Raw genomic sequence first — 57,671 nt, forward strand, 5'->3', positions numbered from 1 at the left:
AGAGCGAGTATGCCCATCGTCACAAACGCATAGGCCATGAACGCAAGCCGTGCATTACTGTACCGACGGCCTTCCTGAAACAAGATGAAGGCAACGACCAGTGACAAGAACCCGTAGAAGAGTTCAAGCACGAAGTGTGCCCCGGCGTTGTGGTGCAGGTCCGCTGAAACGGGCGCCACCAGATGCTGCATAATCATGGCGAGCGGAGGCACAAGCACGACCAGCGAAGCAATGCCAAGCTGACCCGCCGGCATACCGCGTTCTGGACCGCCCAAGGGCGTACGTGCCTTGTCAATCAGTCCGTTCCCGGACTTGAATGTCGTTTGGCCCTGATTCAACCGACCCTCCTGCTAACCACCCGCTCACCGCGCCTATCCCAGGCGAAGCGAATACCGGTTAGCACTGGCAACGGCTTTGGCGCGGACGGTACTCAGCTTGTGCCCTCGGCAGACACACGCACGGGCCGCCGTATCCGCTGAAATTGATCCGTGGCGTCGTCGTGATAGCGTAGTTCCAGTGTACCCCACCCCGTGGGACCGTCGACTCTAAAGCCGAACCGTTCCCGAACCGACTCTCCTGGCTCGATCGCGAGCTCATTCCGCGATACTGCACGCAGCCATGCACGGTCGAACCCCAACTCCTCAAGTGTAGCCCGCAAGTTCGTGTGCTCCGGTGAGGCTCCTGAATCCTCCACGACCGGGCTGACGTGGCGGATAAACGAACCATACCCGCTTGGGTCTCGTCCCTCTGGGATGAGCCGGACGCCATTAAGAAGGACATGCACCGCCCGAGTACCGTGGTTTTCTAAAGTCACAGTGACGAAGAGCAAGCCATCGCCTTCGCCCTCCCCTTCGCCTAGAAATACTTCCCGGGCCGTCTCCACCTGCACGTCAAGCGGGTCGCCACCCTGCCCGCAGCCGGCCAGACTAGCCCCGGCCATCACCATCACCGTCGCCGCGAACCTCCGAATCACGTCCGACACCGTTAGTGAGGGGGCATCGAGATAAACAATGGCGCACCGCTGCCACCGAAACGGTGCTTGCGCGCCAGCGCTTCAACATCCGCATCCCTCGGACGCAGATGGACGTAGTACCAGTCGGTGCGTTCCACGATATCGTCTTCGGGCTCAGCCTCGGGGCTCAGGTACATCGTGTTGTCAAAGCGGATGTGCATATAGCCCTCAAGCATCTCGTAGTATTCGTCATAGTCATCCGCCTCCAGCAACACATCCAGGTGGATACGGTCGGACAGATTCACGACCGAGCCAGGCACGCGAGAATTGCCATCCTCGGCTGCCTCAACTGGCACTTCCACCCAGCGCGGACCCACCTGCAGATACCCTCGGACCGACGGCACCATGAAATACATGTCGTTCTCTGGGTAGAGGTTCTCCATCCAGATCGTTACGCGGTAGCGCCCGTCAGGCTCCAACGTGATCTCGTCCAGGTCGGCACGCAGATGGCGCCAGGCCATGCGCTGAAGCTCCTCCATGCGCTGCTCGCGGGCCTCAATCAGGCTACTTTGGTAAGCGCCGAGCCCCCAGTCCAGCATGGTGAAAGAACCGGCAACGATCGCAAACCAGAACAGCACCTTGCCCAGAACGCGTTTCCAGCCATATCGGCGTTTGCCCACCCGGTTACGTGGCTGGCCCTTCCTCTCGATTGGGGACTCGGACGCAGCGTTCATCACGCAGCCTCCTGGAGTGGACGCCCATCGTCGATGCGGATGCATCGCCGGGTGCGCTCACCAATCTCTTGGTCGTGCGTGACAAGTACGATGGTATTCCCCATCGTGTTCAGCTCCTCGAATAGGTACACGATCTCCATTCTCGATTTTCGGTCCAGGTTGCCAGTAGGCTCGTCCGCCAGGATCAGGTCGGGCTCTTTCATCAGCGTCCGCGCGATGCTGACCCTTTGCGCTTCGCCGCCACTCAGTTCGTGCACCATGTGCTTCGCCCGTTTCTCCAACCCCACTCGTTCGAGACATTGGAGTGCGGCCGTACGAGCATCCGCTCTGCCCGCACTAAACGCTCGCGGCAACATCACGTTCTCGATCGCGTTGAGTGATGGCATAAGTCGAGCATCCTGAAACACGTATGAAACGCGCCGTCGACGAACCTCCAGCAGCTGGCGCTCGGACAATTGGTCAATGCGCTGATCAGCGAGCCAAACTTCACCGCTGGTTGGGCGGTCGATGCCACCCATCAGGTTCAGCAACGTCGACTTGCCTGAGCCGCTCGGCCCCATGATGGCGACATACTCGTTCCGACCAATATCAAGATCGACGTCATCGAGCGCGGCAACCTGCTCTTCGCCCGCTTTGTAGACCTTGGAGACACCTTTCAATTGCACGATAGGATCCACATCGACCTCCTTGGTTGGGCTGGCATCAGAGGGCCCGGAAAGCCTCGACAGGGCGTGCGTTGCAGGCACGAAATGCCGGATAGAGCGTCGCCAACAAGCTGGCCCCAAGGGCCGCCCCAACGGCTAGCGCCACGTGTTCCCACTCCCACCGGATCACAACATCGGGCATGACAATCGGCCCGAGCAGGTAGGCGATGCCCACTCCGATCAGATACCCGAGGAGTCCCCCGACAAGACCAATCAATGCAGCCTCGTACATGAATAAACGGGCCAGTTGCGCATGTGAGGCCCCAAGCACCTTCAGCAATCCGACTTCGCGGATACGAGCATGCAGCGATCCCATGATCATGTTGAAAACCGCCATGCAAGCGATCACGAATGCCATAATCACGAACCCCACAACGGTCGTGAAAACATTACTGAATATCGCTGCTTGGGCCGCTGCGATGTCTCGCTGCGAGGTAGCCCTCACGCCAACCACGCCCTGATTGATCGCAAGTTCCGCTTCACCGACGGGACAGTAGGCGCACATCGCGCGGACGCTAATCAGCGATACCTGCCCTTCCCGATTGAAGGCTCGCTGCACCGTCGGCAGCGTGGCGAAGGCCATGTAGTCATCTGGCGAGTTGGTCTCCTGCAAGATTCCAGCGACCCGATACGTCTCGCCGGCAATATCGACCTCGTCACCGACCTGAGTACGCGTCGCCGACGCAAGGATCTTGCCCAACATGATCTCGTCGTCCCTGCGAACAAGGTTCCCCGCATCGACTTCCCACCAGAATTTAGCGATATACTCTTTCCGGGGCTCGATCCCGGCGAACACGATGTCACGCCCTTTCAGCTCCGTCTCGGCATAGACACGAGGCGCGAAGGTCGCCGGATCCACCTGTTCTTGGTCGCCGATAAAGCCTTCGATCAAGATCAGGGCGTCGCGCGCACGCCATCCTTCGACAATGGCCTGCTCATAGACTTCCTGGAGATGCGGAATGGCGTCCTCCGGAATGTAATGCTCTCCGCCGATTCCAAAGCCCTGCAGGCTGGTCTCGTTCGTGGTCGCCGGAAGAATCGTGAGCTGATGCCCGTAGCGGTTGATGGTCTGGGTGAGATCCTGGTATCCACCACCGCCAACGGTGATGGTCGAGATCAGCAAAGCCACGGCAAGCGCAATACCGGAAGCGGTGTAGAGCGTCCGCATTTTTCGCCGGCCAACTTCCCGCAGTGCAATCTGGATAATGTTCATAGCAGCCTCCCATCTTTCATCTGCAGGACACGATCGGCACGGTCGGCAAGAGCGTTGTTGTGTGTCACCATCAACAATGCGGTGTTGTCCTCGTTTAGCGTCCGCAGCAACAGGTCCATCACTTCGGCCTCCGTCTGTTCGTCGAGATCGCCGGTCGGCTCGTCTGCGAACAGCAAGCTCGGCCGATTGATAAGCGAACGGGCGATCGCCACGCGGCGCTGCTGCCCACCCGACAGCTCGCTGGGGAAGCAATGGATCTTCTCCCCCAGCCCTACGGTTTCGAGTAGTCCCTCGGCCTGGGCATAGACGTCCTTGCTGACCCGTTCTCGCCCGAACATGCGAGGCAAGACCACGTTGTCGATAGCGGTCAGGGTTGGAATCAGGCTCGAGAACTGGAACACAAACCCAATCCGCTCGTTTCGTAGTAACGACCTAGGGACATCCCGTTGACTCCACACCGATTCATCCTCGAAGTACACAGCTCCAGACGTGGGCCGGGTAAGGCCGCCCAACATGCTCAGCAAGGTGGATTTCCCACTCCCCGAATGCCCAATGACCGCAACGAATTCACCCGGTGACAGATCGATCGAGACAGCATTTACCGCCTGGATACGCTGGTCTCCGATCACATAGGACTTCGACAGTTCTTCGCCACGTAACAGCATCATTCACCTGCCCGAATCGCGTCGTAAGGTTCAAGTCGTGCGCCCGATACCGCTGGATAGCTCGCACCTAGCGTTGCCACCAGCAGCGCCATGAGGATCGCCGCCATTCCCATCAAGGCAATGTTCTCAACCGGCGGCCAGAGAAACGGGATATTCAGCAGGTCGAGGTGGAAGCCGATCGTGCGGTTGAAGATGCGTAGCAGGATCAACCCCAGTGCGACCCCAGCCACTCCACCAGCAGCCCCGAGCATGGCCGATTCGGTGAGCACTAGATTGAAGACTCGGCTCTTACGTGCCCCAATTGCGCGAAGGAGGCCGAGCTCGCGCCGGCGTTCATTGATGATGGTGGAGAAGATCGCACTGATCATCAGAATGTTGCCCACGATCAGTACGCCCGTGAGCAACGCCGTGCCGGCAAACAGCGCGACCACGTTCTGACGCACGCCGGTCACCACGTTGCCAGCTGCAACAACCGAGATGCCCGAGTTCTGGGCTAGGGCAAAACGCACTCGCTCCGGGTCCGCTCCACTCTCGAGCCGGACCAACACCGCCGAGATGTCCCCTGGTCCGAAACCAAGCTCCACGTCGTCGTAGTCGCGCGATGCCTCCGCCAGTGCGTAGGCTTCGTCAAGGTCCAGGAAAATCGCGTTGTCGGACAGGCCAATGCCCGTGCGATCGAGTTTCCCGTACACAGTGAAGTATTGCCCGTAGTAGTAGACACTCTCGCCCAACTCGAAATCACTGCCGCCGCCGACGACCACGTCTCCGGGCTGCATCTCTCGATCTAGGCGATCACTCACCCACGGCATCACGGTGAAGTCGTTCTCGCGGTCGAAACCGACCAGGAACGCATCACCGACAATGCAGTGCTCCGCATCGGCCGTGGTCAGAAAAAGCTGCGATGCTACGGTGCTAACGCCCTGCAGTGCATTGACCTCGTCTGCGAGGTCGGCCTCCATATAGAAAGTCGACGGTTCACCGGTGAGCAAGGCCCGTTCCATACTGACCATAGTTCCCCTCGGTACCACCATCAGGTCGGCACCGAGCTTCGAAAACCCATGGTCCACACTGCGCTCAATGCCATGCATCAGAGTGGCGGTCGCAAACACCGCCGCCGTCGCGATTCCCACAGCAAGTACTAGCGCGGCCGTACGGAATGGCTTACGAAAGAGATTGTGTGCTGCCAGCGTAAAAAGGTTCATGCCGCCTCCCGAGCATCAATAGAGGGCCGCCGCCTGGCGGCCCTCGTGATACGACGATGTCAGGTCGTGGTGGAACGGCTGATGCGCAGGTCTTCTAGCGTGCGCGGCACAATCACGTTGTCATGGTGGCCCATCGGACTGGGCAGGAAGCCAAGCACCTCATCGGTCTCAGTTTCCATAACCACAATCGCAGACGCCGTGTTCTGGTAGCCGGAGAGCGTACCGATCACGAACTTGCCGTCGTACGTCATCGCCAACGTATGCATGTCGGGGCCGAGGTCGACTTCCTTCAGCAATTCCCAGTTGACCGCGTCGATAACCGCGATACCGTTCGGGGTCGGGGACGGCCACCACATCGTGACGTACAGCTTCTTGGCATCCGGCGTGAACACCATGTGGAACGTGTTCGGGTAAGCGCCACGCCAGTCCGGGCTCTCGACAACGGCTTTCTTGTCCCACTGGCTAGGATCGGAATGATCCGAACTGTCCCACACCATGATGTTGTTCTGGCGCAGGCTGTTCATAAACAGGAAGCTCTTTCCGTCGGGCGAGAAGCCCGCCTGGTGACCGGCGCTGACAACCTCCGGTATTTCCACCGTCCAGGTGTCGTCGTCGACTTTGACCAGCTCCAGCTGAGAAGGCGTGCCCTTCGGTCCGGAAAGAACCGCCACCGGCACCTCCTTCTCGCGGTCAAACACGACACAGACACCCGTCAGCCGCAGGGAGGCGACAGCCCACTTGCCCCGAGGGTCGAATACCAGGGCATCGTTCGCGCAGGCATTGAGCGGGCGATCACCAGAGACCTTGCCCTCTTCGATCTGGAGCTCGCCGCCAGGCACCAATTCCCAGTCAATCTTGTTGCCCTTTGATCCCTGCAGGTCATAGCGGCCGTCAGCCAAAGTCGGCTTCAGGCGCTTGATCGTCATTACGCCACCATCGAGCCAAGCGCGTTCCAGTTCCTTGACGTTGGGATCCCAGTCGAAGTACCAGGCATACCGCACCTTGTCGGTTTCACGGTCGAATTCGGCACAGATGTCCTTCTGGCCGTCGCCCACCGCATAACCATCCGCCTCGGGGTTAACGGTCACGTGTACACCCAACCCCAGACCACTGACCTCAGCGGCATCCCGCTGGAGGTTGATGCGCGTACCGTCGTACTGCATCCGGTAGATCTTCATGCCCTCGCCCGGCTCTTCCACTGTCGCGGGCACACCATAGATGAACAGGTTCTTCCCGCCCTGTGTGTTCACAACGAACTCGAACTCCTTGTAGGGGTCCGGGGACGGGAAGGCGGCCATGTGGTGCATGATTGGGCAGGTGTCGCCGTAGTTCCATCCAGCCAACCACGCCATCGTCCACCCGGTGCTGAGGTCGGTCGCAGCGACGGTGCCGGAGAACTTGCCCGGTGCCAGCAGTACGTATTCGCCGAGCTGGTCGTAGAAGTCCTGAAGCTTGATGTACTTGCTCCCGCTACGACCGAACATTTGAGCCTGAGCGTCCTGCGTGACCATTCCGCGGACACTTTCGGGCAGGAACGGGGCGGCAGCCGTGGCCGCGAACGCGGCACCGGTCCCGATCCCGACAGACTTCAGGAACTTGCGGCGGGACTCGGATGGGCCGGTTGCTTCGACGTGACCTTCAGTGGTCTTCGAGGCGATATTCGGATCAGACGGACCCTTGCCGTCAGTATGGTCGGAATTGCTCATGATGACTCCTCCAAATGAGTGATGTACTACCGATTAGCACTGGTGGCCGTTTCTAATGCCGTTCAACCGGCGACCAACAGACCGCGTTCGTTGCGGTGCCCTAGGCCCAGCGAAATTCATGCCAATCGGTCTACATCGCGTCGTTCGGTGGTTTCCTTCCGAGCACATCTCTATCGCCACGTTCCGGCCTGAAACAGCTTGTTCCATTTCGGGCCAGCGGTCCGCCTGCCGGAACGAAATCGGAACAAATGCGAGCGCCGGTCTCCTGCAACAAGCCGGTACGTCCGTTAGGCACGCTTTTCGCATGCATACCACCTACCCGCGGCGTCGGGGCTCGGCACCCTGATATCGGCAGCCGCAGCCCAGCACGCCAATTCGATCTACAGCCAGTGGAGGTGAGAGATGTACGCAGTGAGACTAAAGTTGTCGCGTCTGGCAGTGGTGATGCTCGCCACCGTTGGATTACTAGGCGCTCCTGGGGCGGCCGACGCACATGCCAACCTGCGTGCGGCTATCCCCCCCGAAGCCATCGTCGGCAACGGTGCGATCCAGGAGGTGCGCCTCGTCTTTAGCGAGCCAGTCGTGAGCCGCTTCAGCACATTCCGGTTATTTAGGCTGAACCTACCCGAGGAGGGCCTGCGGAACTTGGCCCAACTCAACACCCTGGCTTCGGAGCTGAACGCGAACCCCGACGATACGGTTCACGACGAGGTATCAGTTGAGAGCGATCTATCGTCGCAGGCCGCGGAAGTTAGCCTGAGTACCCGCGCACCGCTGCCCGCCGGGGCCTATGCTGTCATTTGGAAAGTACTTTCCTCGGACGGACACACGACCACTGGATTTCACACCTTCGTGAATGTAGGTGATGCGAAGGCGAGCAAGTAACCCGTGGAATTCACCTGGACAACGCTGGTGCTGGTGGGGCTTGTATTCCTGCTATCGCCGGGGTTCTTACGCCACGGAATTCTTCCTGCTTCGGCGCCAGACCACGTAGTCAACGGCCGCCGGCTCCTTCCATGGGCGGGCGCTGCGATGCTCGCAGCAGGCACCGTGGGCGAGGTAGCACAGGTCGTGTGGACTGCTCTCGGGACCATCGACCTGACGATGACCCTGGCGTACGTCACCGAGACGCGCCATGGGAGAGTGAGCCTGGCCCGACTAGGGCTCCTCGCCACATTCCTCGCTGCATGGCTTCTTCTACCACCGCTATGGCGCCGGATCGGTTACACAGTCGTGGGCTTGGCGCTCGTACTAAGCGTGAGTCTCACCAGCCATGCGGCTGGGGAAGGACGGTATTTCCTGGTGGCGGCCGACGCTGTCCATCTCGCGGCGGTCGCGGTATGGGTGGGCACGGTGGTATCTCTGGCCCTGATGCCTGTATGGGAGTTGCAGACACCACCACCATGGCTAGAGGCAGCCATTCACCGTACATCAGCCGTAGGGCTGGTCGCCGTGGCCGCAATCGTACTCACGGGGGCCTATGGCGTCTGGACCCATTTCTGGAACCCAATGCAATTGTTCGGAACACCGTATGGGCAAGCATTAGTGATCAAACTGATAGTAATAGCGCCCATCCTGGGACTGGCTGCACTTAATCGATGGATACTGGCGCCAAAGGCCACCGATCATGGCCAGATCAGGCAACTCGGATGGTCCATCCGTATCGAAGCGGCTCTCCTCATACTGGCGCTAATCGCTGCCGCCCATTACGTCACTCGATCGCCACCCGGGGAACCTTCGACTCTCCTCGAACCTGTTGAGGTCGAAGAGGCTCTCGGACCCTACTACATCCATGCCGTCTTTCTTCCCTCGACACCGGGGTTCCGGCTGCAACTCGAAATCACTGACGACACGGCATTACCAGTGGCGGCCGAGCCCGAACCGCGACTGGTGCTCGATATGATCGACCATCGCATGGTGCCGTTGCAGCCTGCCGTCGAGCCTATCGGGATCGGCGAGTATCAGGCCCATGATGTTTTCACGATGCCGGGCCGCTGGCAGGCCCGCCTGGAGATAGGCGACGATGCCCTGACTATTTTCCTCGACGCGAGGCCGTAAATAACTATCCCAAGATGGGCCAAACCGACGGCCCCTGCATCGTCTGGCTCCTCTTGCGCGAAATCCTCTTGCTTCGTCCGCCACGGCCACTTATGCACCCGCTGTTCCAACCGACAGACGGGTCCGAGACACGACGGCCGTGGACCTGCTCACCCCTCGGGGGAACCCAATGAAGGGCATTCCCCAATCTCTCAAGCCAACATTCTGACTGACTGGAGAAAGAACTATGGGAATCGGCGGTATTAGTGTCTGGCAGCTGGTGATCATTCTCGTGATCGTGCTCCTCCTTTTCGGTACCAAGAAACTTCGCAACGCAGGAGGTGACCTCGGCAGTGCCGTGCACAATTTCCGCAAAGCGGTGAAGCACGAGGATGGCGGAACAGCCCCGGATACCACCAGCAACGCCTTGCAACATGAGGAGCAGCCCCAAACGCGAGAGGGCGAGGACAGCGCCGAACCACTGAACCAACCCCGCGAACGGGACTGAGCGCCGACCCTTCATCACACCGACCACGTGCGTTCAAAACGTGCTTATGAGGGGGAATACCAAAAGTGGCCAGCGGGCGCTGTGACGACGATAACCGCCATTGTAACCTGGCCTTCACAATGCATTGCGTTGTCACAGCCTCCACAGTGCCAGTGCTGACTGGCTGGAGGTTCGCATACGAGTTCTCAGTAGCCCCAGCCGTAGCCGGCACCCGTTGAGGGTTGACGCAGCCGAATCATCCTCTCGCGCCACGGGCAACAGTATGCCTCGCCCGGGCCTCTGCCCCTCTTGCCCAGCCATACTCTCCCAATCCCGCGCTCTCGCATTCCACAGATGGGCCGGCTGGATCCTGGCATGGTCGCCACCATTGCGCCCCCATTCTGATCGTTCCATATGTTTCACCCTGGAACACTCAGTACCAACGATGGAACGCGTATGCCGCGTTTGCCCCCCAAACCCACATACAAAATTCGGCGCACCTTCTACCTTCGAGATCGTCCGCGTACCGACACGTCATAAGTACTGATCGCATCGTGATGGGCGCGCCATTCGATGGAATAGTAGGCACAGAATCGAGCACCCTACATGGGGCGCTACGCAATGAGCCAAAACGCGATTCTCGAAATGTCCGCCCGAGGGGGCTGCGTCTCAAGTCGCGGACTAGCTTCGAGGACGCTCGACACCCCCGAAAGCTGTGTTCCGGGTAGGTCTATGAGGCACTGCCTCCAGCACCCACAGTCACGCACCCCCGACGTACCACGTCTACACCTCCACCGTTCACGACGCCTCCCTAACCTCATCAAGCAGGTGACCAACAAAGGGCGGAGGCTGGCACGCTCATTGCATCTACCTCCTGTAGGGCGGCTCGCTTAGACGTCGGGAAACCCCCTTCTCCACGCACGGGCTCTTGGCGGGTCACCCTACAACACCAAGGAAAACCTATGCGGATAGTTCTAACGTCTTGTCACCTTAAGGGTGCGCCGGTAACGCAACCTGCTTAACTAGAACCCCACGGCAGACCCGAATCCGCCCAGCACCGAAGGTGTTGTTGACATTGTAGTTCTCCTCTTTGCTTGCCCTGAGCCCCAGGGCAAGCTCTTTTTAAGGAGAAACTAATGTGGATTTTTTGTTCAGATCGTCCATCGATCTCTATAGACCACGAAATCTATTTATCAACAAGAGAATGAACTATTAAACAATGAAAAAACACAGCCAATAAACCCGGATTCTTTGGATTGGCGACTCCGTCATCCAGCGCCGACACATGAACCGGATTTACAATCCGAAGGAGGCTAGTAATGAAGATACGTACGCAGGTCATGGGGCTAGTTGCCTCGCTTGTCGCGCTCAGCGCGGCACCCACAGTGTCCGCCGACCTCAATGACGAAATTACGCGCGGTCAACTCATGGCTGCCTCATGCCAGGCATGCCACAACGCGGCCGGAGCTAACAAAGGCATACCCAATCTGGCCATGTTAGGGGAAGACATCATTGCAAGTCAGATGCGCGCGTTCCGTGACGGGCAACGTGAGGCGACAGTCATGAACCGTCACGCAGAGGGCTACAGCGACGAAGAAATTGACGCTATGGCGGCGTACTTCGGAAACCAGTAAAAGGAGAACACCATGAATCATTTGACTCGACGTCGTTTCCTCAAAGCCGCCGGAGCTACGGGGGCTGCGACCTTCGCAGGCACAAGTTTTGCCGCTGACAACTCGCACGGCAGCAACGGGGCACACATCGTGGTCGTTGGCGGCGGTTCCGGTGGTGCCACAGCGGCCAAGTACATGAAGCAGTTTTTACCTCAACTCCGCGTTACGCTAATCGAACCCAACGCGACGTACTACACCTGCTACGGCAGCAACTGGGTTCTCAGCGGCCTGGCGTCCATGGACGACATCGCCCACACGTATGACAGCCTGCGCGACAATCATGACATCAACATAGTCGCCGACCGCGTCACCACGGTCGATCCCGATAGGCGGCGTGTCCACCTGCAAGGAGGCGACTCCATCAGCTATGACAAACTCGTCATGTCCCCAGGGATCGACTTCCGCTATGACGCTGTCGACGGCATCAGCGAATCCGACGCCAGCGAAATCCCTCATGCTTGGAAAGCGGGCGACCAGACTCGTCTTCTGCGAGATCAGCTGGAAGCCATGCCGAACGGTGGCGTCTTTGTGATGGTCGCCCCACCGAATCCGTTCCGCTGTCCGCCGGGACCGTATGAGCGTGTCTCGCTCATCGCGCACTATTTCAAGGAGCAAAAGCCACGCTCCAAGATCATCGTGCTTGATGCCAAGGACAACTTCTCCAAGCAGGGTCTTTTCGAGGAAGGCTGGGCACAGCACTACGGCGACATGATCGAGTGGCGAGCTGCTTCGGACGGTGGCCATGTCGAAGCGGTAGACGTAGCCGAGAAAACTGCACGGGCTGACAGTGGCTTCGAACGCGTCAAGGCCGATGTGATGAACTTCATTCCTCGCCAACAGGCCGCCCAGATCGCCCACGATGTCGGCCTCACCAACGACCAAGGCTGGGTCCCGGTCAACCAGCAGACCTTCAAGTCGGAGATGGACGACAACATTTATGTGCTGGGGGATGCCAGCGTGGCGGGCGCGATGCCGAAGTCCGGCCACTCGGCCAACAACCAAGGCAAGATCGTCGCCGCGGCGATTGTGCGCGAATTGATGGACCAGGAGCCGCTCAATCCTTCCTCGGCCAACACTTGCTACAGCCTGGTCACCCCAGAACACGGTATCAGCGTAGCAAACGTCTATCGATTCATTGACGGGACTCAAACGGCTGAGGGTGGGGGTGTTAGTCCCTCCGGAGCCAGCCCCGAATTCCGCGCCAGCGAGGCCGACTACACCCGGGCTTGGTACCAAGGCATCACTCAGGACATCTGGGGCTAGCTGCTGGTAATGCCTGACTCTATGGGCCTCGAGAAGGCATTCCTGCCCCATAACGATAAACCAAGCCCGGCCGCGTCGTTCGAGTGCACATTGCTTCGATGTGCTGCAGCGACCTCTCAACACAGGGAGACAAACGTGATTGCAGAACAATGGCGTCGCTTCGCGGCCGTGGGTGCTCTCACCGTGATGCTGTCAGGTGCAGCGCACGGTGAGAACGCCGTTCGTCTCGACCCGGTGACGGTGACCGTCACCGGGCAATTGTTTACGTCGACACTCCCAACCACCGATGACACGGCAGCCGAATTGGAGCGCGTCCCGGGCGGCACCTCCCTAGTAGACCTTGGCACAGTGCGCGAGGGACGCACCGCCAACTTGGAGGACGCCTTGGCTACCACACCCGGCGTCTACGCCCGCAGCCGCTTCGGCCAGGACGAAACGCGACTTTCCATCCGAGGCTCGGGGCTCACTCAGACCTTCAACAACCGCGGCATCCGGCTCCTGCGCGATGGTCTTCCGGTAACCGAGGCTGACGGCAACACTCGCAACCAGCTCATGGACCCGCTGACCTACGACCACATGGCCGTCTACCGGGGTGCCAACGCCATTGGATATGGGGCGGCCACCCTCGGTGGTGCCATCAACATGATCTCTCCCACAGGCTACGACAGCCACCCGTTCAGCTTGCGCGCGGAATCGGGTAGCTTCGGCTACCGCCGCCTCCAGGCCAAGGGCTCCACAGCGAACGAGCACACCGATGCAGTAGGTACGGTCACCGGTTCGTGGCAAGATGGCTTTCGCGACAACAGTCGCCAGGAGGCGGTGCGCGCCTACGGCAATGTGGGGTTTCAGCACAACAACCGCAGCCAGACCCGCCTGCATTTGGAGGCTCAGGAACACCAACTGGAGCTACCAGGCTCTCTAACGCGGAACCAGCTCCGCGCCAATCGGCTCCAGGCAAACCCGGATTTCGAGAATGCTAATGCCGCCCGAGATTTGCGGTTGTGGCGCGTCACCGCCCACCATAAGCACCAGTTGCGGGAGGCCGACCATCTCGACCTGGGTGTCTTCATGCAGGACCTCCGTATGGAACACCCCATGCCATTCTTCGACTTGGACACGTCCCGCCAAGACATAGGCGCGAGCGCTCGACACACAATTGAGTCCGGCGCCAACCGATTCACTTGGGGCACCCTCGCCGTCACCGGGCGCGAACGGGCGGATGACCACAGTGACGGCAGCCGCGAGCGCTCAACGGCTAGGACCGTGGAACTCTTCGCCGACAACCACTACGCGGTCACTGACGCCACCACCCTCATGGGCAGCGTACAGCTCGCCTGGGCCCGGCGCGAAGTGAACGTGACCCGCGGTGATGGCGATGGCGGGTCCCGCCATTACCACTCCGTGAATCCACGTATCGGCGCGCTTCATGACCTGCCCGGCGGCATGCAGTTGTTCGGGAATCTCAGCCGCAGCACCGAGGCGCCGGTCATTGGCGAACTGGTTGGTCATGGCGGCGACTTGCTTGACCAGCAGACTGCCGACACCGTGGAATTAGGTGTACGCCGCAGTGGGAACCGGTGGTCCGGCGAACTGGCCGTCTACCACGCCCGTATTCGCGACGAGATCTTGCTGTTCGAAGACCCGGACAACCCGTTCCAGCCTGCCACCCGCAACGCCAAGCGCACCGTCCACCAAGGCGTGGAACTGGGTCTTGGCCACCAACAGGGTGTTACAGACACACTCACTCTTGAAAAGAAACTCACCTACACTTACAACGACTTCCGATTTGACGGAGACCCCGACTGGGGAAACAACCGCCTGCCCGGTGTCCCTCGCCACATGGCACGGCTGGATCTACGCGCGCGGCACGCGAGCGGCGCATACGCCGGCCCGGTGATCGAGGCCGCCAGCGGCTACCCGGTGGACTTCGCCAACAGCGAGGATGCAGACAGTTTTGTTATCTGGGGTATTCGCGCCGGCTACCGTAGCCCCAATGGCTGGCGGGTGTTCGTGGAAGGCCGGAACCTTGGCAACCGAATCTACGCGGCCAATACCAACATCGTGGACTCCGCTGAGCCGAATAGCGCCGTCTACAATCCCGGCGCTCCGCGCTCGATCTACGGAGGTGTGGAATGGACATGGTGATTCGCTGCCTGACCGGCGTGAGTGCGGCCATAGTGCTGGCGGCATGCGGGAACGCAGAACCGGAATTCCAGAATGTGCTGTTCGATGCCGGCGGCGACGTCGTGAGCCTGGGCGTCACTTCTGACAACGACCGACTCCACGCCACCTGGGTAGAGCTGAAAGACGACACCGCCATTGCCTACCACGCGACCAGTGACAATGGTGGACTAGACTGGTCGGACCCCGTGGCCATCGAAACCGGCCACCCCCCCCCGGATCGTGTCCACCGCAGCAACGACCTGCGGATCGCCGCCGCAGGCAACCGTCTGCTAGTGGTCTGGCAGACCTCAGGCGACGGCTTCGCCGGCAGCGGCCCAATGGTGATGGCCCGGTCCAACGATGGCGGCAAACAGTGGGAACCGACCACCACCCCGGTCAAGGGGGACGGCACCGGGAGCCACGGCTTTTTCGCGCTATCCCGGGCCCCCAACAATGTGTTCCACATTGCCTGGTTGGACAGCCGAGACGGACAACAGGGGGTGCACCATGCGACCAGTATCGACGGCGGCCAATCCTGGTCCGACGTAACCACCCCGCGGGATACGACGTGTCAATGCTGCTGGAACAGCCTGGCACACGCCGGTGACGAGACGATGGTGCTGTATCGTGGCATCGAACCCCGAGACATGGCTGTAGCGGTGACCGGCGCCGGCGACGCCGGCTGGCGTGGGCACTCCCGTGTCGGCCAATTCGACTGGTACGTAGACGGCTGTCCCCATGTGGGCGGAGGACTCGCCACAGATAACGACGGCCTGTTGCATGCCCTTGTATGGACCGGTGACGATAACCATACGGGTCTTTACCACCTGCATCGCAACCATCGCGGCGAGTGGTCGACTCCTGAGCGACTGGGACGCCCCTCGGCTCGCGCCGCCGATCTCACTGCCACCCCCAACAGCGGACTGCTCGCCGCGTGGGACCACGGTACCGCGGATCACAGCATCGGCGTGGCCCGATACCACAACGGTACCTGGTCCACCACTTTTACCCTCGGCAGGAATGCCCATCGCCCGAGGTTTCCTTTGGTGACAGCCGCTGGCGACGCCATCCAGGTCTTCTGGACCGAGGACCGGGAGGATGGTACACGGACCTGGCGGATCACCCGGCTACCACCCCCATAGTCTGCAATTTCGCTCCCCAGAGCACCGTAGGCGTCCGAATGGGGTTTATGCGTGACCACTTTTGTGCGGGTCGCCTTAGTAGCGATCCATAGGCCCGCGCCCCATCGCCCAGCAGCCAACTAGGGAGCGGCTCTGCTCATAGAACGGCATGGGGATGTGGAAGCCGGGACGAAGGCCTTTCAGCGATCTCACCTTCCCGGCACAATGAGTTCCTTGGGGTGATCGGGGCCCCACCGGCCGCAGATGAGCAACGGGCGCGATTCCCGAACAGCTGCTACGCGACGGCCCGATCCAGATAACCCCTGACGCGCAACAGTCCCTGCAATCCCTCACGGCTGACGACTTCGACCGGGGGGCAGCCACCGAACGCACGGTTGTGCGTCTTCATCCAGCGATAGGCCTTATCCCGCTCATGCGGAAACAACAGGCGCAGGTTCTTGTGGATCCTCAGGATGTGGCCCGCACGATCCAAAGCATCGCGCTCATCCGGCAGTGGCTCCCCTCCGCGATAGCGCGAATGCGCGTCCACATCGCCCGGCGCATGGCCCAGCATCGCGAGGGCTTCGTCCGTTTCGAGACCCCAGTGATCAAACGCCTGCATCACCATTTTCGCCAAGGCGCTTCGGTCATGAGCCGATACCTCTGAGTGCGCTGAATCCGTCATACAGCCTCCGACTCCTTCTGCAGCCCTTTTCGCCTGTTACGAGAACACTCCGTGCTCGATCCGGTGCAGAACCGTTTCGACCATCTCCACACCCTCATCCGAGTCCAGCAAATCGATCGGCGCCGCCTCAAGAACCCGGTTCCTCGCCCGCATCCAGTGTTCTGCTTTTTCCGGATCCTCAAAGATCACTGCCGCCTTCTCGCGAATACGGGCTACGCGTGCCTCAATTTCGTCTTGCTCTGCCACGGATCCCTTCCCTAGTGCATCTCGACGAGGGTTCCCTCAAAGGTATCACTACCCGGTGTACATGCGCTCACAACGGCAGCCTACCTTAGACACCTTGCCCCAGCGCCACAGCCGAGTCGTTAGCCGGAACTTGTCGACGCGCCGCGCTCGCCATTACCGCGCCAGCCCGTCCCCAGTTCACCCGCTCCCTTCACGAATACACGCCATGCTCGATCCGGCCCAGGATGACCTCCACCCTGTCGGCGCCCTCCTCCGTGTCCAGCAGATTGATCGGGGCATCGCCGAGCACGAGATTCTCTGTGCACATCCAGTCATCGACGATTTCCTGGGTGTCGAAAACCGATGCGGCTTTCTCGCGGATCCGGGTGATGCGCACTTCGACTTCGCACTTATTGGCCATCGCTGCCATCCTGCCTGAGTGCCCGTTCCGGGCTTATTCACCAAGGTAGCACTACCCCACGGCCTGAAGCCCCTTCAGGCAATCGCTTCGATCAATCCGGGGTCGCCTTCGGCTGGGCGGTTCACGCGAGTCGAAACGGGGTGATAGACCAAGGCATCCGGGTTCAGACGGACGGTCCCGTCTCGGATCGCCTCACGTTCCGTCCGATCAGAGTCGAGCCAGTCCCAGCGACACGCGGCATCTAGTACCAGCGGCTTGCGGTCATGAATGTGCGACAGTCGCTCTGACGCGGGTTCGGTGATGATCGCGCAGCAGGCGCCGCCATCTGCCATGGGTTCCCAGATGCCCGCCATCATCAGGATGTCCTGCGGTGCGTCCTCGGCCAGGGCGATGTAGTACGGCTGCTTGCCGTCATCGGTCTTGCGCCACTCGTACCAGCCATCGGCCAGCACGATGCATCGCCGATGGGCGAATGCGGACCGAAAATACGGGCTGGTGGCGACCTTTTCGGCCCGGGCATTGATCGTGCGAGGGCCGTCCCCTACCCGTTTCGGCCGAAAGCCCCAGAACATCGGCTGGAAGGCGGCCCGCTCCTCCTCGCCGGCGCGGAACGTTTCCAGGTCAGTGCCGGGCGCGACGTTGTACCGAGGCGCATCGAAACCCTCGTCGACCGGCGCCTGGAAGTACCGCATGCCGAGTTCACTCGTCGCGCTGTAGCGCGTCATACGTCCGCACATCACGTTGCTTCCTATCGAAAGGGCATGCCCTTTGGCAGCGCCACTATGCACCCGATCGTGTTCCTTAATGCCGCCACTCGTTCAAATTGACCGGCATTAGGAACAATTTGCCGTGAAGCGGAGATCATTCACTAAGGGCCTTTGATCTCGTACGCAAGCGCAACCCTTGCCGGCCGAGGGACTTCGCGGCTTTGGACATCCCGAGCGTTTCCTTGACCAAACTCGTCCTTGACGGCGAGCCGTGTCCTCACCTCGTTCGCCTCACACATGACCGCGTGGAGGCAGCCCCATGGTCACTACTACATCAGGATGTTTGATGGCCCCCCTCAACTGAGAGTGCGGCTAACGCTGCGCGAGGAAGACTGACCGATGTCATCGCTTGGGGGGCACTACGGTATAACGGCAGGACAGCACTGGTGTCCGCGACGAACGTCAGTAGCGTTCGGAATCCCGCGCTGTACGAACCGTAACAACGGCGGTTTCCCGCATGGCCGGCAAGCCCTGTCGCAGGTCGGCACGGGAACGAAATCTCGGGGGATCCCCGGCAGGTTGAACCACGCGAGCGACGGGCCGACCTCGACGCAGAATGCATACCTCCCCACCCCGTTCCACTTCTTTCAGGATGCTGGAAAGCTGTTCTCGCGCGTCGCGGACGTCAATCTCTTTCATGTTGCCCCGGACCCTATGTGTACTTCGTGTACACATGAGCCTACTTCAGACCAAGCTACGGCGGCAGGTGCTGGATCCAAAGATTAGATGCCTACGACTGAAATTGGACAGCCGAGGCACGCACAGAGCTGCCTGAAATCACTTGACCACTACAATTACACGAGAAGCTCTTCCCTCGAGATCGGTATCGAGGGCGCCGCTTCAATACCGAGGCGGACACGATCCAATCGCGTTTCAAGGAGTCGAACGACCGTCGAATCACCGATACGCACTGTCTGGTCGGCATCCTGTTGCACCGTATGCCCAGGTGCGCTCACTGCGAGACGTACCTGCTGCTCGCCGATCAAAGCAAAGACATAGATGTCTTCACCGATTCGGATTCCTTCCCCATCGGAACGAGTAATTACCAGCACCATTCCCTCCTTGGCCGCTGTAAGGCTCCAAATCCATAGAACCCATTGTCTGGTCACCCGAGCACCGCTCAAATCCAACGGCCGCCCCAAGCGACTGCCATGCCAGTCGCCCGCCGAGTATGTCACCCTCCATTCTGGAAAAACCACCCCACTCGAGATCGACGCAGAACGCATCCAAGCCAGCTTAGATTTGCGAACCCCGACCGACTCTGATCGGAAAGATGACAGATCCGATTTCACGCGTTATGGTCGGAATCGAGATTAGATGGTGCGCTCTCAAGGGCTAGGAAGGCCCGGCCACCGTCTGGAATGAAAGGAAGACGCATGGACGCGCACACTCTCCGCAGCCGCCTTGGCTGCGGCACATCGTATAGCAACCACGCCTTGCACAACGCTCCCCACGGTGGGCGTTTCCCTGCGCGAATCATCGGAGCGTTCCGATGACCGCGGGGCCGCGTCATTGGGCGTCCGCGAGCTCGATGGAAGCTCGCTCCGAAGGCCTCGCGGGACTCGCGCAACTCGCGGGATACCCGCTGTTCCCAGTCCCGATCACTAGCATCGATGGCGTTGCCTATGGCGCGAACATCGCTCGGGTCATGCGGCGTACGCTGGATACATACGGCCCACGACTCCCCAAGCACTACGCCCACTTGCTACGCAGCTTTTCGGACGAGATCGAAGCCCTCAACTCCCCCTACGAGTCACACGACCGCGACCGTCCATTCCAGGGCCTGAGTCATAGCGCGACGATCGTCGCGCCCTTCCTCATCGAAAACCACGGCGCCGATACTCTCGTCGACGCCCTTCGCCTATGGCTCTTGTCCGCGGTATACCGGCTCACCGCCAATGAGACCCGGCGTGGAACCGGGCCTTTTCTGAAAAGTCTGAGCCAGCAAATCATTCTCTTGGACCGCTCCGGGGAGCCACACCGGAACGTGACCACCTACATCCACGAACTCCACTCAGGCCGCAAAATCCGGAAGGCAACAGCCGAGCTATTGGCAACCCATTTCGGATTTACGCGGGCACCATCGCGAGCGCTCGCGATCGACACCCTGACATCCATACGCCCCTCACGGCCCATCGACCTGGTTCATGGGGAGGTGGCGACAGCAGCGCCGGACACATCACGACCCCTGAGTCCCGATACCTCGGACACCTGCAGCGCCGAGGCGCCCGAACCTGAGGGCAAACCCGACCAGGAAGAATCCACCCCGAAGCATCTGACCAGTTACCTCCAGCGGTACTTCACCTCTCTCGTCCCCGACACCGAGGGGTGCCTCTCGACAGACGAAGCACGCGCTCTTTTCGATGTCCTGACCCGCAACGTGATCTGGGGCATCCGCGATCAAGACGACCTGTGTGACCTCGTGCTCGCGCTCATGCTCACTACCTCACGCGACGCTTGTAACATCATCCATGCGTTAGCGGGCCTGCAGGCGGATTCCGGGCTACCCCGCGACCATGCCCTGGAAACGCCATGCGGGGCAGCGAATCCCATATGGATGACCATGCATGGATGGTGGTCGACGCCGGGCCGCGGCCTTGAGTACTCCACAGCGGAAACCGATGGCCCCTATCAGGTTGATCATTCGAACGACCTGTATCTGCCTCACGCGGACACCATACGTCAGGCCCTTTCGGTGGCATCTCGCACCCGCATCGCTGCCCAGAGCATCACGCGGCAGGCGCTCGAGCAGCGTGTTCGCGAGCACAAGGCGACCGTCCCATCGGTGTCCCAGGAACGCATACGCCGGACGCTTCCTGTCCTCTTGATCATGGTCACCGGGCATCCGCGGACCTCGCAGATTATCGAGGGTACCGATGGTTTCGGGTCGGCGGCAGCGACTGCGTATTACGCGCCCCTACAGTCGAATTTGGCAAAGACCTATGCCGATGCGCTGCGCCTAGCCGATATCGTCATCCATACACCCGACCCTCTTCCCGGTGAGGACGACCCCAGAGTGGGCGCCCCTCGTGCGGCACTCGATGGAGAGGGCATTCGAACGTCCTTCGCTGGAGCCAGGGAAAGCGTACTGAGCGCTCGACGCGCAAACCAGAGTCTTGGAAACCTAATCGCGTGGCACCACCAATTGGTGCTCCACACTTCCCTGATGTATGCAGCAGCAACGGCCCACCGTGCGTCTTACTCGCTGTCCAAGGCCCGTATCACCGACATCATTCGGTTTCCCGATAGCCAGTTCGGAATTGCCTACATTGCCGATAAGCGACGAAAAGGCTTCGACCGTATAGCCGCATTGCCGGCCACCGTACTCGACCAGATCGACCAACTCGTGGCCACTGCAGACGAGTTGCGCTCCCAGCTGCTGACCCAACTCACACCGGCCGCAAGACACGCCGCGAAACAGCTTGAACAAGCCGTAGTGGGCGATGGGCCATTATTCATCAGATTGGATCCCGACAAATGGACGCCGCGCGCGACAAATGCAGCCGCTCTCGAGACGTTCACCCAACTACCGTTTCGGCTGAGGCGCCTACGTCACTTTTTCGCGACCCGATCACAGGAACTGGGCGTCCCCGAATCCGACATTGCGCAGCAAATGGGCCATCGTATCGACGGCGAGCCTTATTCAGATAGCGACCCTGACTGCCCGTGGCACTTCGCCACACGCATCGGGCCCCATCTCGAGCGCTACCTAGCAGATATAGGGTTGATGCCTATTCCGGTGAATCGTCCGGCGGCGAGTACTCCTGCGCGCTCCCAGGCCATCGCAAACCTCGCCAACACCGATTGCATGCAACCTGCAGATGTCCACCAAAGACGTAAACACCGGCAAACCAAGAAAGAGGAATCTGCACCTCGCTCAGTCATCCAACCGTGCCACATCCACGCGTATCGATTGGCCCTGCAGCTCGAGACGGTCCTGGTCGAGCTATTGGCCGAACATTCGGCCACAGCCGTGGCGAATGAGCAGCACGCACGTTGGGTGGTCGGAGCCGGCCTGCTCCTCCTGCCCCTATGGGGGGTCACCACCCATCCAGCCACCTTGCGACGAGTCGTCACGGATGGACGACTCGTCGACGTAGACGGCGTAGAAGGTTGCGGTGGCCTCGTGATGCCGGACGCCGAAACCATTGGAGGCATCCAGCTGATTACGTCAGATCAAGCGATGGTTCTGCAGCGCACGATCGTCGGTGCGGCCCAGTTCTCACGATCCGAGCTTTGCCCTAATTTACTTCGAGACTATCCCCCGGCGGCCAAACTGCTTGGTTCCACAGCAACACTCGAGGATGTTTGCCATCTAGCCAGCGCTGCAAGACGTCTCACGGCTCCTGGACAGCGCGCGGCGTGGGAACGTGCACATCTGCGCGCCAGCGGCCCGCGGCCTAGTCGATTCCTGGCCATGATGACGGGGAAACGTGTCCGGCCGGTCGAAGAATTATCTCCTTCCGTGGCAGCCGCCAACTCCGAGAATCCCACAGCCTCTGCAAACCCTCGAGGTGCAAAGGAGGCCTATTACTCACTACGACGATCCATCAGAAGATGGGACGCCCAGCGCGGAGCTACCCATCGAATAACCCAGGCATTGGACGACGCACACCGTCTTATTCATGTCGCCCCAGATGGCTCTATCCCGTTCTTGGTCGCCCACGCCGTCCAAGACGAGATCCACAATCGGGGAAAAAAGGGTTCGATCAAACCTTCGTCGGTTGATCGATATATACGTCACCTCGAACCACCCATCCAGAATTCCATCCGGATCATTCAGAACGACACGGGAGAACACCTCGATCACACAGCGTATTCTGAGTTCGTCATTGACGATTGGGTTAGCCTAATCGCCGACGAGATATCTCCCCTTAAGGCGCTGCGCTGGATCGCTCGACGCAACCGAGACCGCCCTGACTCTCTGCCTGCCAACATCAACGAACGACTGGATGACCTCGACCTGGGGTGTGACAGGCCCGCTCGCGCTGGAGACCCTATCAGCGCCGCCGAGCACACCTATCTATTAGGACAGATAGAAGCCGGATCTACCCCTTATCTCTCGGGCCGAACACCACCCGCATCAGTCGTCGCGCCGTTCGCGCTGGCCATCCAGGCGATATTCGCTCTGCGTACGTCTGAACTCACACACCTCACCCTAGCTGACTACTTCAGTGGGCATCACCGCGTCCTCGTAAGGATCCGAGAACGTGTGAACCGCCCACTCAAATCTAATGCATCCATACGCACTGTCGCCTTCGCCCCCAATCAAGATCAAAAGCAGGGGATTACGGAGCTGTCGAAACGCATCCACAATACCCCTCGCCCCAAGACTCCAGCACAACACAATCTGCTCCCCGGCCCACCGTCCATGGGGCCACTAGACTGGATGGCATCAACGCAAATGCGGTTCTTATCCGCCGGCCGTTACATGATGAATACAACAGGGGGAATTCCCTTCCGCCCACACAGCTACCGCCATAGTTATGCGACTGCTCAGATCCTAGCCCTCATGCCGCGTTATTTCGAAGGGCTAGCGCCTAACCTACCGTATGCGGAACCTCGGATCCCTCATGCATCCCGTTGCTCCTTGCGGGCCCAACAGCGCTATGTCTCTCGACAGCTAGGGCACGGACACCCACTCACGACCCTTACTCATTACGCCCACCATATTCCACTCATGACGGCTGTCCGAGACGGATGGGCGCGCCTACCTTCGTCCACCATCGCGAAGATCCTTGGTACCAGCCCAGAAAGTTTGCGCAACAGCATCTCCCGCATGAAGAAGAAACACCGAACACCGCAAAGCGCGATCATTGAAAGGCTGAAGCTACCACCGTTGAAAACGCTCTACGTCATCGACTCCTTTCCAGAGCCTGCTCACATTAGTGCTTTGCCCGGCGGCCACGCTGCACAAGCGAACTCGGTCTCCATCGACCCCTCAGCCCCTTCTGCTCTGACCGCTCTCGCTCTCACAGCGATCGCGTTCCGCGAACGCCAAGACCCGGAACAGCTCGCTCGTGCGCAAGGCAGGCGTATCGGTACGGTGCGCCGCGACATATCCGCACTTATAGAAACCTCAAACCTACTTGGACTGCATGAGACGTTGATGCCGGACACCCCATTATCCCGGACAAGTCGAACCGCTCCAGTGCTAACCCTCATGGAAGCATTGGCTAACTTGCCCCAAGGCGATCTCCACTCGATCGCACTCAAGCTTTTCCAGTATCGAAATAACGCCAGCAAGACCAAAGAAGCGATGAAATCCCTTCTACCGGACGATCCGACCCTGCCCAACCTTGGCCCATCGCAAAGAAAGATGGCAACCATAATCCTGAATACTTACCTATCCAACTCGGAGTGACTCAAAACAGCATGGACGCAAAATCGAACGACAGAACGATCGAAATTGATCTTTCAAACACAAAAACGCGCGGTCTGCATATAGGCGACCTGCTAAACCTTATTCTTCCCAAGGGGTTTGCCCCGGAAGAATCCCCGAAACAGACCATTATCGATACCCCAGACGAACGCACTCGGATTCGACTAGAGTTCAGAGATAAGAACCAAGTCCCGAAGTACCTTGAGGCTGCGTACAAGACCATTCAGAAACAACACAAAAAACTCCAAAACGCTCGGTCGCCAGAGAAACGCGGTGCAATGCGCGCTCTAGAGCGCCTCACAATCAACGGACTCGAACCCCAAACTGACCAAAAAACGGGCCACATCACCCAGCTGGAACTCCAGGACATCACGAACGAGGTAGAGCTGGATGACCCCGAAGTACACGTCAAGATCGCAGCAACTCTTCCGGGGGAAGGGACGCTCTACACCCAACATTTGGCAAAAGTTCGGCTGCAAGCTAAAGGCCTTTGTGGATCCCTGCGGTTCGTACCAAACCGCCACGGCACAGAAGGCCTTGAGATGCTCTCCTCGCAACAAGAGCTAGCGGTCGTTCGCTCATTGATAGCTCGACTGGAGGAGGTCGCAGCCAAACTGGAAGACGAAGAACAAGACATCACTAACACCACCGCAACCACGGGGTAGGACCCAGCTTGACGCGGCGGAATACTTGCCCATCGGCGACGCGATTGGACTCGCCTCGGCTCGTTAACGGATCAACCTGAACGGTCGTGTCGATCCCTCCCCCAATGTGGTTGCAGTGATTCAGGATACTGAGTGGAGACGGATTCACCGCAGTGCGGACACGAAATCCATTCAACGCCAGGAGCCGGGTGCTCAGCCGTGGTGAATGGGATCCGGCAGCCGCTGCAGAAGAACCAACTTGACCCCAGCGTTTGGCTGCTCCAAGAACGAGCAACCGACGGTGCATTTCGGCCTTGGGGCGGAACCCCATCCGCCGGAGAATGGGCGACGAGGTTTCGCGGCAGCGCTGGAAGGAAGGAATCTCGCTGACGGACTAAACGCTGCTGCGCGTTCGCTTCTCGAATGCGGGTACATAATCTGGCACGAGCCCGCCCACGCGCATGGGCCTCACCATGGTGGAGGATCCACCGGGATCGCTGACCCGCACCGCCCTCCAGCAGGATTCTACGAAGCTCGGCTCGGTCAAGGTCATAAGGCAGACCTGACAGGTCGATCTCAACGGTATCCAATCCAGTCCTGCGCAAGGCCTCGATCTTCTCGTCGGAGCAGAAATGGGTACAGGCGAATTCCACGAGCAGGGGGTAGTCTGCCAGAGAAGTGTGCAGATCCGGGATAACGCTACCCTCTCGACGCTCGGGAAGAATGGCCCCGGAAAGGGAATACTGACCGGACTCGACGACCAATTCACTTTCGACGTGTTCGCTTCCCATCGAATCGTGGTCTCTTACCTCCACGCGATATTCTGGAAGCCAGAGACGGCCAACCTCAGCGATGACGTCCTTCGCGAGGCGGTGTAGTGCGGACTCACCAGTGAAGCCGCAAGGCTCATATCCCACGTCATGCGCGAAATGATGGGCGTTCGTCCCGCCCTTCTTAGCGACCAGAGGGCTTCCACAGCCTTCGCATCGGCAACGACACGCTCGACCGCGCGCCACTTCTGAGATGTAGCGGCGCTCTCCCGTCGTCACGTCTAGACCCCACGGCAAGTCACCCTGATATCGTTCCATCGCTCTTCCCTCATCAATACGCCTCGATATCCCGTATGCGCTACGCTCACGGCCACATGGGGGGGCACGTCGTAGCTGCTTCGGTTGGGGGAAACATGGCGGTTCAATGCGAGGGGAAACACGGTCAAAACCCGTTTTCGGAGGGTTTCGACCTTGGGGTTGCAGCCGGGCTTCTAGGAGAAGAGATCGCCCGGTGGGGTGAGCGCGATAGTCGCCCACTGGTTCTGCTACGAGCGATTTGTTCGCTCGCGAGGAAGGCCGGATCAGGCGAAGCCGCCTGCACGACGTTCGAAGCCCAAGAGATCGCCCAGGCAATCGATCCAGCAACCGGTTTTTGGGGGCACAGCGCTAGTGCACGAGTCTCCACACCAAGCGACAAGGAAGAAATTTCTCGGGCGATTCGCATTGCCTGGAAAAAACTGGAGGGCCGCCACCAGGATGCGATCCACGATGCGTTCCAACGTCTGGGAGCAAAGCGATCTCTGGCGCTGGAGAAAGTCAGCAGCGCAGGTGGGCGACACAAACGAGCCCGATATGGACTTAAGTTCACAGACCTTCCGCAGGGCGGTGCGCAGTATCGAGCTCCGACTGGCGGCATGCGTTACAGGCTCGAAGAGCGGGCACCCGCACTTAGGCTACTTGGACCACTGACAGACGGACTGGGATTGAGCGGTTGGAGAAGCCTCCTCCTTGCCGGTCCACTGACCCTTGTCGCAGCCTACGCAGTCATCGCGGCGACAGTAGCCCTAGTAGCCCTTTGGACTGGGCCATTCACCGGTCAGCACATAGCAACCATCGCCATAACCGCCATTACCGTCATATGGCTGGGAAGGCCCTTCTGGAACCTAGCTCACAACCGCATTACAAGAGCTCCTTGGTGGATGCAGTCCCTGAAGATTGATGAGCCGGACGATCACGTACTGGAGATTATTGCTGCGAAGCCGGGCGCGCCGAACACGCTTCGGATGTCACGGTACCGAGGTGACTGCCCAGTTTGCGGGGGTACGGTTCAACTAGACTCGGGACGCCGCGAGTTCTTCCATCGCCAAGTAGGCCGCTGTCGCCGATCACCGAATGAACATGTGTTTTCGTTCGACCCCGTTACCCGGACCGGGGCGCCTCTTCGCACTCATGCGGAACGAATCGACGTCGGCTAAACAAATTGGCCAGTGCGAACTTTCCGAGAGGAAGCGTCATAAGGTTCTCCGAAGCGGGCGCGCGAGCTTCGAGATCACCCGAAATGGATAAGGCGCCTTAACGCCATTGGCCTTGACCACGCATTTCCTATCGCGCACGACCCAGAACGCTTTTGGCCCTGGCCCCCGAAACCACACTCGCGCTCGCACACCACCTAAAGATCCATCACGCCCGCAGGAATCCCGCGGTTCGAACCTACCGAGCCCGGGGACACCGCGAAGGAGAGCCCTACGCCAGGAGGTCATCCGGGAGACAAAGGCCTGTGCCAGTCCCCGTGACGGCGATCGCCTGATTCGCGGTCGGCGTAACACGCCTCGTCGGCCCCTGTCGGTCTGTGGCGTTATTCTTCGGGGACGGCGATCCCCCGTAGTATCCGACACTTATGGATTTCTTGTGCCATTTGACGCCGCTCTAAAACCCCCTTAGCCTACGCTCACCATTTACCCTTATTCTGGCTACGAACCAGGTGGTCGGAGGTTCGAATCCTTCCGGGCGCGCCATATTCCCGAGAGAGGGCAGCCATTTCGGGCTGCCCTTTTTCATTTGTCCGATCTCAAAGGATTCGAACCTCCGATAAATTCGTTGGTTCGATCCCGAGCGCAGCGAGGAACGTGTCGGCCACGGGCCGACACCCGGAAGGGCCAGGCGCGCAGCGCCGCCGCTATCCTTCCGGGCGCGCCATATTCCCGAGAAAGGGCACCCATGTCGGGCGGCCCCTTTATCATTTGTCCGCTCTCAAAGGATTCGAAGCGCCGGACAGACACGTTGGTTCGATCGACCCGGAAACCGCCTCTCATGTATCAGATCACCAGCCCCGCTCCCGACGCCTCCCCCGGCCTCCGTCCCTGCTGGATGGATGCGCTGATCACACCTAAAGCCTCCACCCGCCTGCGGCACATCGCCCTGGGCCTGGTGCTGGCGATCGCCCTGCTGGCCGCGGAGTTTGAAGCCGCGGCGGCGGGCTGGATCCTTCTCGGCCTGCTGGGCTCGGTCACCGTGCTGGCCCTGTCGGTCGATCCGCGCTGGCTGTATCGCATGGCCTATCCGGGCGTGGTCGTACTGGCGGTGGCCGTCGCCGTACCCGCTGGATATGCCGCCTATATCCTGGGCCTGGCGGGGACCGTCGCCCCCGCGATCGTGTTCGCCCTGATCGCCCTGGCCGCCACGCTGCTCGGCCCCGAAGAAGGCAGCCGCTGGCTGGAGCGTCGAAGCCGCGACGAGGACCGCCTGCGCCGCGGTTGAGACAACCGCCACCGCCCACCCGGGCGTCCTCGTGCACACCATCCCTGCGCGGCAGCTGGCCACTTGCGGCCAACCTCCTGTGAACTTAGCGTGTCGGCATCACCCGACACGGAATTCGCCATGCGCCAGATGTCCCCCCGGGAATTGCAGGACCACCTCGCCGAGGCGGATCAGCCGCCGGTCCTGCTGGATGTACGCGAGCCCTGGGAGTACCAGCGCTGCCGCATCGACGGCTCGAAGCTGATCCCGATGGGCGAGATTCCGGCGGCATACCAGGAGCTGAACCCGGACGACGAGATCGTGGTGATCTGTCACCACGGGGTGCGCAGCCAGCAGGTGTGCTGGTTCCTGAACCGCGCCGGGTTCAGCAAGGTGATCAACCTGGCCGGCGGCATCGACGCCTGGGCGCGGGACGTCGACCCCCACATGGCGACCTACTGAACTCTCCTGTGCGCGGGCTCCCGGCCCTGTCGGTGATCGTCCCGGCCTGGAACGAGGCGCCGTGGCTGCCGCAAACCCTGGCAGCCCTGCAGCAGGCCCTCGCCAATGCGGACCGTCAGACCGAGATCATCGTCGTCGACAATGCCTCCACGGATTCCACCCCGCAGATTGCCCAGCAGGCCGGTTGCCGGGTCGTCTTCGAGCCGACGCGGCAGATCAGCCGCGCCCGCAACGCGGGTGCCCGGGCGGCCTGCGGCAACTACCTGCTGTTCGTCGATGCCGACACCTGGCCCGACGCCGATCTGATCCGCACGACACTCCAGGCACTGGACAGCGGCGAGGTCTGCGGCGGCGGAGCCCGGGTCGCGTTCGATCACCTGACCCATCGCATCTACCGCTGGGGCGCGGCGGCCTGGAACGCCCTGTCGGCACGGCTGGGACTTGCCGCCGGCTGTTACGTCTTCTGCACCCGCGAGGCCTTCGAGGCGATCGGCGGCTTCAGTGAACGGGTCTATGCAGGCGAGGAAGTGTTCCTGTCGCGCGCGATGGCGCGCTGGGGCCACCAGCACGGGCAGCGGTTCCAGATGCTGGAGACCCCCGTGATGACCTCGGGACGCAAGGCGGACTGGTTCAACCCCGCGCACCACATCCTGGTGGTCCTGCAGGCCCTGCTGCTGCCCTGGAGCCTGCGCTCCCGCCGACTGGCCTGGTTCTGGTACACCCGGCCCGGGAGATAGTCCGGGAGACAGTCCACGCGATACCGGACCCGTCAGGCGCCCCGCCAAATATCCGCTGACAGGCCGAGCCGTTTCATGCGCTCCCAGAGGTTCTTGCGGCTGATGCCCAGACTGGCCGCCGTGTTCGCAATATGGCCGTCGTGCAGTTCCAGGGCACGCACAATGTAGCTCTCCTCGCAGGCCTCCAGGTACTGGCTGAGCCGCGCACCCTCCGCATCCGATCCGGGGGCGGCTTCCTCGCCCGGTTCGTCAAACAGGGCATCGGCCTGCAGGACCGCACCCGTGCTCATGATGCAGGCGCGTTCGATCGCGTGCTTCAACTCCCGGATATTGCCGGGCCAGCGGTGGCGGAGCAGCGCAGTCTCTACCGCCGTGGTGACCGTCTTGGGGGACTCGCCATGTTCCCGCGCGTAGTCTTCAAGGAAGCGCCGTGCCAGCCACGGGATATCCTCGGGGCGCTCACGCAACGGCGGGAGCCGCAGATGAATCACGTGGATACGGTAATACAAGTCCTCGCGGAAGCTCCCTTCCTTCACCATCTCCAGCAGATCACGGTGGGTCGCGCAGACCAGCCGCAGATCCACTGGAATCGGCTTCTCGCCGCCAACCCGCACAATCTGGCGCTCCTGGATCGCGCGCAGGAGCTTGACCTGCATCACCGGCGGCATGTCCCCGACCTCGTCGAGAAACAACGTTCCGCCATGCGCCTGCTCGAATACGCCGGGACGCGCACGCACCGCCCCGGTGAACGCCCCCTTCTCGTGGCCGAACAACTCGGCCTCCAGCAGGGTCTCGGTCAGCCCCCCGCAATTCACCGGCACGAATGGCGCGTCGGCCCGCACCGGGTCGAGCCGATGCAGCTCGCGCGCCACCGCCTCCTTGCCGGTCCCGGACTCGCCGGTGATCAGGACGGTACTGGCCTGTTGTGCCAGACGCCCCAGTAGTGCGGAGATCCGCCGCATGGCCGCGGAAGTCCCCAGCATGCGCTCGGACGCCGCCGGGTCCCCGTGATCGATGGACAGATCGGCAACCTTGTCGACCAGCGCGTCCAGGTCAAACGGCTTGGTGATGTAGTCGGCAGCCCCGCGTTTCAGCAGTTCGACCGCCCGGTCGACGGCCCCGTAGGCGGTAATGAACAGCCACGGACTCTCCACCCCGCAGGCTTCCTGCCGCTCCAGAAACAGCTCGTCGCCATACCCGTCACCGATGCGGATGTCGCTGATCACCACGGCGTAGTCGCCGGAGGCCAGCCGCTCCCGCGCCTCGGAGATGCTGCGGGCCCAATCCACGGCATAGCCTTCCAGCTCGAAGCGATCGCACAGGGATTCCCCCATGATGGCGTCGTCCTCGATCAGGCACAGCTGCGGCGGTTTGCTCATCAGGAGTCCTCTGCGGTGAAGGGCAGGCTGACTTCGAAGCGGGTCGCGGATTCGTTGCTGGTCACCTCGATCTGACCATCCAGCTGCAGGATCAACTGGTAGGTGACCCAGAGTCCAAGGCCATGGCCGTCACCATTGCTGTGGGCGAAAGGCTCGAACAGCTGGGCCATGCGTTCACGATCGATGTGCTTGCCACCGTTCGTGATGGCCGCACGCAAGGCGGATTCGTCCGCCCGCAACCAGCACTCCACTTCCCCACCCCGTTCGCTGGCCTGCACCGCATTGAGCAGCAGGTTGAGCAGGACCTGGCGGACCTGCGACGAAGGCAGCGGGACCGGCTTGGCGATCGCGTTGTCCCACACCAGGGACAGCCCCTTGCGCTGGATGTCGGGCTGGATCAGGGTGCGGATATCCTCCAGATCGTCGGGCGTCAGTGCGTGACTCTCCAGGCGCGCCTCGACCAGGAGCGCCCCGACCGTACCCTTGATCTGCACCAGCCCTCGTTCCAGCAACGAGATCGTGCGGACCGCCACGGGATCGCGTTCACCCCCGTGGCGCTTGTAGGTGCTGATGGCGTTGAGCATCCCGCCCAATGGGTTATTGATCTCGTGCGCGATCCCGGCGGTCAGCCGCCCCACGGCCGCCAGCCGCTCGGATGCCACCATGCTGCGTTCCAGTTCCTGCTTCTCGCGCAACTCGTCCAGCATGCGGCGAAACCGCATCGAGACCTGGCCGATCTCGTCACGGCCATCGTACAGATCACACTGAATATCGCTCGGCACCTCGCTGCCCACGCGCTGCATGCAGGCAGACAGGTGAGCGAGCGGATCGGTCAGACGTTTGCCCCAGTACCAGCCCAGTGGCAGGAGTGCCAGCAGCACCAGCAGGGTCGCCAGGATCACCTGTTCCACCGTATTGAGAAACCGCGGGATCAGCAGATCGTTCGAATAGTTCAGTACCAGCGTGCCCAAGCGTGCCCCGTCCTCGGCCAGGATCGGCACCACCATCGCATAACGGTCCGGCCAGATTTCACGGGCCACGAAAGGCTGCCCGCCATTGTGGTCGGCGATGCGCTCGGCCAATTCCGCATATTCGCCGCCCAGCTGCTCGAGCTGTACCAGCATGGGGTAGTCCCGAGGGCGCGAGGCCACGTAGATCGACTGATCGGTATCCAGCACCAGGATCTCCCGCTCGGAGTAGTCGACCGCGCGGGCTTCGCCGTTATGCATCGTCACGGGGGCCCGTTCTCCGGCGCCTCGCGCCTCCCGCTCCAGCGGGGTCATGATGGTATCGTAGGCCTGCCAGACATCATCCCGTGTCAGCGACGGCACCAGGGTGCGCGCAAGCACGGTGCCCAGACTGAGGGCGTTGTCGATCATCTCCTCGCGGTTGTCCTGATAGGCACGCGCCAGCAGCGTGGTCGAGAGGACTATCGCGGTCAGCAGGATGACCAGCGTCACGCTCAGTGGCGTCTTGACCCGATAGCTGAGGTCGCGCAGGCGCACCTCAGGCACCCTCCACGCGCCGCTTGAGCCGTTCGATGCCGGCGTACAGGCCGTCCTCGGGCTCGCGAAAGCCATCCAGATAGAACTGGTCGAGGAGCTCCTGCCCCGTCTCCGATTCCGTCATGCCCTTCAGGGTGGCCTTGAACTCGGCACGCAGTTCGCGATCGACCTCCGGATAGGCCACCATGGGCGGGAAGCCGAAGGTCTCCGAGCGCCAGACCACCCGCGTGCCCGCGGTCAGATCAGGATGCAGTCGGGCCAGGGCATCATAGACGTAGCCATCCACCGCCCCACCCTGGGCCAGCCCCACGGCGACGGCCTCGACAACATTCCGGTGGGCACCGGCAAAGAAGGTGCGCCGAAAGAAGACATCGGGATCGTGCCCGGCTTCCAGCAGCTGCGCCTGCGTCACCAGCCACCCAGAGTTGGACAGGGGATCCGAGTACGCAAACACCCGTCCCCGGAGATCTTCCAGGTCGTTGGTCCAGTCGTCCTGCGCGGAGGCGATCAGGTATGACCGGTACAGCGGCCGCCCCCCGTACACCGGAGCCAGCAGGATCTCCAGCTGGTCGCGATAACGCACGAATGGATAGCCACACAGCCACGCGAAATCCACCCGCCCATTGAGGACCAGTTCGGTAATCTCGCGGTAGGTCCCGCGCTGGACGAAGACCACCGGACGTTCCAGCGTCTCTTCCAGGTAGGCCTGCCAGCGATTCAGGAAGGTCTGATCGTCGAGAAACACCGGCGTCAGGCCGATGCGCACCGAGTCCCGCGCTTCCCGCGCCCGCAGCATACCCGGCGCCATCGAGACCATGGCGGCGTTGCGAAGAAACTGTCGGCGGTTCATGGGCGGCTCCCCGGCCGAGACCGGCGCGGATGGCCGGATAACGACGAGTATACAAACAGCGCCGCCGGCGTCCGCAAGGCGGTGCCCGCTGTCCCGAGCGTTCCGGCCACCACCGCTGTCAACTCGCCATTCCGCGCCCTGCTGGAGGGCGCATGCCCGGGCCCAGCGATCCAGCAGAGACGATACACGACCCTCAGGACAGTTCGCTCACATAGACCCGTACCGGCAGTTCGCAGCCCGCCAGCGGATGGTTGCCGTCCAGCAACGCGCCCTTTTCGGTCAGGGCCTGCACGCGCAACTGCCAGGCGCGACCCTCGCTGCGTTCGCTCGTGGTGTACAGCGGCATTCCGACGGCCAATTCAACGTCATCGGGCAGGTTTTCGCGTACGGCTTCGAAGACGAGCTCCGGGCGTCGCTCTCCGAAGGCCTGGGCGGCCGGAATCACGACTTCCAGGTCCTGATTCGGCCTGGTACCGATGATCGCCGCATCCAGGCCCGGGAGCGGTGACGAATCACTGCCCAGTACCAGTTCGCACTCGTGGGGTCGGTCATCAAGGCCCGCTGTCTTGAGCGGAAGCCCTGCATCGGTCCTGATGCGATAGCTCAGGCGGACCCGGTCACCCGGACGGATCAATGTTTCGGGGGGCATGGCCGGCACCTCCAGGTCATGTGTGGGCGATGGCCGCGTGCCACCGCCATCTGCAAACAAGAAGGCCAGGCGTCCCGCAACAGGAACTGCCTGGCAAAACCACCGTCAGGAGACCGACGGAAATCGGCCGACCATCCCTGGCAGAAGCACGTGGTCGTAGCAGGAACCATTCAGGGATCCATTCGCGGTCGGTTCATGCCAGACCGCCTGCAAATTGCACACCAGCCTCCCTGATCCCTGTAGACCGTGGATTCCAAGGCGCAGAAGCCGCGCTGTGATCGGCGCACATGTTACCGATCCGTAACACGATACCCCTGCATCGCCCTCGCGAGCGTTACCCGCCGGTAACACTCCCGCCATCATGCAGTGGCCACAACGGCGTCGCGGCGCGCGTTCCTCGATATGGCACATCCGTTGCTCTAAGGCTTCTGGCAAGGGCGCGTTTGATCTTTTCAATGCGCAATCGCCAACCGCCCGGCAACGTTCCGGGCTGGCCACAACGGAAACCGCCTCTCGATGAACCGTGTCGACGCCGATCAACGTAACTACCAGCGCCTGCACCAGGACGTTCCGGATGTGGCGTTTCTCGCCCGGGACTGTCTGCCCGCACGATCGCCGCTGTCGAAGTGCCACCAGTGCGCGGACGCCTGCCCGGTGGACGCGCTGAGCGCCTCCCGGGGCCGCCTGGAGCTATCGGACGACTGTCTGCGTTGCGGACAATGCGCCGCGGCCTGCCCGACCGGTGCCCTGCGGGTCGCCGGTTTCCCGCAGACCGAGGCGCTCGAACCCGCCGACACGGATACGTCGCGTCCGTTGCAGATTGATTGCTGGCGGGTACCGCAGCCCGCATCCCCGGAGGGCACGCTGCGCGTCCCCTGCCTGGGCGGTCTGGATGCGGGCACGCTGGCCCAGCTCTGCACCCTGCAGCGCGGCCCCGTCTGGCTGCTGGATCGGGGTTGGTGCCAGGAATGTCCCGCGGGGGGCGGCGCTCATCCGGCCACCTCGGCGGTGGAGTCGGCGGCCGATGCCCTGCGGGCCTCCGGGGCCGCGCCAGACCGACTCCCCTGTATCCACTCATCGCCCATGGACCACCGCGAGTCTGCCTCCGCGACCATCCCCCCGCGCATGACCGAGGCATCGGTCAGCCGACGGGGTCTGTTCCGGCATCTGGCCGGGCAGGTCGCATCCGCCCACGAACAGTGGAGCCTCGCGGAGAGTGCCGAGGGCGCATCGGCACCTGAACCCCTGGCCGGGCGGATACCCGCGCCGCCGCGCCGGCGCATGGTGCGCGCAAGCCTCGCATTCTCCGAACGCTTGCCCGAGGCCTTGAGCCCGCGCGTCGAAGTGGATCACGAGACGTGCTGCAACCATCGCGTGTGCGCCTCCCTGTGTCCGACCGGGGCGCTGTCGGCCGTGGACCGCGACGGAAGCAGCGGCCTCGATTTCGACCCTGCCGCATGCATCGACTGCGGGTTGTGTCAGGGCGTCTGCCCGGAACGCGCTCTGTCGGTCGCGCCCTCCGGCGGCGAGGCGGGTCGGATCACCCGGCACGCCTTCAGCCGCTGCAGGGAGTGTCTGCGGCCATTCGCAGGCGGTGGCCCCGGTTCCCTGTGCCCTGTCTGCGACAAGAAATACGGACTCCTGGCGGGGGGTGGCTACGAGCTGCTCTTCGGCCAGCCCCCGCAACCCCGCGCGGACGGCACGGCCGCGCGGGTTACACAGGCGAGCCGCCAGCAGGCCGGCGCGCAATCGAAGACCAAAGGGAGTGGAGGAAATCCATGAAGAGCATCCTCGAAACCATGTTCACCCGGAGGCGCTTCCTCAAGGCGTCCGGAGCCACCAGCGCAGCCGCGCTGGGCACCGCCGGAATGACCAAGCTGGCGGGTTTTTCGGCCGCTACCGGCGCCCCGCCAGCCGCAAGTGCCGCCACAGGAGGGAGCTGGACCGACACGCGTGTCACCAAGAACATCTGCCATCAGTGTCCGGCCCGTTGCGGGATCAATGTCTATACCTACGAAGATCCCGCGACCGGTTCGGCCCGGGTGACCGGCATCTACGGGGACCCCGGCAACCCGATCGCCAACGGGAAGCTGTGTCCGAAGGGGCATCTGGGCACGTATTTCCTGTACGACCCGGATCGGTTCAAGGGTCCGATGCGGCGGACCAATCCGAACAAGGGTCGCAACGAGGACCCGGGCTGGGAGCCCATCTCCTGGGAAGAGGCCTACGACGAGATCGCTTCCCGCATCAACGACCTGCGCGAACGCGGCGAATCCCACAAGATCTGCCATCTGTACGGGCGCGGCTGGGGCCCGTCGGATGCCGGTCTCTACGGCGACTGGGGCAAGCTGATCGGCACGCCCAATGCCGCCATCGGCCACGCCTCCATGTGCGCCGAGGGCTCCAAGCGGGCCAAGGCCGCCACCGACGGCAACAACTCCTATAACGCCTACGACTACCGCAACACCAACTACATGCTGATCTTCGGCGCCGGCTTCCTGGAGGCCTTCCGCCCCTACAACAAGATCATGCAGGACTGGGGTCACATGCGCTCCAAGAGCCCCAAGACACGGGTGACGACGGTCGATGTGCGCATGAACCCGACGATGGCCGCCTCGGACCGGGCCCTGATGGTCAAGCCCGGCACGGATGGCGCCCTGGCGCTGGCGATCGCCCACGTGATGCTTACCGAGGGACTCTGGGAAAAGGACTTCGTGGGCGATTTCCGCGACGGGCGCAATCGCTTCCGTTCCGGCCAGCGGATCAGCCCGGCCCTGTTCGACGAGAAATGGACCCGCGGACTGGCGGACTGGTGGAACACCGAGCTCAAGGACCGCACCCCGGAATGGGCGGAGGGCATCACCACCATACCCGCCTCGGACATCGTCGCGACCGCCCGGGAGTTCGGTACGACCCGTCCGGCGATGGCGGTGTTCGAACGCGGCCCGACCGCCCATACCAACGGCGTCTACAACGGCATGGCCATCCATGCCCTCAACGCGCTGTCCGGATGCCTGTTCGCCGAAGGCGGCCTGTTCTACCAGATGGGTCCCTCCTACGGGTCCGGTCCCGCCGATGCGGACGACTACATGGATGACATTGCCCGCGAGATGGACGGGAAACATCCGCGCATCGACATGGCGGGCACCGAACGCTGGCCGTTTGCCTCCCACATGATGCAGGAGGTGGCGAAGAACCATAACGCTGGCGACCCCTACAAGCTGGAAATGGCCATCTTCTACACCACGAACCCGATCTGGACGGCGCCCGACGCCCCGGAATGGGAAAAGATGATGCAGGAGATCTTCGTGGTGGACACCTCGCCGTATCCCGGCGAGACCGCGAAGTTCGCGGACCTCGTACTGCCGGAATCAACCTACCTCGAACGGCTGCAGGACTCGCCGACCTATCCGTTCGAGGGCTGGCCGATGACCGCCCTGCGGGTGCCGGCGATCGAGCCGATCTACGACACCACCGAGTTCGGCAACATGCTGATCGAGATCGGCAAGCGCATCAGCGGACCGACCGGCGACTACTACCGGGAGGTCGACAGCGTCGAGAACCTGCTGCAGCACCTGGCCCGCGGCTTCGAGGACGACCCGGGTGACAACGGGGTCGACGGCTGGGAGGCCTGGAAGGAGAAGGGTGTCTGGTACCGCAAGCCGTATCACTGGAAGCAGCACCGCGGTGTCTTCTACGAGTGGGATGGCGACGGCTACACCGTCGAGATGTCCGAGGAGGACGTGAAGGAAAAACTGATGCCCACCGCCTCGGGCAAGTTCGAGTTCAAGTCCGCGCACCTGGAAGACAAGGCGGACTACATCGTCGAGAAGCTGGATGTCCAGCGCGATCGCGTCGGATTCCCACAGTGGCTGGAGCCACGCCACACCGGCGGCGACCGCGACCTGTTCTTCGTCACTCCCAAGACGCCGATGACCGCCGAGGGGCGCAGCGCGAACATCCCGCACGCCATCGCCCTGCAGCAGCCGAGTGTCGGTGGCAATGACCGCACCTATATTGAGATGCATCCGAAGACGGCCCGCGAACGCGGCATCCGCGCCGGTGACCGGGTACGCATTACCTCCGACCTCGGCAGCATCGAAGGATTCGTGCGCTACATGCCGCAGCACCGTCCGGACACCATCGTGCTGCCCTACGAGCATGGCCACTGGGCCCAGGGACGCTGGGCAGAGGCGGAGGAGCGATCCGTCGCCCCCGGAAACCCGAACGAGATCACCGCGAACGTATCCGACCCGATCTCCGGGCTCGCCGCCTATTACACCGGCCGGGTCGACGTCGAGCGCGTCTGAGCGGCGTACCCCTGCGAACGAACATCAGGAGACTGGAAATGGCGAAATGGGGAATGGTCATAGACCTCGACAAGTGCACCGGCTGCCAGGCCTGCACCACCGCCTGCGGGATGGAAAACGACACCCTGCCCGGCGAGAACTGGCAGGACGTCCTGTTCTACACCGAGGGCGAATACCCCTCGGGCCAGATGAAATGGCTGCCGCGACCCTGCATGCAGTGCGAGGACCCGTCCTGCGTACATGTCTGCCCGACCCGGGCGACCTACAAAGACCCGGATGCCGGCGGCATCGTATTCATCGACTGGGACAAGTGCATCGGCTGCAAGTACTGCATGATCGCCTGCCCCTATGGCGTGCGCTTCTTCGCGGACGAAAAACCCCTGGTGGAACCGGACCTGAAGAAAGTCTTCGCCGGGACCAGTGGCCGCCTGTGGGATCCGCCCTCGAAAGGCCCGGATCACGACAGCAAGCGCGGGATCGGCGTGCAGCCCAAGGGTGTCGTGTCCAAGTGCACCTTCTGCTACCACCGTGTCAGCAAGGCGCCGGAAGGGGTGCCCGACCTCGACGAGGACGATCCGGACCTGGTCGAGTACGTTCCGGCCTGCGTGCGGACCTGCCCGCCCAAGGCACGCTTCTTCGGTGATCTCGACAACCCGGAGAGCAACGTGAACAAGCTGATCGCGAACAAGAAGGGCGTGCGGCTCAAGGATCACACCGGCAATCGACCGCAGGTCTACTACCTCGGTGCCGGCGCCTCCATCCCCGCCTTCAAGCCCAAGTCGTAAGGGAGACCCGACATGACTGCAGAAACGATCGACCGCAGGAGCACGGGGCTGTTCATGCCGCTGATGCTCGTGGCCGCCGCCATTGCCATCGTTACGTTCGCGATCGCCGGCTTTGCCCTGATGACCCAGGGACATGCCGCGTTCAACATGGATGCCAACGTGGCCTGGGGGCTGCCGATCTCCACCTATGTGTATTTTGCCCTGATGTCCTCGGGACTGACCCTGGTCGCGGCACTCGCCATGGTCTTCGGGTTCAAGCAGTACTACCCGCTGATCAAGCGCGCCATCTGGCTGGCGATCATCACCCTGGTCGCCGGTCTGGCGGTACTGGCGCTGGAGCTGGGTCACACCTTCCGCATGCTGTGGGCCATCCCGCTGAACATGCAGATTCAGTCCGCGATGTTCTGGATGGGCGTGTTCTACCTGCTTGACCTGATCTTTATGGCCTGGAAATTCCAGCGCATGGAACGCGGAGACTGGAGCAGTTCCCTCAGCCGGCAGATCGGGATCGCCTCGTTCGTCGCCGTGCTGCTGGCCGCCGGCACCCTGGCGCTGATCTTCGGCATGATGAGCATGCGTCCGTTCTGGTACGACCCGACCCTCCCGGTGTGGTTCTACGCGACCGCCGGACTCTCCGGCATCGCCGCGCTGGTGTTCTTCACCTACCTCAGCTACGGCATGAATACCGCCAACATGCCGAAGGCCCTGCGCCTGGACCTGGAAGGCCCGTTGCCGCGACTGTTCCTGGCCATGCTCGGCATCACGCTGGTGCTGATGCTCGCGCGCCTGACCACCGGGCTGTACGCCAACGATCCGGGGGTCAACGTGGTCTGGAGCGACTACCTGCTGGCATCCGGCTGGTTCCACCTGGCGCTGTGGGGCGGCCTGCTGCTGCCTTTTTTGCTGATGCTCGGTCGCGGCCTGCGGCGCTCGGCGGGGCTCCAGATGCTGGCCGCGATCCTGGTACTGGTCGGCATGTTCATCGAACGGCTCTATTTCGTGGTCGGGGGCCAGGTCGTACCGCTGTTCAAGGGCACCTGGGAGCGTGATCTGGTCGCCTATGCACCCTCCTTCACGGAATGGGTCCTGGTGGTCATGGGGGCGGCCATCGTGTTCGCCCTCTACGCTTTGGGCGAACGGCTGTTCAACCTCTCCGACATGCCGGATCAGAACGAGGTGGAAGAACGGCTCGAGCGCGAGGCTGCCGCGGCGGCCGCGGGCTGACCCGCGATCGGCGCGGGCTTGCGCCACTCAACGCACGGGCCGGGGGCTCCGCGTCCCCGGCCTTTCCCACCCTCTCGCAACGGACATCACCATGACCGATTTCACCACTGATACCGACGAACTAGTGGCTCTGGGTGAACTGCTGCTGTGCCTGGGCCAGGCGTTCCTGCCCCCGCGCGATGCGGCACTGCATACGGCCCTGCAGGACGAACTCGTGGACGACCTGCGGGCCCTGGACCGCACGCTGTCCTTTACCGACACCGCGCACGTGGATCGTTTGCAGCGGGCGATCCGCGATACGGCCGCGCTGGAGGGTGGCCTGCTGCGAGTCTACAGCCGCCTGTTCCTGTCGCCACCGTTCCCGGCGCCAATCAATGCCGGCATCCACCTAGATGGTGCGCTGGCCGGCCGCAGCACCCTCGAGATGGAACGCATCTACCATCGTCACGGGCTGGCACGGGATCCCGAATTCCGCGATCTCCCGGACCATCTGGCCCTGCAGCTGCAGTTTGTCGGCTGGCTGCATGGCCGCGCGGCCGAAGCAACGGACGCAGCCGAGCGACAGCGGATACTCGGCGACGCGCGGCATTTCGTCGAGGCGTTCATGCTGCCCTGGCTCCCGCGCTGGCAGGCACAGCTCGAAGAGGCCGTGAGGCACACCGCAGCGGCCGCGGCATACCGGGAACTTGCAGCGGTGACAGAGGCGGCCCTGCAACACGACCACGCCCGGTTGTCCGCCCTGCTGCCCGGCTCGACGGAGGCCCCGCCGGCGGTCCGCCCCACGCTGGACGAGGCGCTGGCATCGCGCTTGTCAGAGGCCGACGAGCAGGCCGAACCGACCGCCTGCCGGGTATGTGGCGAGGCGTTCGCGCCCGGAGCCGACCTGGCCTTCATGGCACGTCAACTGGAAACACGCGGACTTGAGGCCGACCACCTGTACGTCTGCCCCGACTGCCGCACCGGGGAGATGGGCCTGACGCCCACCCGCGTCAATCTCCCGGAATCGGCCCGCAAGGGCCGCGTCGCCTGAACGGTCTCAGGGGGCACTCCAACCGAGTCCGCTCGAGCGCCCCCCATCGAACGCCGGCCTAATCGCCGGCATCCACGCGCTGCGCGAACTGCGCCAGCAAGGCGTCCATGGTGGTGAGGTGGCGCTGATACCAGGGGATGATCTCGTCATCGAGCGCGGCCGCCAGCTCACCCGACTGGACCGAACCGTCTTCCAGCCCGGCCAGCAGGGCCTCCCAGCGTGCGAGATGGGCGGCATGCTCCTGGCGGTGGTAGTCGGTCTGCGGGAACCCGACCCGTTCCATCAACGCATCCTCGCCAGCGAAGTGTTCACGATTGCATTCGACAAACCCCGCAAACGTCTCGCGCAGACGGATCTCGTCACCCGCCGCCCGGGCCTCTCCCACCTCTTCCAGCAGACGCGCCGCCTCCTGGTGATCCTCGTTCATGAAGCCCTGTTCCAGTTCGGGCACCTTCAGCCGACGTTGTGCATCCGTCATGGTCTTGTCCTCGCTGTGTTCAGTCGTGGGCGGGTACCAGCAGCGTCAGGCGACGGGCCTGGCGGCACACGGCCTCGGCGGTACTGCCCAGCAGCAGGTCGGTGATCGGATTGCGGCCCCGTTTGCCGATGATCAGCAGGTCCGCACCCTTCTCCTCCGCGACCCTTCCAATCTCGGCAGAAGGCTTGCCCTGGCCCAGGAGTACGGTATCGAAACCGCGCTCGCCGGCCCGTTGCGCCAGCTGCTTCACGTGGCCCTCCAGGGCCTCGCGCTCGGGCTCGCGTTCCGGGGCATCGTCCCAGCGCCCGACCGAGACGACGATACCGCGTCGGCACCGGGGGAGCACTTCGAGAAACGCGGCCTCCGCTCCCGCAGCGGCCGCCGAGCCATCGGTGGCAAGCAGAGGCCGGCATACCGGCGTGGGCTCCAGCGTCACGCCATCCCCGAAAGGCACCAGCAGCAGGGGCCGCCGCGCGCGCCGCGCCAACTCCAGCACCGTACTGCCGAGAAACAGGTCGCGCAGTGTGCTGTGACCATGGCTTCCGGCCAGGATTACACCAGCGCCGTGAGTGGCGGCGATGCGTTCCAGCTCGGTCGCCACATTTCCGACACCGATTGCCTTCTCCACCTCGAAGCCTTGCTCCCGCACCGTCGCCGCGATCGCGTTCAGACGCTCTTCGTAGTGCGGCACATGCCCCACCTCGGGGGCCCGGGTGTACCCTTCGGCCAGGACATGGGCCAGGGTCAGACGCCGGCAACCCAGGGCCCGCAGGCGATCGAGCTGAGTCTCCATCTGCCCCCAGGCCGGGGAGAAGTCCACCGCCACCAGAATGTGTTCAAACATCGCGGTCTCCCGGCATTTCCCTATCCTTGTCCCATTTCGCCTTCGACCACCAGGCGCCGCCAGCGAAACAGGCCCTCGACATCGATCCGGTAGGGACCCCGGCCCAGACCATCGGCCAGGTGAACCCGGATCCCGTCGATCTCGCGCTCGCTGTGGCCATCGGCGTTACGCGGAGCGCCCGGCTCGGCCACCGGCACCGCCGCCTGGCCGCCGCAGCAGCCATGGCGCTTGGACAGCCGCAGCACCACCTCTCCGCCCTGCCCGGCCAGCCACTCGCGCGCGGCCTCGGTCAGGATGATCGCGGTCATGCCGGTTTCACCTCGCGGTCGGTCGGGAACCAGTGACGCGTGCGGTTCGCGATGCGCACCAGCGCCAGCATCAGCGGCACCTCCACCAGCACCCCGACCACGGTCACCAGCGCCGCGCCCGACTGCAGCCCGAACATCGCGATCGCGGCCGCCACCGCCAACTCGAAGAAGTTGCTCGCACCGATCATCGCGCCGGGGGCCGCCACCGAATGCCGCACGCGCCAGGCCTTGGCCCAGTAATAGGCAATGTAGAACACCAGGAAGGTCTGGATAATCAGCGGGATCGCGATCAGCGCGATATGCCCCGGATTCTCCAGGATGCGCTCGCCCTGAAACGCGAACAGCAGGATCAGGGTCAGCAACAGGCCAATCGGCGTCACTGGACCCAGGCGCTTCATGAACACGTTGTCGAACCACTCGATCCCCCTGCTGCGGATCAGCCAGATGCGCGTCAGGTAGCCGGCGGTGAACGGGATCACGATGTACAGCAGCACCGACAGCGCCACCGTATCCCAGGGCACGTGGATGTTGGACACGCCCAGCAGCAGCACCACGATGGGGGCAAAGGCGAACAGCATGATGATGTCGTTCACCGCCACCTGCACCAGGGTGTACGGGGCATCGCCGCGAGTCAGGTAGCTCCAGACGAACACCATCGCGGTACACGGCGCGGCCCCCAGCAGGATCGCCCCGGCCAGGTATTCGCGCCCCAAATCCTCGGGGATCCACGCGGCATACACCACCATGAAGAAGAACCAGGCGATCGCGAACATGGTGAACGGCTTGATCAGCCAGTTCACCGAGGTGGTGATAGCCAGGCCCTTCGGCTCGCGGCGCACGCCGAGGATGGCGGAGAAATCGATCTGCACCATCATCGGGTAGATCATCGCCCAGATCAGGATGGCCACCGGGATCGAGACCTGCGCGTACTCCCACTGCGACAGCGTCTCCGGCACCACGGGCAGTAACTGCCCCAGCGCGACACCCGCCACGATGCATAGCGCCACCCACACGCTCAGGTAGCGCTCGAAAACGCCCATGCCTTCCTTCGCCGATATCTCCTCGGCGACGGCGCCTTGATCCGTCATTACTTACTCCGTCAATCCGCCCCGCACGGAACCTAGCGTGCATGCCTTGAGGCGATGCAGCCCGGATGCAACCCGGATCCCGCCCGGGCCTACATCCGCCATCATTCGTTGCTGGCGATCTCACTGGCACGGGACAACTCGCAGTCGCCCACTTCCTCGACGCAGCACTGTGCGGTCAGGTAGTGAATCAGCCCCTGCATAGCCCTCAGATCGGCTCGATAGCGCTGGTAGCGGCCCTCTTGCTCAACCGTCAGCAGGCCCGAATGGGTCAGCGTCTTCAGATGAAAGGACAGGTTGGTCCGCGGCAGCGCCAGCGCGTGCGCGATCTCGCCCGCCACCAGACCGTCGCGACCATGGCGAACCAGGAGACGCACAATATCCAGACGGACGCCGGAGGCCAGCGCTTCGAACATATTGTTGGCCGTGCCCTTGTCCATATTTCAATAATACAACACCTTTTGAAATAACTTCAAAGACACCCGCTACTCATGTTTAGTGACCATGCATGCGGCGGCCAGATGGACGCCTTGCGACTCTACCCGGCGTCCTGTCCTATCGCCGACACGCGCTTTCGCTACATCCAGGCCGGCAAACCGGCAGAACGTGACCTGAGGGAGACCAGAGCGGGGCCACACAGGGCCCCGTCGGTTTGGCAGCCTTGCAAGCGCGAGATCAGTCGAGACTTTCCATGTCGATCACGCCAATCACATCAAAGCTGCCCATGCCCTCGGGGCGCATCACCACCATGCTTCCGGCATCCACATTCTGCTGGGTGATCGTATTGACGTTGGGACGATGAGAGACGAGGAACAGGTTGCCCTCGCCCCCGAAATCCGCGATGCGATCCCGCACGTCTTCCATCAGAAAATCGGCGTCGGCCGCCGGCAATGCGGGCAGCAGGTTCAGCGCCTCCCAGTGTTCATACTCGCCGAACACCCCCTTGGCCGTCTGCCAGGCCCGGCAGAACTCGCTGCTCAGCACCTCGTCCACCGCAACCTTCCGCTCACGCAATGCCTCGCCCAGTGCGCTGGCCTGTTCTTTGCCCTTCTCCGTCAGATGGACCTCGTCATCACTGCAGTCGCGCGCGTCGGAAAGGTACATGGACCGCTCCTGATCGGCCTCCTCGGACTCCGTGTGGCGCAGCATGACCACCACGCCCCCTTCCGCCAGGGCATCCCAGGCCGCTTCATCCGCGGCTGCGACCGGCGCAAGCACCCCACCTCCGGCGAGCAGTGCGGTGGCCGCGAGACCATGAACAAGGGATTGCAGTTGAGAACGACTTTTCATCATCACTCCTTCAGTTGCGATAAGCGTGCATCAGGGCGTAACCCTCATGGTGGAGATCCCCGAGACGAACAATGCCCGAAGGGACCGGTTCGACCGGGTCATAGAAGTCATCGATCGGCAGCCCCACGGCCGCTCGTGTGCTCTCGCACAACTCCAGCTTCACGTCATGCATATTGGCGAACTGCAGCAAGCGTGTCCGGAGTTCGTCGCGCTGTTCGGCAAACTCGCCCTCGGGATCAACCTCGAAGGGTGTACCCTCCAGGTTATCGTCAGTGACAAACTGGATACCTTGCGCCCGGAAGACCAGCCGAATGTCGTAGTCGAGCAGTTCTCCTTCATACGCTTCGACCAGACTACTAACACTACCCAGCATCGCGCTGAACTGGGCCGGATCGTCGAAGCCGACATGCCAGGCGATCTTGCGATCGGCGTCAGCCTTGGCAACCTGCAAGGGCAACAACGCGAGCGCCAGAATCAGTATCCAGGCCCCCAGACTTGCCACTCTGCTCCCGTTTCCCGACTGTTGGCGCTTGTTCGGTAACATGACCTGTGCTCCTTTGCGGTGGGCAGGTGCTCTCGGGCTCTGCGTAAAAAACCCGCCAGATTCACCCCGATCTTATCCCTTACTTAGGAGAGGGATTAATACGAAAGCGTAGTCCATGCACCTGCCCGCCGCCAGGACCTGGATTCTTTTTCACCATAAAATCCGTTTGTTACATTCATCCCGGATCTTTCCCCGAAAGCGCGCGACGCACATACCCGTCCCTCGAGGCCTCCGGTATACTGCGCGGTCTTTCGTTTCCCTCGAACACGACGCCCGAGCCGCCATGAACCCGCGCCTGGACCGGCTACAGCCCTATCCGTTTGAACGCCTGCGCCGGCTGTTCGCGGATCTGCAACAACCCGCTGACCGGGAGCCGATCGCCCTGTCGATCGGCGAGCCGCGTCATGCGCTGCCGGGGTTTGTCGAACCGGTACTGCGCGACGCCCTCCAGGGCTACAACCACTACCCCACCACCCGCGGCGAACCCGCGCTGCGCGAGACCATCGCCGCGTGGCTGCAGCGGCGCTTCCAGTTGGGTGCGGTGGATGCCAACCGGCAGGTCCTGCCGGTCAGCGGCACGCGCGAGGCCCTGTTCGCGATCGCGCAGGCCGTCGTCGCAGAGAAGCCCGGGGCACGGGTGCTGATGCCGAACCCCTTCTATCAGATCTACGAAGGTGCGGCCCTGCTGGCCGGGGCGGAGCCGGCCTTCTACGACCTGGCGCCGGAGAACGGCTATCTACCCGATTTCTCCGCGGTCGATGCCGCGACCTGGGATGCGGTGCAGCTGGTCTACATCTGCAACCCCGGCAACCCGGCCGGGGCCTGCATGTCCGAGTCGGCGATGCAGGAGCTGATCGGCCTCGCCGACCGGCACGACTTCGTGATTGCGGCGGACGAGTGCTACTCCGAGATCTACCACCCGGATGCCGAACCCCCGGCCGGGCTGCTCGGCGCGGCGGCCCGCATGGGCCGTACCGGCTTCGAGCGCTGCGTTGTGTTCCACAGCCTGTCCAAGCGCTCCAACCTGCCGGGCCTGCGCTCGGGGTTCGTCGCCGGCGATGCCGCGCTGCTCGACCGCTTCGCGCTGTACCGCACCTATCAAGGCTGCACCCTGCCACCGCCCACGCAGGCAGTTAGTCGCGCGGCCTGGGCGGACGAGGCCCATGTCGCCGATAATCGCGCGCTGTACGCCGAAAAATTCGCCGCCGTCGTGCCGATCCTGCAGGAGGTCCTGGACGTGGAACCGCCCGCCGCGGGCTTCTACCTCTGGCCGCGCGTACCGGATGGCGACGACGAGGCCTTCGCCCGCCGCCTGTATGCCGAAGCCGGCGTCACGGTGCTGGCCGGACGCTACCTCTCCCGCAGCGATCCCGAGACCGGGCACAATCCCGGGGCCGGACACGTGCGCATGGCGCTGGTGGCCGAACCAGCGGCCTGCATCGAAGCGGCCCACCGCATCGCTGCTCTATACCAAGAAACAATTTTTTAAACACTTAAAAGGACTGTTTCATGTCGGACATCAAGAACATCATCGAGACCGCCTTCGAAAGTCGAGCCGAGATCAACCCGCGCAACGTGGAGACCAACGTACGTGACGCCGTCAACGAGGCCATGGAGATGCTGGACAGCGGCCAGGCACGCGTCGCCGAGAAAAAGGGTGGTGACTGGGTCGTCAACGAATGGCTGAAGAAGGCCGTGCTGCTGTCGTTCCGCATCGCCGAGAACGAGTTCATCAAGGGCGGCTTCACCAACTACTACGACAAGGTCCCGTCCAAGTACGCCGACACTTCCAGCCGCGACTTCCGCGAGGGCGGCGTGCGCGTAGTACCGCCGGCAACCGCCCGCCGCGGCAGCTACATCGCCCCGAACGTGGTGCTGATGCCCTCCTACGTGAACATCGGTGCCTACGTCGACGAGGGCACCATGGTGGACACCTGGGCCACCGTCGGCTCCTGTGCCCAGATCGGCAAGAACGTGCATCTGTCCGGCGGCGTCGGCATCGGCGGCGTGCTGGAGCCGCTGCAAGCCGCGCCGACCATCATCGAGGACAACTGCTTCATCGGCGCTCGCTCCGAGGTGGTCGAGGGCGTGATCGTCGAGGAAGGCGCGGTGATCTCCATGGGCGTGTACCTCGGCCAGTCCACCCGCATCTACGACCGCGAGAACGACGAGATCCTGTACGGCCGCGTGCCGGCCGGCGCGGTGGTGGTGCCGGGCAACCTGCCGTCGAAGGATGGCAAGTACTCGCTGTACTGCGCGGTGATCGTGAAGCGCGTGGACGAGAAGACCAAGGCCAAGGTCGGCCTGAACGCCCTGCTGCGCGATGTCTGAGCGGGCCCTCTACGGGATCGCCAACTGCGATACCGTGCGCAAGGCACGCCGGGCGCTGGATGCGGCCGGCGTGGACGTCCGCTTTGTGGACTTTCGCAAGGACGGGCTCGAGGAGGCGCAGTTGCGCCGCTGGGTGGAGGCCGTTGGCTGGGAGACCCTGGTCAACCGCCGTGGTACCACCTGGCGCCAGCTGCCCGAAGAGACACGCGAGGCCATCGACCAGGAGCGTGCGATTGCCCTGATGCTGGAGCATCCGGCACTGATCAAGCGTCCGGTGATCGAGCGTGGTGACGACGTGTACGTTAGCTGGAATGCGGCGACCGCGCGTGAGCTTGGGGCTGGCTGACCGTTTCTAGCGGGCTCCAGCGTTCGTAGCTCTCGCCTGGTACGTTTTGGCTGGGCCTGGTTCGGCATCGGGGGTTTACGTGCCTTCGTCCGGCCGCCTGCCTGCGCTGTTTCGCCAGCGCGCCGCGAGGTACTTTCTTGCTTGCCCAAGAAAGTACCCGTCGAGGCGCACCCGGATTCCGCCCGGGGACCTTGCTCCAGGGCCCTCGGGCCGGCGGCGCTGAAACTCGCTGCGCCTTTGGCTTCGCTCAGACAGTCAGCGCCCCCGTTTTTATTTTGAATCGTCCGTCCCGAGGACCCTTCCGCAAGGGGCTTCATACGGGGGGATGAAGGTCAAGACAACGGCGGTCCTGATGTTTGTGCGAATGGCTGGAGGGAAGGTGTTCCGACATCCGGGCACGCGCGGCCTTCGGCCTGGCGTGCCGCGCCCGCAAGCGGGCGCCGGACCCCATCGTAGGATGTGATGAGCGCAGCGAATCGCATCAGGGGTTGCCCCGGCGTCAGAATGGTGCGTTTCGCTTCGCTCAACGCACCCTACAGCTCTGGGCTTATGAAAGGTGCGGGAACACCGACGGTTTTACCTTCCCTCCCGAAATGAGCCCCTTGTGGAGGGCGTGACAGGCCGGACGAAGGCACCGTAAACACCAGACGACGAACCAGGCCCCGTCACAACGAAGGTGGCAGGGGGCAGGCCCCGGGTGTCAGGCGGGTTGCTGGCGGAAGCCGGCTACCTCGGCCTGCAGGCGTTCGGCCAGGCCTTCCAGGGCCTCGACGGCCTCCTGCATCTCGCGGGCGCCTTCGGCGCTGCGTACCGCGATGTCGTTGATGTGGTGGACATTGCGGTTGATCTCCTCGGCGACCTGGCTCTGCTCCTCCGTGGCCGAGGCAACCTGGCGCGTCATGTCGTCGATGGTGGTGACGGAGTCGTGGATGTATTCCAGCGTCTCTTCCGCCTCGCCGGCCTTACTGACCGATGCCTCGGCCTGCTGCTGACTGACTTCCATCGCCTGTACGGCCTTGCCGGCCGCGCCCTGCAGGCGCTGGATGATCTCGCGGATCTCGCCGGTGGAGTCATTGGTGCGCTGGGCCAGGTGGCGCACCTCGTCGGCGACCACGGCGAAGCCCCGTCCCGCCTCGCCGGCACGGGCGGCCTCGATCGCTGCGTTGAGGGCCAGCAGGTTGGTCTTCTCGGCGATCTCCTCGATCACCTCGAGGATGGACCCAATGTTGTCGGAGTCACCCTTGAGTTCGTCGATCACGGTGCTGGCCTTGCGGATCTCACTGGCCAGCGCATTGATCGAGCCCTGGGTCGCCTGCACCACGTTGCGCCCGCCCTCGGCCGCGCGGGTGGCCTGGCCGGCGCTCTCCGCCGTGCTCTGGGTGTTGTTGGCCACCTCCTGCACGGTCGCGGACATCTGGTTCATCGCGGTGACGACCTGCTCGACGTCCGAGCGCTGCTCGTCGGTCTCGCGACTCAGTCCGTTGCTGCGGCCCTCCAGCTGGCGCGCCGAGGCGGCGATCCCGTCCGCCGCATCCGCCACCTGCGTGATCAGGCCCGACAGACGCTCCATGACCGCGTTGAACGCGGTACTGGTACGGCCAATCTCGTCTTCGGTCGTGATCTCCACCCGATGGCCAAGGTCGGCCTGTCCGGAGGCGATGGCCTCCAGCCCCGAGGCCAGCCGCTCCAGTGGCCGAACCAGCATGTTGGCCGCGAACCAGCCAATCGCCAGCGCGACCAGAAAGGCGACCACCCACAGGCCCCAAAGGAGCCACCACAGCTGATCGACCAGCGCCGCGTCGACATTCGCCGCCAGGTCGCCCTTCATCGTATGGAAGGTCACCCCGCCCATGATCGAGAGCGGGATGGTGCTGACGAGAATCACGAGGACAATAAGCTTGAGGCGCAGGCCGCCGTTCGTTAGAAGCCGGTTCATGGGGTCCCTCCTTTCCCCGCTGTAACGGCCGGGGCGGCCGGTACTTGATAGCGCCCATCTTCCCGGTGGCGACGACAAGAGCAGGTGATCCGGATCAAGTCCGGCGCAGGTTCGCAGACACAAAAAAGCCCGCGTCCCCATGGGAGACGCGGGCGGGTCTTGCCGTTAAGAGAGCGGTCCTAGCGGCCGCGTGCAGCCCGGTTGCCCTGGGGCGCGCGGCCCTGGCCACCACCGCGATGGCCGCCGGGCTTGCCGCCACGGCCCTGGCGCGGCTTGCCATTACGCGCGCCGCCACCCGGCTTGCCACCACGGCGATGGCCATTGCCATCATTGGCGGCCGGCTTCGGGGCCGCGAAGCCGTCGGTTTCGATGCGCTCGATCGGTCGCTGGATCAGGCGCTCGATGCCCTTTAGGAGCTTCAGCTCTTCGCCATCCACCAGCGACAGCGCAGCACCGGCGGACCCGGCACGCCCGGTGCGGCCGATGCGGTGCACATAGTCTTCCGGCACATTCGGCAGCTCGAAGTTGACCACCTGCGGCAGCTGGTCGATGTCCAGGCCGCGGGCCGCGATATCCGTGGCGACCAGCACCGGCACGGCCCCGGTCTTGAACTGCTTGAGCGCCTTGGTACGGGCCGCCTGGCTCTTGTTGCCATGGATCGCCTCGGAGGGCACGCCGTCCTGCGTCAGCTTCTGCGCCAGGCGGTTGGCTCCGTGCTTGGTGCGCGTGAATACCAGCACCTGGCCCCAGTCGTTGGTGCGGATCAGGTGGCTCAGCAGCTCGCGCTTGCGGCTGCTCTCCACCAGATGCACCGTCTGCTGGACGGTCTCGGCAGCGGTGTTGCGCGGGGCCACGTCGACCTCGGCCGGCTTGTTCAGCAGGCTCGACGCCAGGGCACGGATCTCGCCGGAGAAGGTCGCCGAGAACATCAGGTTCTGGCGCTTTTTCGGCATCAGGGCAATCAGCCGGCGAATATCGCGGATGAAGCCCATGTCCAGCATGCGATCGGCCTCGTCCAGCACCAGGATCTCGATACCGGAGAGGTCAATCGTCTTCTGGCTGGCATGGTCCAGCAGGCGACCCGGGGTGGCCACAACGATATCCATCGGGCCCCGCAGCGCCTTGATCTGCGGGTTCATGTTCACGCCGCCGAAGATGGTCATCGACTTCAGCGACAGGTGGCGACCGTAGGTACGGACGGAATCATGGACCTGAGCGGCCAGCTCGCGCGTCGGCGTCAGGATCAGGGCCCGCGGACGCCCCGGCTTGCGCTCGGGCGCCGGGCCATCGGTCAGTCGCTGCAGGATCGGCAGGGTAAAGCCGGCGGTCTTGCCGGTCCCGGTCTGGGCAGCGGCCAGCAGGTCACCACCTTTCAGGACTTCGGGGATCGCCTGGGTCTGGATCGGGGTCGGCGTCTTGTAACCGGCCTGCTCCAGCGCACGCATAAGGGGTTCGGCCAACCCAAGGTCGGCAAAAGAAGAAACAGAAGACATTCAATACTCCAACGGCTACCCGCCGCTCGTACTCGAGGGGCACCCATCGGGGTATGACGAAATCGGGGGGACGGGAACCGAGAGGGTTCCGGATCAGTGAACGGACGCTGACGGGCGGGGCGTTCGGTGCCGACAGTGTACGCGATTCTGCCTCTATGTCCATCAGCATATTCGCCCAACGGAATAAATCTCGCTTTCCAAGGAACGCTGGACTATGCTCCGGCCACAACGAAAAACCGGTGCCCACGAAGTACCGGAACGACCGGCGCGGCGAAAGAGCAATCGGTCAAACGGGGGATGGCCAGCCATGAAACGCAACCTGCCGATCTCGGGGAACGAGGTCGCCTACCCGGCCTCGGCCAACATCCTGTCCACCACCAACCTCAAGGGCACCATCACCTACGTCAATCCCGAGTTCATCGACATCAGCGGTTTCTCGGAGGATGAACTGATCGGGCGCAATCACAACGTGATCCGTCATCCGGAGATGCCACCGGCCGCGTTCGAGGATCTCTGGCAGGCCATCCAGGCAGGCCAGTCATGGATGGGCATGGTGAAGAACCGCTGCAAGAACGGGGATCACTACTGGGTCAGCGCCTATGTGACCCCGGTGGTGCGGGACGGAGAAGTCGTTGAATACCAGTCCGTCCGGACCAAGCCGGACCGCAGGCTGGTCGAGCGGGCCGAACAGACGTATGCGGCGGTAATGGCAGGCCGCCCGCCACCGGCCCTTCGCCTGCCTCCGTTGGGTCTGCGCATGCGCATCCTCGGGAGTATCGGGCTCGGGGTGCTGGCTGGGCTACGGACGCGGCTTTTTTTCGGTGGTGGCCGACGAGGTTCGAACCCTGGCCAGCCGCACCCAGGACTCCACCGCCGAAATCCAGACCATCATCGAGTCACTGCAGACGCGTGCAGCCGCCGCGGTCGAATCCATGAACACCAGCCGAGACCAGGCAGAAGAGTCCGTCGAACTGGCCCGGACCGTTTCCCGTACGCTGGAGGACATCACCAGCGGGATCGGACATATCCGCGACATGAGCAACCAGATCGCGGCGGCGGTCGAGCAGCAGGGAACCGCGGGTGACGAGATTCGGCAGGGCGTTGCCACGATTCGAGACGCCGCCCAGACAACCGCGGACCGCGCAGTCCGCAGCGACGCCTCGGCGCGATCGGCCGCGGAACTCGCAAACGGGCTCGAGGCACTGGCCGATCAGTTCTGGTCCCGCCATCGGAACCAGGGCGAACACTGACCCCTTACACGCTGATGCCATCTGCATCCCGGCGATCTACCTGCGAGGACATCGAGCAGGTTACGACGATATCGAGATGCGTTCTGTGAATCCCATCCGGAGTTATCATCCGCAGGGAAGCGCGGCCGCGCCGATTTTCGCTGATTACCCCACCCCGCCAGTAAAGATTATGGGCTGCCGCCAGATAACTAACCTATATTGCCGGGAATACAAGAATAATCGCGCCAGGGAGGGCCGGGGGAACCAGATCCATCGCCTTGGATCCGCGACGCCCAATGCCTACCGGCAACGGCATACACCCGGCATTTGATCGTCCGCTGCCAACCATGGAGGGGCAGGATGAAGCCGTACGCCCGTGACGAACGCTGCCGCGCAACCACCCGAGGAATGGCGTCTGCGCCAGAGCTCGCGGGCACGCATGAGCGCACGAACTCCGCGGTAGCCCGATGAACACGCTCCCCCGCCCGCTTCTGCACCGGCATGGGCCCCTGATATGGCTGGTTATGCTCGCACTGCTTCTGCTGCCGGTATTCCTGTGGATGGCCGGCATCGCCATGCCGCCTCTGGTCCCGCTGGAGCACATGACCGCTTTTCATACGGCGACCGAACTGTTCGCGGTCGTCGTGGCGATCGGGGTGTTCGCAGTCGCCTATCACGTCCGTGACCGCCGTCGCGCGCTGGCCACCCTCGTTCTCGCCACCAGCTTCCTCGCAGTGGGCCTGCTCGATTTCCTGCATCTGATGACCTATCCCCAGATGCCGGACTTCATCACGCCCAACTCCTCGCAGCAGACGATCTTCTTCTGGCTCGCAGCCCGTCTCGTCGCAGCCTTGGCGCTCCTGCTGTATGTAGCACTGTCACTGTTCCCGCGGATCCGGGGGCCCGCCGCCGGGACCCTGCTCGCGGGTGCACTGGGTCTGGTGGCACTCCTCGCCTGGGTGGGGCTTTGGCACGAGCACCGCATCCCGGCGTTGTTCATCCCGGGCGAGGGACTGACGCCATTCAAGATCGCGCTGGAGGGTGTGGTGGTGGCACTGCACGCAGCCACGCTTCTGATCCTGCTACTGCGTCCTCGGCTGCTGCAGCGCCCGGGCATGCCGCTGGTGGCCGCCGCGCTCATGATCCTGATGGCCAGCGAGGTCCTGTTTACTCTCTACGAGAACCTGACTGACGGCTTCTTCGTGCTCGGCCACATCTACAAGGTGGTGGCTTATGCCCTGATCTACTGGGGTGTGTTCCTCGAAAGCGTGCGGGCGCCCATGGCACAGCTGAGAGCCGCACACCGAGATGTCGGGCTGCGCCAGAAACGCTACGAACAACTAATCGACACGGCGCCTGACGGCGTTCTGGTCACCGATGGAAACGGGACCATCGTGATGGCCAACCGCAATATCGAGCGAATGTTCGGCTATCCCAAACAGCACCTGACAGGCCAACCCGTGGAAACGCTGATACCGGAACGCCTGCGTGCACACCATCGCTCGATGCGCGAACAACATGCCGGCAACATCTCGGAACGCACCATGGGCGAAGTGCCAGATCTGCGTGGGCGCAGACGCGATGGCACGGAGTTCCCGGTCGACATCAGCCTGAATGCCCTGGAGGACGAAGACGGCCAACGCATCACGGCCTTTATTCGCGATGTTACGGAACGGCAGCGCCGTGAGGCCCGCATCCAGCACCAGGCAACCCATGACAGCCTGACCGGGCTGCCCAACCGGTGGCTCCTGCACGATCGGCTCTCCCAGGGCATTGCTCAGGCCAGCCTTCACAGCCACCAGGTCGCGGTCATGCTGCTCGATCTCGATAACTTCAAGGTGATCAACGACACCTTCGGCCACCACGAGGGCGACGAATTGCTGCGCGAAGTGGCGCAGCGCCTTAAAGACGCGGTCAGCAGTGAGGCCACCGTCGGCCGTTTCGGGGGAGACGAGTTCATGATCCTGCTTCCGGAGGTTGCGGATGGCCGGCAGATAGGAGAAACGGCCCGTGAGATTCTGGGCCTGTTTGAACGACCATTCCGCACGGGCCCCAACCGCGAAGTGACCTCCAGCGCCAGTCTCGGGATTGCGCTGTTCCCCGGGGATGCACGCGACGAGCACACCCTGGTGCGCTATGCGGACATGGCGATGTACGAGGCGAAGGGTTCCGGGCGCAATACCTACGCCTTTTATTCCGAGCATCTGGATGCCCAGGTGCATGCCGAACAGCAACTGCAGGAACGCCTGAAGCTGGCACTGGAGCACGACCAGCTGACCCTGCATTTCCAGCCGCTGATCCACGTACATAACGGAACCGTCGTGGCCGCCGAGGCCCTGCTGCGCTGGAACGATCCAGAACTGGGTGCTGTACCCCCGTCCCGCTTTATCCCCAGCGCCGAGGCCAACGGATTGATCCTGCCGCTGGGCGAATGGGTCATCCGTCAGGCCTGCCAGCAGCTGGCTACCTGGACACAACAGGGCATCGATACATCCATTTGTCTCAACATCTCGGCGCTGCAGTTCCGCCAGCCGGATCTGGTCTCGCAGCTCGGACGGGCACTGGAGGAAACCGGAGCCCCGCCCGAACGCCTGGGGATCGAAGTGACCGAGACGGTGGCCATGGCCGATATGGCCCTGACGCGCGAGCACCTGTCCGGCCTCAAGGCACTCGGAGTGCGCGCAGCGCTGGACGATTTCGGAACGGGATACTCCTCGCTTGCCTATCTCAAGTCATTGCCGATCGACAGGATCAAACTGGATCGTTCGTTCATCGCCGACATCGGCCGCGACCGTGACACCGAGATGATCCTGCGCACCGTGATCAACCTCGGCCACAGCCTGCACCTGGAGCTGGTGGCCGAGGGCGTGGAAACAGCCGAGCAACTCGCGTTTTTGCGGCGTGAAGGCTGCGATCTGTACCAGGGCTGGCTGCACTCGCCCGCACTTGCGCCCCAAGCGTTCAGTGCTGCAGTTCACCCGTAGCTGCGCACCCGAAACGCAACCGCCTGGGTGCAGCACGAACATGCATTAGCATTCTCTGTTTGACAAACGGCTAACACTCCCATTGAATCAGCCACATAACGCCACCTTCCAGTGGCGAGCGCACCAGAACCAGAAGGGGAAGGCCACCCTGGCCCAAACCCCTCATGGCGCAGGGAGTCCATGTGACAGGGAGAGTTCGCAACGCTACGGGGCCGCCGACGCCCGACAGTGGCGATGCCTCGAGGCAACGCACCCGCTCCGCCTGGGTGATTGGCGCCGGTTTCACCATGGTGCTGGTGCTAATGGCGGCGTTGATTGCGCTGGGCCTGAACCGCATGGCCCAGGTGCACGACCGCCTCGAGCTGATCGTGCACGAACATAACGTCAAGACCGAGCTGATCGGCAATATGCGCAACGCCGCACGCGAACGCTCGGTAACCCTGCTCCGGCTGTCGATCACCACTGATCCGTTCGACGTCGACCAGGGCATCATGGACTTTCGTGGCCACGCCTCGGACTTCATGGTCGACCGCCAGCAGCTGGACGCAATGCCGATGACGTCCGAGGAGCAACGGCTCCTGGACGAGTCCCGCGGCCTGACCGAGCGTGCGGTCGCAGCGCAGGAGCACATCCTCGACCACATCCTCGAGGACGAGAGAGGGGAAGCCCGAAGCCGCCTGCTCGCGGAGGCCATCCCGAAACAGGAGAGCGTGCTCGAGCACCTGGATGCGATGATCGAGCTGCAGCAGGAGGCCGGTCTGGCAGCCGTACGCGACACCGCACGACAATACCGTACCGCGGTCGTCCTGATGCTGGCGCTCGGCGGGGCCGCGCTGCTGATAGGCATCCTCATCACGCTCGGCGTACTGCGGCATACGCGTCGGATTGAATCCGCGCTGTTCGAGGAAAAGGAACGCGCCCAGGTCACCCTGCACGCCATAGGCGATGGCGTGATCACCACGGACCTGGAGAGGCGGATCGACTACCTCAATCCGGTGGCGGAGCATTTGACTGGATGGGACCAGGCTTCCGCGCGTGGCCAGCCCCTCTCACGGGTGTTCCACATCATCCGCGAATCTACCGGCGAACGGCTCCACCACCCCTTGACCGAACGCATGCCGGATGGCACGGCGTGCAGTCTGGATCAGGAGGCCATTCTCATTTCGGCGGAGGGCCGCGAGCGCGCCATCGAGGAGGTCTCGGCCCCCATCCGCGACCGCGAGGGCACCACCATCGGTGCGGCCCTGGTCTTCCGCGACGTTTCCCGGGCCCGCGAGATGGCGCGCGAGCTGTCCTGGGCCGCAACGCACGACTGCCTCACC

General features: G+C 62.8%; 49 protein-coding genes and 1 pseudogene (2 of these 50 running past the window's edge). 23 read left to right on the plus strand and 27 right to left on the minus strand.

What is annotated here, in order from left to right:
* From C995_RS0105630 to C995_RS0105665, 8 genes are all read right to left on the minus strand, one after another.
* Positions 1–338, minus strand: the 5' end (the start) of a protein-coding gene (locus C995_RS0105630) for an ATP-binding protein (RefSeq protein WP_231362411.1). Its footprint begins 2,719 nt before the window's first position; the window shows 338 of its 3,057 coding nt (coding positions 1–338); its start codon is at positions 336–338; its stop codon lies beyond the left edge, outside the window.
* 92 nt (positions 339–430) lie between these two features.
* A complete protein-coding gene (locus C995_RS14485; protein ID WP_018649413.1) occupies positions 431–973 on the minus strand; it encodes a hypothetical protein in 543 nt (180 codons plus the stop codon).
* An 11-nt stretch (positions 974–984) separates the two neighbouring features.
* Entirely contained in the window at positions 985–1,686 is a 702-nt protein-coding gene (locus C995_RS0105640) for a hypothetical protein (RefSeq protein ID WP_018649412.1), read from the minus strand.
* Positions 1,686–2,363, minus strand: a complete 678-nt coding sequence (locus C995_RS0105645) for an ABC transporter ATP-binding protein (RefSeq protein WP_018649411.1) — start codon at positions 2,361–2,363, stop codon at positions 1,686–1,688. Before C995_RS0105645 ends, C995_RS0105640 begins: the two co-directional genes overlap by 1 nt.
* A 25-nt stretch (positions 2,364–2,388) precedes the next feature.
* On the minus strand, positions 2,389–3,603 hold the full coding sequence (locus C995_RS0105650) for an FtsX-like permease family protein (protein WP_018649410.1): 1,215 nt from the start codon (positions 3,601–3,603) through the stop codon (positions 2,389–2,391).
* Entirely contained in the window at positions 3,600–4,271 is a 672-nt protein-coding gene (locus C995_RS0105655) for an ABC transporter ATP-binding protein (RefSeq protein ID WP_018649409.1), read from the minus strand. The genes C995_RS0105650 and C995_RS0105655 overlap by 4 nt, the downstream gene beginning before the upstream one ends.
* Entirely contained in the window at positions 4,268–5,470 is a 1,203-nt protein-coding gene (locus C995_RS0105660; protein ID WP_018649408.1) for an FtsX-like permease family protein, read from the minus strand. Before C995_RS0105660 ends, C995_RS0105655 begins: the two co-directional genes overlap by 4 nt.
* Before the next feature lie 59 nt (positions 5,471–5,529).
* Positions 5,530–7,176 (minus strand): YncE family protein, encoded by a 1,647-nt coding sequence (locus C995_RS0105665; RefSeq protein ID WP_018649407.1) that lies wholly within the window; start codon positions 7,174–7,176, stop codon positions 5,530–5,532.
* 402 nt (positions 7,177–7,578) lie between these two features.
* On the opposite strand from C995_RS0105665, the gene C995_RS0105670 reads away from it, so the two are divergent.
* The 7 genes from C995_RS0105670 (at position 7,579) to C995_RS0105700 (ending at position 15,941) form a co-directional block, all read left to right on the plus strand.
* The gene (locus C995_RS0105670; RefSeq protein WP_018649406.1) at positions 7,579–8,061 is read left to right on the plus strand and encodes a copper resistance CopC family protein; all 483 of its coding nucleotides are present in this window, start codon (positions 7,579–7,581) and stop codon (positions 8,059–8,061) included.
* A gap of 3 nt (positions 8,062–8,064) precedes the next feature.
* Positions 8,065–9,234: a copper resistance D family protein gene (locus tag C995_RS0105675; RefSeq protein ID WP_038038837.1), complete on the plus strand. Its 1,170-nt coding sequence runs from the start codon at positions 8,065–8,067 to the stop codon at positions 9,232–9,234.
* A gap of 226 nt (positions 9,235–9,460) precedes the next feature.
* Positions 9,461–9,721 carry a twin-arginine translocase TatA/TatE family subunit gene (gene tatA, locus C995_RS0105680; protein WP_018649404.1) on the plus strand — a complete coding sequence of 87 codons (261 nt, stop codon included), beginning with the start codon at positions 9,461–9,463 and terminating at the stop codon, positions 9,719–9,721.
* A gap of 1,298 nt (positions 9,722–11,019) precedes the next feature.
* Positions 11,020–11,334, plus strand: a complete 315-nt coding sequence (locus C995_RS0105685; protein ID WP_018649403.1) for a c-type cytochrome — start codon at positions 11,020–11,022, stop codon at positions 11,332–11,334.
* A 12-nt stretch (positions 11,335–11,346) separates the two neighbouring features.
* Positions 11,347–12,636, plus strand: coding sequence for an NAD(P)/FAD-dependent oxidoreductase (locus tag C995_RS0105690; protein WP_018649402.1), 1,290 nt, complete (start codon positions 11,347–11,349; stop codon positions 12,634–12,636).
* 135 nt (positions 12,637–12,771) lie between these two features.
* The gene (locus C995_RS0105695) at positions 12,772–14,781 is read left to right on the plus strand and encodes a TonB-dependent receptor domain-containing protein (protein ID WP_018649401.1); all 2,010 of its coding nucleotides are present in this window, start codon (positions 12,772–12,774) and stop codon (positions 14,779–14,781) included.
* Positions 14,769–15,941, plus strand: coding sequence for a sialidase family protein (locus C995_RS0105700; RefSeq protein WP_018649400.1), 1,173 nt, complete (start codon positions 14,769–14,771; stop codon positions 15,939–15,941). The genes C995_RS0105695 and C995_RS0105700 overlap by 13 nt, the downstream gene beginning before the upstream one ends.
* A gap of 274 nt (positions 15,942–16,215) precedes the next feature.
* On the opposite strand, the gene C995_RS0105705 is transcribed toward C995_RS0105700, so the two are convergent.
* The 6 genes from C995_RS0105705 to C995_RS0105725 form a co-directional block, all read right to left on the minus strand.
* Positions 16,216–16,548, minus strand: a complete 333-nt coding sequence (locus tag C995_RS0105705) for an MbcA/ParS/Xre antitoxin family protein (protein ID WP_018649399.1) — start codon at positions 16,546–16,548, stop codon at positions 16,216–16,218.
* 93 nt (positions 16,549–16,641) lie between these two features.
* A complete protein-coding gene (locus tag C995_RS0105710) occupies positions 16,642–16,851 on the minus strand; it encodes an MbcA/ParS/Xre antitoxin family protein (RefSeq protein WP_018649398.1) in 210 nt (69 codons plus the stop codon).
* A 190-nt stretch (positions 16,852–17,041) separates the two neighbouring features.
* The gene (locus C995_RS0105715; RefSeq protein WP_018649397.1) at positions 17,042–17,251 is read right to left on the minus strand and encodes an MbcA/ParS/Xre antitoxin family protein; all 210 of its coding nucleotides are present in this window, start codon (positions 17,249–17,251) and stop codon (positions 17,042–17,044) included.
* Between the two features lie 74 nt (positions 17,252–17,325).
* Positions 17,326–17,976 carry an SOS response-associated peptidase gene (locus tag C995_RS0105720; RefSeq protein WP_018649396.1) on the minus strand — a complete coding sequence of 217 codons (651 nt, stop codon included), beginning with the start codon at positions 17,974–17,976 and terminating at the stop codon, positions 17,326–17,328.
* A gap of 444 nt (positions 17,977–18,420) precedes the next feature.
* Positions 18,421–18,693, minus strand: coding sequence for a type II toxin-antitoxin system Phd/YefM family antitoxin (locus tag C995_RS13915; RefSeq protein WP_369699450.1), 273 nt, complete (start codon positions 18,691–18,693; stop codon positions 18,421–18,423).
* Positions 18,694–18,812: 119 nt separating this feature from the next.
* The gene (locus C995_RS0105725; RefSeq protein ID WP_018649395.1) at positions 18,813–19,073 is read right to left on the minus strand and encodes a carbon storage regulator; all 261 of its coding nucleotides are present in this window, start codon (positions 19,071–19,073) and stop codon (positions 18,813–18,815) included.
* Between the two features lie 476 nt (positions 19,074–19,549).
* Between C995_RS0105725 and C995_RS0105730 the strand changes: the two genes are divergently transcribed.
* The 5 genes from C995_RS0105730 (at position 19,550) to C995_RS0105760 (ending at position 29,749) form a co-directional block, all read left to right on the plus strand.
* A complete protein-coding gene (locus tag C995_RS0105730; protein ID WP_231362412.1) occupies positions 19,550–24,382 on the plus strand; it encodes a hypothetical protein in 4,833 nt (1,610 codons plus the stop codon).
* 11 nt (positions 24,383–24,393) lie between these two features.
* Positions 24,394–25,065, plus strand: coding sequence for a hypothetical protein (locus C995_RS14330; protein ID WP_018649393.1), 672 nt, complete (start codon positions 24,394–24,396; stop codon positions 25,063–25,065).
* Between the two features lie 3,116 nt (positions 25,066–28,181).
* Positions 28,182–28,571 (plus strand): hypothetical protein, encoded by a 390-nt coding sequence (locus C995_RS0105750; protein ID WP_026278968.1) that lies wholly within the window; start codon positions 28,182–28,184, stop codon positions 28,569–28,571.
* Positions 28,572–28,691: 120 nt separating this feature from the next.
* Entirely contained in the window at positions 28,692–29,012 is a 321-nt protein-coding gene (locus tag C995_RS0105755) for a rhodanese-like domain-containing protein (RefSeq protein ID WP_018864012.1), read from the plus strand.
* An 8-nt stretch (positions 29,013–29,020) separates the two neighbouring features.
* Complete coding sequence (locus tag C995_RS0105760; RefSeq protein WP_018864013.1) at positions 29,021–29,749, plus strand: glycosyltransferase; 729 nt, start codon at positions 29,021–29,023, stop codon at positions 29,747–29,749.
* A 32-nt stretch (positions 29,750–29,781) separates the two neighbouring features.
* Here C995_RS0105760 and C995_RS0105765 read toward each other — a convergent pair whose 3' ends face one another.
* The 4 genes from C995_RS0105765 to C995_RS0105780 all read right to left on the minus strand — a co-directional run bounded on the left by C995_RS0105765 (position 29,782) and on the right by C995_RS0105780 (position 34,132).
* Positions 29,782–31,128, minus strand: coding sequence for a sigma-54 dependent transcriptional regulator (locus tag C995_RS0105765; protein ID WP_018864014.1), 1,347 nt, complete (start codon positions 31,126–31,128; stop codon positions 29,782–29,784).
* Complete coding sequence (locus tag C995_RS0105770) at positions 31,128–32,642, minus strand: HAMP domain-containing sensor histidine kinase (protein ID WP_018864015.1); 1,515 nt, start codon at positions 32,640–32,642, stop codon at positions 31,128–31,130. The genes C995_RS0105765 and C995_RS0105770 overlap by 1 nt, the downstream gene beginning before the upstream one ends.
* Positions 32,635–33,483 (minus strand): PhnD/SsuA/transferrin family substrate-binding protein, encoded by an 849-nt coding sequence (locus tag C995_RS0105775; RefSeq protein ID WP_018864016.1) that lies wholly within the window; start codon positions 33,481–33,483, stop codon positions 32,635–32,637. Before C995_RS0105775 ends, C995_RS0105770 begins: the two co-directional genes overlap by 8 nt.
* A gap of 193 nt (positions 33,484–33,676) precedes the next feature.
* A complete protein-coding gene (locus C995_RS0105780; RefSeq protein ID WP_018864017.1) occupies positions 33,677–34,132 on the minus strand; it encodes a peptidylprolyl isomerase in 456 nt (151 codons plus the stop codon).
* A gap of 516 nt (positions 34,133–34,648) precedes the next feature.
* Here C995_RS0105780 and C995_RS0105785 point away from each other — a divergent pair.
* From C995_RS0105785 to C995_RS0105805, 5 genes are all read left to right on the plus strand, one after another.
* Positions 34,649–35,914, plus strand: a complete 1,266-nt coding sequence (locus C995_RS0105785; protein ID WP_018864018.1) for a 4Fe-4S dicluster domain-containing protein — start codon at positions 34,649–34,651, stop codon at positions 35,912–35,914.
* Positions 35,911–38,442: a molybdopterin-dependent oxidoreductase gene (locus C995_RS0105790; protein ID WP_018864019.1), complete on the plus strand. Its 2,532-nt coding sequence runs from the start codon at positions 35,911–35,913 to the stop codon at positions 38,440–38,442. Before C995_RS0105785 ends, C995_RS0105790 begins: the two co-directional genes overlap by 4 nt.
* A gap of 38 nt (positions 38,443–38,480) precedes the next feature.
* Positions 38,481–39,227 carry a 4Fe-4S dicluster domain-containing protein gene (locus C995_RS0105795; RefSeq protein ID WP_369771645.1) on the plus strand — a complete coding sequence of 249 codons (747 nt, stop codon included), beginning with the start codon at positions 38,481–38,483 and terminating at the stop codon, positions 39,225–39,227.
* Positions 39,228–39,239: 12 nt separating this feature from the next.
* Entirely contained in the window at positions 39,240–40,451 is a 1,212-nt protein-coding gene (gene nrfD, locus C995_RS0105800; RefSeq protein WP_018864021.1) for an NrfD/PsrC family molybdoenzyme membrane anchor subunit, read from the plus strand.
* 91 nt (positions 40,452–40,542) lie between these two features.
* Complete coding sequence (locus C995_RS0105805; protein WP_018864022.1) at positions 40,543–41,481, plus strand: molecular chaperone TorD family protein; 939 nt, start codon at positions 40,543–40,545, stop codon at positions 41,479–41,481.
* Between the two features lie 58 nt (positions 41,482–41,539).
* Here C995_RS0105805 and C995_RS0105810 read toward each other — a convergent pair whose 3' ends face one another.
* The 7 genes from C995_RS0105810 to C995_RS0105840 form a co-directional block, all read right to left on the minus strand.
* Entirely contained in the window at positions 41,540–41,959 is a 420-nt protein-coding gene (locus tag C995_RS0105810; protein ID WP_018864023.1) for a bacteriohemerythrin, read from the minus strand.
* A 19-nt stretch (positions 41,960–41,978) separates the two neighbouring features.
* Positions 41,979–42,803 (minus strand): universal stress protein, encoded by an 825-nt coding sequence (locus C995_RS0105815; RefSeq protein WP_018864024.1) that lies wholly within the window; start codon positions 42,801–42,803, stop codon positions 41,979–41,981.
* 20 nt (positions 42,804–42,823) lie between these two features.
* Entirely contained in the window at positions 42,824–43,111 is a 288-nt protein-coding gene (locus tag C995_RS0105820) for a CC/Se motif family (seleno)protein (RefSeq protein WP_018864025.1), read from the minus strand.
* On the minus strand, positions 43,108–44,199 hold the full coding sequence (gene arsB / locus C995_RS0105825) for an ACR3 family arsenite efflux transporter (RefSeq protein ID WP_018864026.1): 1,092 nt from the start codon (positions 44,197–44,199) through the stop codon (positions 43,108–43,110). The genes C995_RS0105820 and arsB overlap by 4 nt, the downstream gene beginning before the upstream one ends.
* Before the next feature lie 101 nt (positions 44,200–44,300).
* Positions 44,301–44,636, minus strand: coding sequence for a helix-turn-helix transcriptional regulator (locus C995_RS0105830; protein ID WP_018864027.1), 336 nt, complete (start codon positions 44,634–44,636; stop codon positions 44,301–44,303).
* A gap of 235 nt (positions 44,637–44,871) precedes the next feature.
* Complete coding sequence (locus C995_RS0105835; RefSeq protein ID WP_038080757.1) at positions 44,872–45,486, minus strand: histidine phosphatase family protein; 615 nt, start codon at positions 45,484–45,486, stop codon at positions 44,872–44,874.
* Between the two features lie 10 nt (positions 45,487–45,496).
* Positions 45,497–45,988, minus strand: coding sequence for a DsrE family protein (locus C995_RS0105840; RefSeq protein WP_231362413.1), 492 nt, complete (start codon positions 45,986–45,988; stop codon positions 45,497–45,499).
* Positions 45,989–46,313: 325 nt separating this feature from the next.
* Between C995_RS0105840 and dapC the strand changes: the two genes are divergently transcribed.
* Genes dapC through C995_RS0105855 form a run of 3 tightly spaced genes read left to right on the plus strand, consistent with a single transcriptional unit; the run spans position 46,314 to position 48,707 of the window.
* Positions 46,314–47,519 carry a succinyldiaminopimelate transaminase gene (gene dapC, locus C995_RS0105845; protein WP_018864030.1) on the plus strand — a complete coding sequence of 402 codons (1,206 nt, stop codon included), beginning with the start codon at positions 46,314–46,316 and terminating at the stop codon, positions 47,517–47,519.
* A 20-nt stretch (positions 47,520–47,539) separates the two neighbouring features.
* The gene (gene dapD, locus C995_RS0105850) at positions 47,540–48,361 is read left to right on the plus strand and encodes a 2,3,4,5-tetrahydropyridine-2,6-dicarboxylate N-succinyltransferase (protein WP_018864031.1); all 822 of its coding nucleotides are present in this window, start codon (positions 47,540–47,542) and stop codon (positions 48,359–48,361) included.
* Positions 48,354–48,707, plus strand: coding sequence for an ArsC family reductase (locus C995_RS0105855; protein ID WP_018864032.1), 354 nt, complete (start codon positions 48,354–48,356; stop codon positions 48,705–48,707). Before dapD ends, C995_RS0105855 begins: the two co-directional genes overlap by 8 nt.
* A gap of 700 nt (positions 48,708–49,407) precedes the next feature.
* Here C995_RS0105855 and C995_RS0105860 read toward each other — a convergent pair.
* The gene (locus tag C995_RS0105860) at positions 49,408–50,643 is read right to left on the minus strand and encodes a methyl-accepting chemotaxis protein (protein ID WP_018864033.1); all 1,236 of its coding nucleotides are present in this window, start codon (positions 50,641–50,643) and stop codon (positions 49,408–49,410) included.
* 179 nt (positions 50,644–50,822) lie between these two features.
* Entirely contained in the window at positions 50,823–52,088 is a 1,266-nt protein-coding gene (locus C995_RS0105865) for a DEAD/DEAH box helicase (protein WP_018864034.1), read from the minus strand.
* 355 nt (positions 52,089–52,443) lie between these two features.
* Between C995_RS0105865 and C995_RS14470 the strand changes: the two are divergent.
* The 3 genes and pseudogenes from C995_RS14470 to C995_RS0105880 form a co-directional block, all read left to right on the plus strand.
* A pseudogene (locus tag C995_RS14470) lies at positions 52,444–53,386 on the plus strand (PAS domain-containing methyl-accepting chemotaxis protein).
* A gap of 446 nt (positions 53,387–53,832) precedes the next feature.
* Positions 53,833–56,349: an EAL domain-containing protein gene (locus C995_RS0105875; protein WP_026278972.1), complete on the plus strand. Its 2,517-nt coding sequence runs from the start codon at positions 53,833–53,835 to the stop codon at positions 56,347–56,349.
* 266 nt (positions 56,350–56,615) lie between these two features.
* On the plus strand, positions 56,616–57,671 hold the 5' end (the start) of the coding sequence (locus tag C995_RS0105880) for an EAL domain-containing protein (RefSeq protein ID WP_018864037.1). Its footprint extends 1,302 nt past the window's final position; 1,056 of the gene's 2,358 nt are visible here — the first part of the coding sequence; the start codon lies at positions 56,616–56,618; its stop codon lies off the right edge, out of view.

This window comes from Thioalkalivibrio sp. ARh3 (assembly GCF_000377265.1).
Taxonomy (GTDB): Bacteria; Pseudomonadota; Gammaproteobacteria; order Ectothiorhodospirales; family Ectothiorhodospiraceae; genus Thioalkalivibrio; species Thioalkalivibrio thiocyanoxidans.

Bases quoted from the DNA above. Each gene is read 5' to 3' on its own strand.
- C995_RS0105780 (WP_018864017.1), bottom strand. From the start codon at position 34,132: ATGCCCCCCGAAACATTGATCCGTCCGGGTGACCGGGTCCGCCTGAGC.
- C995_RS0105875 (WP_026278972.1), top strand. From the start codon at position 53,833: ATGAACACGCTCCCCCGCCCGCTTCTGCACCGGCATGGGCCCCTGATA.
- C995_RS0105785 (WP_018864018.1), top strand. From the start codon at position 34,649: ATGAACCGTGTCGACGCCGATCAACGTAACTACCAGCGCCTGCACCAG.
- C995_RS0105805 (WP_018864022.1), top strand. From the start codon at position 40,543: ATGACCGATTTCACCACTGATACCGACGAACTAGTGGCTCTGGGTGAA.
- C995_RS0105705 (WP_018649399.1), bottom strand. From the start codon at position 16,548: ATGGTGATGCAGGCGTTTGATCACTGGGGTCTCGAAACGGACGAAGCC.
- C995_RS0105720 (WP_018649396.1), bottom strand. From the start codon at position 17,976: ATGACGCGCTACAGCGCGACGAGTGAACTCGGCATGCGGTACTTCCAG.
- nrfD (WP_018864021.1), top strand. From the start codon at position 39,240: ATGACTGCAGAAACGATCGACCGCAGGAGCACGGGGCTGTTCATGCCG.
- C995_RS0105810 (WP_018864023.1), bottom strand. From the start codon at position 41,959: ATGACGGATGCACAACGTCGGCTGAAGGTGCCCGAACTGGAACAGGGC.
- C995_RS0105660 (WP_018649408.1), bottom strand. From the start codon at position 5,470: ATGAACCTTTTTACGCTGGCAGCACACAATCTCTTTCGTAAGCCATTC.
- C995_RS0105765 (WP_018864014.1), bottom strand. From the start codon at position 31,128: ATGAGCAAACCGCCGCAGCTGTGCCTGATCGAGGACGACGCCATCATG.
- C995_RS14330 (WP_018649393.1), top strand. From the start codon at position 24,394: ATGGACGCAAAATCGAACGACAGAACGATCGAAATTGATCTTTCAAAC.
- C995_RS0105655 (WP_018649409.1), bottom strand. From the start codon at position 4,271: ATGATGCTGTTACGTGGCGAAGAACTGTCGAAGTCCTATGTGATCGGA.
- C995_RS0105830 (WP_018864027.1), bottom strand. From the start codon at position 44,636: ATGGACAAGGGCACGGCCAACAATATGTTCGAAGCGCTGGCCTCCGGC.
- C995_RS0105730 (WP_231362412.1), top strand. From the start codon at position 19,550: ATGGAAGCTCGCTCCGAAGGCCTCGCGGGACTCGCGCAACTCGCGGGA.
- C995_RS0105775 (WP_018864016.1), bottom strand. From the start codon at position 33,483: ATGAACCGCCGACAGTTTCTTCGCAACGCCGCCATGGTCTCGATGGCG.
- C995_RS0105725 (WP_018649395.1), bottom strand. From the start codon at position 19,073: ATGGTGCTGGTAATTACTCGTTCCGATGGGGAAGGAATCCGAATCGGT.
- dapC (WP_018864030.1), top strand. From the start codon at position 46,314: ATGAACCCGCGCCTGGACCGGCTACAGCCCTATCCGTTTGAACGCCTG.
- C995_RS0105670 (WP_018649406.1), top strand. From the start codon at position 7,579: ATGTACGCAGTGAGACTAAAGTTGTCGCGTCTGGCAGTGGTGATGCTC.
- arsB (WP_018864026.1), bottom strand. From the start codon at position 44,199: ATGACGGATCAAGGCGCCGTCGCCGAGGAGATATCGGCGAAGGAAGGC.
- C995_RS0105690 (WP_018649402.1), top strand. From the start codon at position 11,347: ATGAATCATTTGACTCGACGTCGTTTCCTCAAAGCCGCCGGAGCTACG.
- C995_RS0105750 (WP_026278968.1), top strand. From the start codon at position 28,182: ATGGATGCGCTGATCACACCTAAAGCCTCCACCCGCCTGCGGCACATC.
- C995_RS0105665 (WP_018649407.1), bottom strand. From the start codon at position 7,176: ATGAGCAATTCCGACCATACTGACGGCAAGGGTCCGTCTGATCCGAAT.
- C995_RS0105700 (WP_018649400.1), top strand. From the start codon at position 14,769: ATGGACATGGTGATTCGCTGCCTGACCGGCGTGAGTGCGGCCATAGTG.
- C995_RS0105815 (WP_018864024.1), bottom strand. From the start codon at position 42,803: ATGTTTGAACACATTCTGGTGGCGGTGGACTTCTCCCCGGCCTGGGGG.
- C995_RS0105755 (WP_018864012.1), top strand. From the start codon at position 28,692: ATGCGCCAGATGTCCCCCCGGGAATTGCAGGACCACCTCGCCGAGGCG.
- C995_RS0105715 (WP_018649397.1), bottom strand. From the start codon at position 17,251: ATGGCCAATAAGTGCGAAGTCGAAGTGCGCATCACCCGGATCCGCGAG.
- C995_RS0105835 (WP_038080757.1), bottom strand. From the start codon at position 45,486: ATGAAAAGTCGTTCTCAACTGCAATCCCTTGTTCATGGTCTCGCGGCC.
- C995_RS0105795 (WP_369771645.1), top strand. From the start codon at position 38,481: ATGGCGAAATGGGGAATGGTCATAGACCTCGACAAGTGCACCGGCTGC.
- C995_RS0105865 (WP_018864034.1), bottom strand. From the start codon at position 52,088: ATGCGTGCGCTGGAGCAGGCCGGTTACAAGACGCCGACCCCGATCCAG.
- C995_RS0105855 (WP_018864032.1), top strand. From the start codon at position 48,354: ATGTCTGAGCGGGCCCTCTACGGGATCGCCAACTGCGATACCGTGCGC.
- C995_RS0105640 (WP_018649412.1), bottom strand. From the start codon at position 1,686: ATGAACGCTGCGTCCGAGTCCCCAATCGAGAGGAAGGGCCAGCCACGT.
- C995_RS0105685 (WP_018649403.1), top strand. From the start codon at position 11,020: ATGAAGATACGTACGCAGGTCATGGGGCTAGTTGCCTCGCTTGTCGCG.
- C995_RS13915 (WP_369699450.1), bottom strand. From the start codon at position 18,693: ATGTGTACACGAAGTACACATAGGGTCCGGGGCAACATGAAAGAGATT.
- C995_RS0105820 (WP_018864025.1), bottom strand. From the start codon at position 43,111: ATGACCGCGATCATCCTGACCGAGGCCGCGCGCGAGTGGCTGGCCGGG.
- tatA (WP_018649404.1), top strand. From the start codon at position 9,461: ATGGGAATCGGCGGTATTAGTGTCTGGCAGCTGGTGATCATTCTCGTG.
- C995_RS0105650 (WP_018649410.1), bottom strand. From the start codon at position 3,603: ATGAACATTATCCAGATTGCACTGCGGGAAGTTGGCCGGCGAAAAATG.
- C995_RS0105860 (WP_018864033.1), bottom strand. From the start codon at position 50,643: ATGAACCGGCTTCTAACGAACGGCGGCCTGCGCCTCAAGCTTATTGTC.
- C995_RS0105790 (WP_018864019.1), top strand. From the start codon at position 35,911: ATGAAGAGCATCCTCGAAACCATGTTCACCCGGAGGCGCTTCCTCAAG.
- dapD (WP_018864031.1), top strand. From the start codon at position 47,540: ATGTCGGACATCAAGAACATCATCGAGACCGCCTTCGAAAGTCGAGCC.